The sequence below is a fragment of the Veillonella montpellierensis DSM 17217 genome, assembly GCF_000426745.1.
GTDB classification, from domain to species: Bacteria; Bacillota; Negativicutes; order Veillonellales; family Veillonellaceae; genus Veillonella; species Veillonella montpellierensis.
On record NZ_KE384563.1, the window covers coordinates 97354 to 153937 of the forward strand.

Here is a 56584-nt window from a genome sequence, read left to right on the forward strand (position 1 = left end):
AAAACGCAAATTAATTATTGGTACCTGTGCGGCGGAAGCATTGAAAATATCTATTGGTACTGTAGATCGTCATGCGAAAAGCAATGAAATGATTGTTCGTGGTCGTGATAGTGCTTCCGGATTGCCAAAGGCAATTATGGTTACGTCTAGCGAAATTCAACGAGCTGTAGAAGGACAAGTCATGACTATTATAGAAGGTATTAAGCGGATTTTAGAAAAAACACCACCAGAATTAGTGGCTGACATTGCCGATCATGGCATTGTCTTAACCGGTGGTGGTGCTCTTATGGATGGCTTAGATCGATTAATTACACGAATCGTTGGAATCGCTACGTACCTAATGGACTCACCACGCTATGCAGTGATTAAAGGAACGGCTAAGGCTTTAGAAGAAATGTCTGATTTACGAGATAGTCTAGATGAATTGCAATAGGCAGAGTAGTTTATGAAATCATAGGTTAATTAGCTTACTTATTACTACCAATGGATTACAATAAATTTTTATTTGTTGTAATCCATTTATATATAAGTACTTATACTATTTCGTTTGTATTCTATGACGATTAAGCGTGGCGTATATAAAATAACTCTAGTATAGAATTATTTTTTGCTATATAATGTAATATATGGTACTAATTATAGAGTGATAAGTTTTATAAGTATAATACATATAAGTTCATCATGTTATAGCCTGTATGGGTATGACTGGAGGTATATATGAAAAAGAATATAATTATGGCGGTAGTAGCCGTATTGACTGCTATTGGGATTATGCCAGCTATGGCACAGCCAGTGCAACAATTTACAGTATTAAGTGGAACTGTAGCCACAGTATTACCGGTAGGTACTGCTGTCACAGAAGGTGATACATTACTCACCATAGAAACATTAGCAGGTCCTATGGCAGGTGCAAAAGCCACTGTAGATGGCGTTATTAGTGCTGTAGAGGCACAAATAGGATCTTCCGTAGAACGAGGTCAAGTAGTTGTTACTATTGAAAGTAAATAGAGAGGAGAAATAAGAATGAAATTACCTCATTCTTTGCGTCGGTATGGAAAAGGTGTACTGGCGCTTTTCTTCTGTTGGTCTGTAGCGGTACAGGCGCAAGCTGTTGATTTTATGCCTGTGGCTGATGTAAAAACAGGCATGGAAGGAATTGCGAAAACTGTACTTGTAGGAGATACAATCTCTACATTTAATGTCAAAGTATTAGGCATTATGAAAGATAAAGGGCCATCAGGAGATTTGATATTAGCAAAATTTTCCGGTCCTGTTATGGATAAAACAGGGGGTATTGCGCATGGTATGAGCGGTAGTCCTGTATACATTAATGGAAAATTAGTCGGTGCCGTAGCCTATGGCTGGGGATTTGCAGATGGTACGATTGGCATGATTACACCGATTGCGGATATGGTCAAACTGTGGAATATACCCTACGAAAAAGAAATGGCCCATCAATGGCAAGATGGTCAATTAATTCCTATGGGGACACCGTTAATGGCCTATGGATTTGATCGGGATGCATTGGATTATATGGCGAAGAAATTACCACAATATCATTATGATATGTATGATACGGCAGCGGCCAATGGAGATGATGTGGTTAAACCTTTAGTCCCTGGTGGATCTGTAGCAGCATTATTAGTGGATGGCGATTTGAAATTAGGTGCAATTGGTACCGTTACCTATGTGGATGATGATAAAGTTGTTGCCTTTGGACATCCTTTCTTAAAACATGGTAGCACTAATTATTTCATGCACAACTCTAGTATCTTTACAGTAGTAAAAAGTGTGGAATCAGCTTTCAAATTAGGATCTATGGGTGCTGAAGTAGGCTCTGTTGTCGAAGACCGTGGTAGCGGTATTGCTGGTACGGTAGGTCGTATTCATGCAGGTATTCCCGTACGTATGGTCATTCGCGATTTAGATACAGGTAAGGAACGAACTGCCTATGTAAAAGTTATTGAATCTAGCGATATGACGCCATCATTAGCATCCACATCGTTATATACATTTTTAAATAAAACCTTAGATAGATCTGGAGCGGGAACGGCGACCATATCATATACCATTACGCCGCGTAATACGGGAATTGTTCCTTTTACAAGAAAAAATATGTTCTACTCTGCGGATTCTATTAGTATTAAAAGTGTAGATGAATTTTATAATGTCATCGATGTACTAATGAATAATCGCTTTATCGATTATGATATTTCTGATATTACGATTCATGTAGATGTGATGGAAGACAAGAAAACGGCTAAAATTGTTGATGCCACCGCATCTCCTGTCATCGTTTCACCAGGCGATACGATTTCTGTTAATGTAAAATTATATCCATTTAGAGGCACACCATTTACAAAAGAAGTGCTATACACTGTTCCTAAAGATCAGCCATTGGGCGATGCCGTGTTAGAAGTACGTGGTGGTGGCGTTGTACCATTACCATATGTATTTGAAAAACAAAAATATAATTTAACAGATGAAATTATTCGGCGCTTGAAAACGTATAAAGATTTTAATGAATTTTATAAGGAATTATTGACAACTGACTCGAATCAACAAATAGTAGTTGAAATTTTAGACTCTGGGGTTAGCATGGTAGACAGTGAAGGCACATCTTCTAAAAAGACTGCTAAAATCGATGGTGTGGAATCAAATAAATTACCAGGCACTATTACTAAAAAGGGAAATAAAGATAATTTACATAAGGATACAAAAGAGGAACGAACCTATGTGAATACAGACTATATTATTCAAGGTGATGGTCAGTTTAACATTCAAGTTATGACGCCGGATAAGCGAGATAAAATGTTGGCGAAAAAGAAAAAAGAAGCAATACAATTGGCAAAAATGAAATTGGAAACATAACTTGATAAGACGTATCCGATAAGCGAGGAGGCTTTATGCACTGGTTAGAGGTAATTGGTCGTTGGACATTAGAACGATTGGAACAAATAGGTAGTGCTATGTTACTTGTAGTAGATACCTGTAGCCAATTAACAATGATTAATTGGCGTCATACAATACAACAAATGGCATATCTAGGCGTGGATTCCTTGCCGATTATTAGTTTAACTTTAGTGTTCGCCGGTGCAGTTATGACGTTACAAATGGCAGATGTATTAATTACCTATGGTGCCCAAAGCACTGTAGGTGGCATTATGGCCATTGCTATGGGACGTGAATTGGGCCCCATTTTGGTGGGCGTCGTGTTAGCAGGTCGTGTAGGGGCGGCTATTACTGCTGAACTAGGTGCTATGAAAGTAACTGAACAAATTGATGCGTTACGCGTGATGGCTACGAATCCTGTAGGATATTTGGTAGTTCCACGCGTCGTTGCCTGTATGATTATGGTGCCAATTTTATCATTCTATGGCGTCTTGATTGGCGTTGGCGGTGGTTGGTTTGTAGCTACCTATATAAAAGGATTAGCCAGTCTAACCTATACGACGTCGATACAAAATTTGGCGGTGATAACAGACTTAACATATGGCCTTATAAAGGCGAGTGTGTTTGGTGCCGTTATCGCTCTCGTAGGTGCTTATAAAGGGATGTACACTGGCAGTGGGGCTAGAGCAGTAGGTAATTCTACGACTAGTTCGGTGGTGACGAGCATTATTTTAATCTTTATATTAAATTACTTTTTATCCGTTTTATTATTCTGAGGTTCATTATGATTGAATTTAAAGATGTAGTCATGGCATATGATGAGCGGGTTATATTAAATCATATTAACATAACAATTTTAGATGGAGAAACAGTAGCTATCTTAGGAGGCAGTGGTAGCGGTAAAAGTACGTTGTTACGCTTATTAATAGGATTAGTAAAGCCTACATCGGGACAGATTTTAGTGGATGGACACGATATTACACATATGTCTGAAGCGGAATTTAATCGAGTACGGCAACGGATGGGTATGGTATTTCAATATTCTGCACTCTTTGACTCCTTAACGGTAGGTGAGAATGTAGCATTTGGCTTAGTTCGTGAAGGCCACAGAAGTGCTGATGATATTGCTAAGATAGTAAGAGAAAAGTTGGATTGGGTCGGACTAGGAGGGTATGAAACATATAAACCCAGTGAACTATCAGGGGGCATGAAAAAACGCGTTAGCTTGGCGCGAGCCATTGCTTTTGACCCTATGTTGATTTTATATGATGAACCTACATCAGGATTAGATCCAGTAACCTCGAATGCTATTAGCATGCTGATTCGTAATATGCAAGAACGATTGAATTGTACGTCTGTTGTTGTGACGCATGATATGAAATCGGCGTTTTATATAGCGGATCGGATTGCTTTGTTAGATAAAGGGCAATTCATAGAAGTGTCGAAGACGAAAGACTTTCAACAATCTACGAATGTTCGCGTACAGCAATTTATTCATGGTGATATAGCGTTCGAGGAGAACTAAAAGGGGGGATACATTCGTGCCGATGACAACAGAAGCTAAAGTAGGTATCTTTACATTAGCAGGCATTGTATTATTGATTGTGACCATATTGTTTGTAGGGCGTGTGTCATTATTCCATGAACCACAGATGACATTAGTGGGAACGTTTTCTAATGCATCAGGATTACAAGCAGGAAGTGCCGTCAATTATTCTGGCGTGCGTATCGGTAAAATTGACCGAGTTGATATTGGTACTTCAGGTGTTGTGATTACGATGACGGTAGATAAAAAAACGCTGATACCGACAGATTCTACATTCACAATTGAGTCCGATAGCATTTTGGGCGATAAATTCATACAAGTACAACCAGGAAAGGCGACGACGTATTTTCATGATGGCGATCATTTTAATGGCCACGTAGATGATATGAAGCGTGCTTTTAAAAAAGTGGAAAATTTAATTGACAGTAGCGATAAGACATTAAAAGCTATTAATGGCATCATTGGCGATCACGAAACACAAGGCGCTTTGCGAGATACATTGCGCACGACATCGACGATAGCTGATAATATGGCTATGTTAACGGCACAGATGAATAGCGCACTGGCACAAAATTCAGGAAATATCAATCAGATTACTTCGAATATGGTTGAAGTCACTCGTAATGTAAATTCTTTAACAACGGAATTAAATCGGACAGCGACACAATTTGATCATGATGGACAAGCTGGACAGCAGATGCGACAAATATTAGATAATCTAAAAGATACTACAGATACTGTAAATACAATGGCGCGTTCTATGTCTTCCATAGTGGATGATCCACAAGCACAGCGCGATATTAAGGAAACATTACATAATACGGCACAAATTTCTAAGCGGATTAATCAATTGACTGGAGGCAGTGTGTATAAGGATTCTACCACAGCGACTAGTGATGAAGGTGAACACATGAATACGCAGAATCGTGGAACCATGTGGTCAGAAAATTCTGTAGAATTGCTATATAATTCTCATAATCATAGATATGGAGTAAATGGTAATGCAAGACTATTTTTAAGAAATGGAATGCTCGAGATAGGTGCTTTTAACATAGGCGATAACACATCATTGAATGCCAATTATGGTAAATTCTTAACTGACCGATGGTTGCTTCGAGGTGGTTTATTTGAAGGCGACTTAGGTGCAAGTCTCGATTATGGTGTAGGTACTCCTTTTTCCATTTCGGCGGCGATGATTAATCTTAATCATCAACGGTATCGGATTCGTAGCGAATATAAATTGTTTGATGATACGTATGGTATTATACAAATTACAAGGCCCTATAGTGATCCCCTAGGAGGAAACTATTTTGGTGTTAAACATGTATTTTAAGTGAAATGGAGATGATGAATGTGCATAAGAAAGCGGCCACATTGGCACTTATATTATCGATAATGACCACTAGTGCATTGGCAGCGCCTAGAAATCATACAAGTTTAGAAGATTACCAAGAGAAGGCGTTACACATAACACAACAAGTGGTAGCTGATAAAGTAATAAGCGACAAGGCAATCCCTCAGGTGGTTACTTTGGATGAAAATCGTGCTGTCGCATGGACCCTTCAAAATAATCGCTCTATTAAAGAAGCAAACTGGTCTTATGAAGCGGCAAAAGCGGGTGTACGTGTGCAAGGGGCAGCAAAAAATCCTGTAGTTACCTACCAATATAAAGCTAGCAAAATGCAGACGACGGATGTGCAACCTATTGATATGGCAGCTAGTCATACCTTGGATATACAGGTTCCTCTGTATACCGGCGGCAAGATAGAATCAGCTCTTGCTGGTGCACGATATCAACGGGAAGGGGCACAAGCTGCAGTGGTAGAAGCAAAACAAGCAGCTAAATTAAAGGCCGTTACAGATTATTATGGACTGATAAAAGCAAGAAATAAGATCAATATAGCACAACAAGCTTTGCGAGATTATGAAGGTCATTTATCGAATGTGACAGCTCAATATAATGTAGGTATTGTAGCAAGTTCTGATGTGTTGGCTTCAAAAACCAGATTAGAAAAGGCGAAAACTAATCTAGTACAGGCACAACAAGGTGCAGATTTGGCAGAAGCGGCATTGAACATGGTATTGGCGATTCCTGTACAGGTGCATATTGATACTACCGATCAAGAGATGACATATCGACCATATGAAGTGACCTTAGACGATGCTAAAGCCTATGCCTTAGCACATCGAGCTATACTAGTTCAGTCAACGATGCAAGTAAAAGCTGCAGAAGAAGCAATTCATGCTGCTAAAGCGGGAAAATTGCCAGCTGTATATCTAAATGTGGGAGATAGTTTTAAGAGTCAAAACAGTTTGACTGGGACGGATCATCATACAGGATGGCATATTGCAGGACAGGCTAGTTGGAATCTTTGGGATGGCGGTGCTAGTGATGCGATTGTGGCACAACGAAAAGCTATGTTGGAACAAGTAAAGGAACACAATTTAGCTACCATTGATTCTATTTTGTTAGGCGTGCAACAAGCCTATCTTACTATGCGTTCTACAGAGCAAATGATAAGCAGTACTAAAACAGCTGTCGAAGAAGGACAAGAAAACTTCCGTATTGCCTCTTTACGATATCGGGCTGGTGTGGGAACCAATATAGATGTATTAGATGCAGAAACAGAATTAGCAAATGCACGAAATCGCTATGTAGATGCATTGTATGACTATAACGTTAGTGTAGCTACATTGGAACAAGCAATTGGCATTCCTGTAGAGACTCGAGTGGCTAACGGAGCAGATTTAATTCGTTCTCATAACATGTAGATAGAGTGGCGTGACAAATGCTCTATAGCAGAATAGATATACTAAAAAGACTATTGCCATGGATAACTATGGTAATAGTCTTTTGTGTAGGTATGTATCTGGAGATGGGAACACCTTGATAAGGCTACTATGATAAAGAACTCAGCAGATGGAGAAAATAATTGATTATAGCACTCACATGTGACGTAACTCGATTAGACATGGTTAAGTCGTATTAGCACACATAGAAGGTAGAAGTACGATACGAATGGTTGTCATCTATATTTTTATCTACACATTTTGTAAGTCGGTCATAGTATAATAGAGTATAGGATGATATATAACTGTAACGCTTTTCGGGATAGTGACTAGGTGATGTACATGGACTGACGTATCACCTTTTAGCTTATGAAGATTCCAATTTGTATTGGCAGTGATAAAAAATAATATTCCGTGATAGTCACTACGCACTATATATAGTACAATAAAAGATAATGATGATTATAATGATTGTTGGAACTAGGTCAGTTAAAAATTTGGAGTATAGACAATCATAACGATAAAGATAAGAAATCTATGACTAGAAATGTCATGTAAGGTATATGTATGAAATAAATGCATTCATCGTAGAGGATTGCATAGTGATATAAGGTGTTAATAAAGGTGTGTGATAATATGAAACTAGGAAATACACGCTCCATCGCTCTAGCAGTGGCTGCTATCTTGACGTTAACAGGGGGCATTACGATAGCAAAGCCAGCACTAGAAGTATATGTAACACCATTAGTGCAAGAACAATTAAATACCGCTGTAAATGGGATTGTTACCTATGACAGTTTACGACTTGATTGGCGTGGACAGGTTCATATAGATAATGCACGTATACAAGACGCAAAGAAACAAGAAATTATGAGTGTTAAGGATATTCAAGTCGCATTATCGCCAAGCATGATCATTGATATTATACAAGGCAAGAAAACGATGATCGCTCTTATCTCTACAGTTACTATTTCTGATGGAGATCTACAAATTTGGCAAGAAAAGGACTCTTCCTGGAATGTAACACATATTATACGTTCCAATGATGAGGATACATCGTCGGATTTCAGAGGACGCATATTGTTTGATACTATGCATGTTCACATCAAGCCCCTACAAGGACATGCCTATGATGTAACCAATGTCAGTGGTGGCGTTGATTTGTCGAATATGCCAATCATAGATGGGGCAGTAAAAGCTACGCTGGATAACAAACCTATTACAGTACGTGGAACTATCACTATGAATGATGCTAAGGATTTTGATATATCGATTAAGGGCGATAGTATTCACAGTGCGTATGTCAATGATTTTATTGGTGATACCATACCGCTTAGCGTAAAGCGCGGTTCACTCGGTGATATAGCTGTACATGCAGTACGAACTAATAATAATTTAAAATTATATGGTTCTGTAGTGCTTAATGATGTAGATGCTGTATATGACACTACCTATAGGATTCATGATGTACATGCTCATGTGCGACTAGATGATCAGAAGATTATTCTTTCAAACACAAAAGGTAGTGTTAACGATCAAGCTATTGGACTCGATGGAGTGATTACGCTGCAAGATACGGCGAATAGTGCATTGAATCTTAATGTGTATACCACTCATTTTGATGTAGCACAATTCGTGGATAGGCCGATTCATGGATTAGTGGATGGGACACTACATATTGGTGGCACTACAGTCTCGCCGACTGTAGATGGGCATATTACATCTGATTCTATACAATATGAGGGTATAGGATTAGATCGATTATCGGCAGATGTTATGTATGATAATCATGTATTGAAAGTCATTAATGGGCAAGCGTCTATAGGCAATGGATTAGTCGAAGTCGACGCTACGTATCATACGGATACAAGTGAATTTTCTGTGGCTGCTGTGGGAAAATCATTAGATTTGTCAAAGTTGCAAGATATCACTGGCTATGATGTAACGGGCATAGTGAATGGTCATGTTATGGTAACAGGTCGAGATGGACAGCTTACTTACATAAATGGTACCTTACATGGAGATGATATATCGTATGATTCTTTTACTTTCGATACAGTGGATGCTAGATTTGAGGGATCTCCTAATGCCTATACATTGACATATCTAAATGGAACTATAGATAATGGAGCGATTACTGGCTATGGCACTTGGAATTATGGAGAGGCTCATATGAATTTCACCGGTCACAATCTACCGCTTTCTATAGCTAGTAAGATGACAGGACATCAATTGGCTGGAACGGGTACCATTACAGGGACTTGGACGGGTACTGTAGATAATCCATCTATACAAGCGAAACTGTCTGCCAATGATATTGGCGTTGATCAAACTCGTTATGAACGTGCTAAATTAGATCTCTTCGTCAAGGACCACGTGCTCCATGTAGAAAAAGGAGATTTGTTAGATGCAACTGGATCTCATAGCGTAACAGGCACTATAGGCCTAACTGGTACGCAATCGATTGATATGCGCTTAGACACAGACAATGTGAGAATTGAAAACCTTATATCACCATTTACAGATATACCAATGACAGGTTGGTTATCGATGAATAATCATATTACAGGCACTTTACGTTCACCAAAAGTAGATGGATACGCTCATATGTGGGAAGGCTCTCTATATGGTAAGTTGATTACCGATGCACGTACTACATACGGTTATGAACAAGGGAAAATCACTGTATACGATGGCATAATAGATGCGTATGGATCAAAAATTTTTGTTGACGGTATAGCTAGCAAAGACAAATTACATATTAATTTATTGGGAGATGCGATTGATATAGGGCGTTTCTTACCTCGCACGTCAGTGGATGTGGATGGAAAAATTGCGATAGAGGGCACCGTAAGTGGTACTATGGAAAAACCTATTTTTGAGGGAACTGTAAAATCACGGTCGTTGATGATAGAAAACACGGCTCTTTCTAATATGGTGGGACAGATTCATGTGGATCCTACTGTGGTGCATGTGGAAGATATCTCTTTCGGCGATGAAACTACAGGTTACTATCATGCTACTGGGGGTATGACATTAGGAGATGCGATAGAGAAAAATCATATATTTGGAAAAGCGATAGTACAAAATGGTAATATTTCGCGTATAGCTTCAATGGTAGGGCAACCGTTAGAACGGGTCGGCGGGAAATTATCCGGCACGATTGACGTAGGCGGCACCGTAGAAAATCCGTCTCTTACCGTGTGGGGAACGGTAGATCATGTTACCTTCGGTGATAGGCTAGTTGGTAATGCTACGATTGATGTGGGATTATCGAACCATATATGTAAAATAAAGAAATTATCGTTGCCTATTGGCAAAGGTATGTTGGCTGTAGGAGGACAAGCCGACTTGCGTGGTGAATCGAATCTGCAAATTGCTATGAAAGATGTTGATGCAGCGTATATAGCACCATTACTCAGTCAGTCACCACTTGATCTAACTGGCACGATTAGTATGATTACTAATATAACGGGACAAACCAAGAATCCGCATATGGAATTTTCTGGGGAAATACAAAATGCATCATATCAGCAGATAGGCATTGATCGGGCCTATGCGTTGGCAACGATGGAAAATAAAGTGATTCATGTGAATCAGATGGTACTACAAAAAGGACCGTATAAAGTAAAAGCCTATGGCAAAGTGCCACTTCATGCATTATATACGAGTGAGTATCTCTCTCCGGGAGATGCAGAGGGAATTGATATGATGCTTGATATGAATGATGCTGATTTGGCAGTATTACCACTTAGTTCCTCTTTGTTTACAAAAGGAAACGGTAAGTTAAAAGGCACCTTACATGTAACTGGTTCCTATGAACAACCAGAAGTGAATGGTTCCCTTAGTATTACTAATGGCTCCTTACACATAAAAAATGTAGCTAATGATTTAGCGAATATTAATGCTAACCTTGTATGTAAAGGTAGAACTGGAGACTTTCAAATGGAAGGCACCATGGGGAAAGGCAACATGGGTGCTACGGGACACATTGATTGGATGGGTAGAACCTTAACAGCCTATACGGGCGGTATTCAGCTTGATAAATTAGATGTGGTAAATGAATATATAAAAGGTCCATTGAATGGGGAATTATATATAACTAAGACAGATGATGGCCCTGTAGTAAAAGGCGATATTAATCTAGAACATACAACTATTAAGGTTCCTCTCACGTTGACCAGTGACACTGCTACATCTAATATAGCCCTTGATGTAAGTGTTCATGCAGGCGATAAAGTGCGCCTCTACGATCCAGTTTTATACGATATGTTGGTTACTGGGGATGTACACTTTGGAGGTACATTAGTAGAACCGCGCTCCGATGGTCAGTTTACGGTTAAACGGGGCAGTGTTAAATATTTAAATAATCGCTTTACCATCAATAAAGGCATGGCTAATTTCGGAAATAATTCTTTATTGCCTCAGCTCTATATGGAAGCAAGTACAGACAGGTCTAATTATCAAATTTTTATGAAAGTAGATGGTACGGTTGATGCATTGAAAATGAATTTGTCGGCAAAACCGACATTGACACAGAATCAGATTGTATCATTGTTGACCTTCGGCCATGATCGAGGAATTACAAGAGGGGTAGGGCGAGATGATGCGGATTTCTTATTATCAGAGGGATTGCAAATGTTTGCCTTTGGATATGTAGAAAATACAGTGCGAGATATTACAGGACTCGATACGTTCTCGATTACAAATGGGGCTATGGGATTTCAGAAAGAAGATGATAAAGACGTGGCTGGTTTTTATAATTTGGAAATCGGTAAATATATTATTCCTAATGTATATCTTAAATATAGTCGCGGCATTAACAATGATAACTATTCCTACAGTATACAATATGATGTGTCGAAACATTTTGCGATTAGCGCATGGACTAACTCTGATAAGAATCGATTTGTAGGCATGAAGTGGAGTAAAGAATTTTAAAAGGTGCTAGAATTGTAGAAATCATTTGTACTTCATAGAATGTGTATATACTATATGAAATGCTATATAGGTCCTATGAATTGGTGATATACAATCTGGTATAATATGGATTCTAGGAAAGTTTGTGAAATAGCGATTTTGTAGCTAGCAAGCCATGATGACATGGAATACATGGGGCAGATAAAACTATGAGTTATCGAGAATTGTGAATTATATGAAGTGAGAATGTTCCCAATGGAATAGGGATGTGCTATAATGTAAAAGATTAAGATATCATTCATTGAGGCTTACTAATAGTTATTATGATAGAATATAGTATGTTACTATATGTTAAAATTTAGGAGGATTTGCATAGATGCTTAAAAAAAGAGCCTACAAGAACGTGTTGGCAGTTGCTGTGGTATCAACATTGATGGGGGCGGGAACCGCATGGGCCGCTACACCATCCAGTGATCATGTACCAAGTGTGGATACAACAACAGATCATAAAGCATTAAATAATGTGGATGTCATGGCGGCTATTACTGAAGCTCGTGGCAATGTAACGCCAATCGATGGAAAGCCAGCTAATGTAACGGTTGATAATTCTGCTTTATCTACAGCAGATACAGAAGTGGCGGTTATTGCTAAAACAACAGGTAAGACTGATTTGGAAAAAGCAAAAATGGAGGCTGCCTCTACAAAAGTTGTAGGCGTACAAGCAAAATATATCTCGGCGGTGACGGATGAATTGTTAACACCGTATGTGGGAAAAACAATAGCTTCTTTTTCCATAGATGGGGTTACTCAAGAAGCAGAGCAGGAATTGGTTGCTGGGTTGCATCAAAAAATTGGTGATGCCCTTAGTATTGATGGTGTAAAGAATGATATAGTATCTATCGGCAATCGAGGTATATTTTCGGAAGTAAATCCGATTATAACGGTGATACCAGAAGGTGTTAAGATTACTTACAAAGTAACATCAAACCCTATCGTACACAGTGTTGCTTTTGAAGGAAACACTATTTACACAGATGAAGCCTTAACTAATTATATGGCGTTAGAGCCAGGTAACATTCTTAATACGGTTACAGTGGGCGAAAAAATACAAGGTATTAATGCAGCCTATAATCGTGATGGCTATATGTTAGCTCATGTATCAGGCATTCATGTGGATAAACAAGGCACTCTACATGTAGGCATTGTAGAAGGTATTGTGGAAGATATTACGACTGCTGGTAATAAGAAAACGAGAACGAAAGTTATTACTCGTGAATTCAATCAAAAAAAGGGCAAGCCTTTCAATAAATTCTTAGTACGCCGGTCGGTAGAAAAAGTGTACAACCTAGGATTTTTTGATGATGTTAATGTTCGATTGTTAGAAGGTAGCGATCCATCAAAAGTTATCCTTGAAACAGATGTACTAGAACGTAAAACAGGAACTGTTACTATTGGTGCTGGTTATTCAGAATCAGATGGGTTAACAGGCATTTTAGAATTAGGGGAAGATAATTTACGTGGTACAGGCGATAAAGTTAAACTTCATTGGGAATATGGGGGATCTAATAAATACAAAAATTATCAAATCTCCTATTTACATCCATGGCTAGATGATAAAGCAACATCGTTAGGTGTGAATGTGTTTAGTCGTACGAATGAATACAATGACTATGATGCAAAAGGCGCAGCTGTTGCAGAATATAATAAGAAAACAACAGGATTTAATATATCCTTAGGCCGTCAAACGGGAGAATACACACGAGATTATTTAACGCTAGAAAGTCGTGACGATAAGTATATATTTGACCCTAAGAGTAACAGCGCGAATGGTTTTATTTATACTAAAAACGGTGGGCCACAAGAAACTGAAACTACGCATGTGCCTAACCGAGGGTTCATGTTTAAAGATATGAATTATGTGGGTAAAAATTTTGGCCGCACGAATAGTATTACATGGCAGAAAATTTTTGACTCTCGTGACAATGTGTATGATGCTACACAAGGTAAGCGTTTATCGGCAGCAGTGCAGTGGGCTACGCGTGTCCTAGGGGGGAACTTTAATTTCTGGAAATTCACTGGTGAAGCACGTTTCTACCATAAAGTAAGAAAATCACAAGTGATTGCACTTCGTGGTCGTATCGGTTGGATTCAAGGAAGTAGTCCATACTCTCAATTATTTACCTTGGGTGGTGCCGATTCATTGCGTGGCTATGAAGATGATCAACTTCGCGGTAAAAAAATGTACAATGCTACATTAGAATATCGTTTCCCTATTATTAAAAAAGTAAGTGGTGTATTATTTACTGATATCGGTAGTGCGTGGGATACATCTAATATAATCTGGTATAAGGATACAAAGAGTTTTGAATACTCCTTTGGTGCCGGTGTTCGTGTTATTACGCCAATTGGACCAGTGAAACTTGATTATGGTATTGGGAAACATGATAAAAAATTCCATTTTAGCTTTGGTACACAATTCTAATAGAAAAGTATGGTTAAGAAAGAAGGGCATGTAGTATGATGCGATTGTTGGGCAATAAAGCCAACGTAAAAGTTATTTCTGTAGTAGTAGCAGCTATTTTTATTATCGGTATTGGTGCATTAGCGTACACGCAGATGGCAGCACCTGCCTATGCGGCGTCAGAAAGTAATATCGGTGTCATTGATCAATCTAAACTATTGACTAATGATAGTCCTCTAGTAACTAATGCGGAAAAAGAATTTTCTGACTATCAAAATCAATTAAAGACAGAGTTCGAACAACAATCTGCTAACTTAGACGATCAGGGTAAACAAAAACTAAGTGCTCAGTTTAGGGATAAAATGCAAGCAAAACAAGAAGAAATTCAAAAAGGCTTGCAAGATAAAGTGGCAGAGGCCTCTAAATCAGTAGCAGAAGCAAAAGGATTAACAGTTATTTTGGATAAACGTGCTGTGTTATATGGTGGCGTAGATGTAACTGAACAGGTAAGTAAAAAACTTTCTAGTGATGCTAGTAAATAATATAAAAAAATAATGTATATTGTGAGCGATGGAATCTAGCAGACATACAGAAATTGTATAGCTATGATTTCATCGCTTAACTTACACATATGAATGATAGAGGGGAGGGATTGTGTGCGACGTACATATCGTTGGATTCTAGTAGGCCTTATCGTAGTAGGCGCTCTGTTAGGAGGTTACGGAATTCGACATTTTTTAGTACACCATGAGCCTACCGCTTCTTCTGTTACTAAAGTCGGCATTGTTCATCTGGATAAACTTATCGAAATCAATCCATCCTATCAAGAATATATACAGGCAAAGCATGAATTAGAAGAGTTAAAACAACAATATGTAAATGAGCAAGGCACATTGAATGCCAAGGCGAATGTACAATCATCACAGTTGGCGGCGATTGCGAGTGATTCTGCTTTTATACAGTCGTTAAATGATGAACTGCAAGCAAAAATTAAAGTAAAAGAAGATACGTTAAATGCAGATATGCAGCGACAACGACAAGCTTTGCTAGCTAAGTATTTACAAAACCATACATCGACAGCAACGGACATTGATTTACGCATTGTTAATTTACAATTAGATTTAGTAAGTCGTGTACAACGGGTTCCTCTTAATCAAGAAGATGCTAAACAAATCGCTGATGAAAAATCAGCTAAGGAATTAGAACTGAAACGACTATTAGCACAGAGAGGACCGGCTATCGAACGTGATATACAGCGTATACATGAGCAAGTCGACGCAGAACTAAAACCGATGCAAGTAAAAAAACAACAGGAACTAGAAGCCTATGCGAGCACCTTGCGTGCAGAACTTATTCGTAAGCGTGATGGTCATATAGAAGAACAAGCTCGTATGGTTATGAGTCACAACGATTTACCATCACCTGTTGAATGGAGTGGTCAATGGACTAAGCGAATACAGGACAAAGAAGCAGAAGTAAATTCTTTACATGAAGCAATTTTAGAAGATATTGAAATGCGTGTAGCGGTTATAGCTCAAGAAAAAGGACTTGACCTTGTTCTTACTGATGAAGTGAGTAATAATAAGGGTATAGATATTACCGATGAACTGATTGCTACCTACAAGGATACATAAAAGGAGTATAGATAGATGAATAAACGTTATAGCAAATTAATGATCTTAGGCGCCATGATGATGGGTGTAGTATCTGTGGCTGGCTGTGGACACCAAGATAAAATTGGTTATATTGACAGTAATAAAGTGATTGCAGAAAGTACAAAAGGTCAAGAAATCACACAGAAATTAAATGCAAAACATCAAGAAATTATGGGAAAAATAAAAGCGGCGGAAGATTCTCAAAATCAAGAAGAAATTCAAAAAGCCTATGCGGCAGCAGATCAAGAATACCAAATTTATGCAAAAGCTATGAAGAATGATTTACAAACCTATATGGAACGCAATATCGGCGAAGTGGCGAAAGAACAAGGTGTAACAGTGGTAGTTGATAAAAATGCTGTCGGTGGCGGTGGTGTAGATGTAACCGATGCATTATTAAAAAAGATTGGCACAGCTAAGCCAGCAGCTGATGCATCGACGTCTACAGCACCAGCAGATACGGGCTCTACAGAGAATAGTCAACCAGCACAATAATAGTCAATAGAAAGGAGCATATTAGGTGGAACACACGATATATTCATTAGCGCAAGCTGTTAGCGGACGAGTGGTAGGTGATGGAAATACCCTTATCTATGATACACGAAGCTTAGAACAAGCAGTAGAAGGAACAATTACATTTGCTATTGGTGAATATGTAGAGTATGTACCGCAAGTGAAAGCGAGCGCTGTTATCGTAGAAAAGGCTATACCAGAGGCACCTATGACACAAATTGTCGTGCCTAATGCCAAAGTGGCATTTGCCCGTATTCTTGAACTATTTCATCCACCTGTTATTATTGATCGCGTGGTGCATCCTACGGCGGTGATTGGCGATCATGTAAAGATGGGAAAAAATGTGGCGATTGGTGCCTATGCGGTCATTGCTGATAATGTGACTATCGGTGATAACGTCACTATTTACCCTCACACATATATTGGACATAATAGTCGAATTGGAGACGATACGACTATTTATACAGGCGCTATCATTCATGAGAACTGTGTGCTTGGTCAGCGTGTCGTTATACGAGCTAATGCTGTTATTGGTGGAGAAGGGTTTGGCTTTGCCACTGAAAATGGTAAACATCGACACATTCCTCAAGTGGGTAATGTTATATTAGAAGATGATGTGGAAGTGGGTTCTTGCACGTGTATTGATAATGCTACTATGGGATCTACCATGGTTCGTAGAGGCACTAAAATTGATAATTTAGTACATTTGGGTCATAATGTTGAAATTGGGGAAGATTGTTTCATCATTGCACAAGTGGGAATTGCTGGTAGTGCTAAATGTGGTAATCATGTTACATTTGCTGGACAAACTGGATGTACGGGGCATATAACTATTGGCGATAATGTTACATTTGCCGCAAAAACTGGGATTATAGGAAATGTGCCATCCGATGGTGTTTATGCAGGATTTCCTATGCGACCTCATAAACAATGGCTGAAAGTAGCAGCCTATGAAAATCGCCTACCAGAAATGGCGAAAATGATTAAGCAATTACAAAAAGAAGTGGAACAATTAAAAGCAAAGAAAGAGGATAAGTAATACTCTATGTATAGGTTTATGAAACTATTAAGTGCTTTTATTTGCATATTGCCCACAAGTTTGCAATATGCATTAGGCTCATTATTAGGGGAAATTATTTGGTTACTTTTACCACCTAAACGTCGTAAATTGGCGATTGCTCAAATTTTGTTTTGTCGTATTACGGAAGATAAACGAGAAGCTGCGCGTATTGCTAAGGCTAGTACGACTCGGTTTGGTAATATGATCATCGATGTGTTGCGATTTCCAGAAATTAAAGATGGTCAATATAGAGACATGATTCGATTTGAAGGACGTGAGCATTTAGATGATGCATTGGCATTAGGGAAAGGAGCTATCATTCTGTCCCTACATAGTGGCAACTGGGAACTCCTTGGTGGCGTATTAGCGTCGGAAGGCTATCCGTTGATTTCTGTAGCGATGCAACAAGATGGTGGTGCCGATCGATTTATCAATGAATATCGAGCACTTATGCATCAACATGTAACGTATAAAACTGGGGTTCGAGAAATGATCGCTGAATTAAAAAAAGGCTCATTTATCGGCTTACTTATGGATCAGGACCCTGCGCATACAGGTGTTCTAGCACCTCTATTTGGCTATGAAACATTAACGGCTACAGGGGCCGCTTCATTGGCTCGTATGCAAGATTGTCCTATTATACCAGTAACGATTCACTATGATTGTTTTGAAAAAAAACATATTATTAACGTAGACCCACTGATCTATGCAGAGCATACGGACGATAAGAAACGGGATATCGTGGTGACAACAGTAGCGTTAAATGAAATTATTGAAGACCATATCCGTCGATATCCAGAAGATTGGTTTTGGCTTCATAATCGTTGGAAATGGACTCGTCGCAAATATGCCGGTAAAATTGAAACACCACCTGATCCTATGATATAATCCTTTCTTGTAAAAGACTAGGTGAATACTGTATAATACATATTGGATTATACTAGTGATTAAACATATTAGAAAGGAGGCCCTCATGATACTGCATGAAAAGACATTAAAAAAGTCAATTCAGTATAAGGGAGCCGGACTTCATAGTGGTGCGCCTGTTACGATGGAGTTTAAACCTGCAAAAGAACGTACAGGGATATTATTTGTACGGACTGATTTAGAAGGATGCCCATCTGTTAAGGCGAATATACAATATGTGACGAATACTATGAGAGCTACTACATTGGAAGATGGATTAGCTAAAGTATTTACCATTGAACATGTAATGGCTGCCTTTAATGCCATGGAAATTGATAATTGTATCGTTGAAATGAACTCTCCTGAACCTGCAGTGGCAGATGGGGGTAGTGCTACCTTCGTATCATTAATTAAAGAGGCCGGCATAGTAGAACAAGAAATAAAGCGATTAGTGTATTCGGTAAAACGAGCACATACGGTATATGATGCAGATAAATTTATTGCCATTGTACCTTATGATGGACTACGTGTTACCTTTACATCTATTAATCAACATCCATTATTAGGGACACAGCACGCGGACTTTGAGATTACTCCAGCTACCTTTGAAAAAGAAATTGCCCCAGCGAGAACGATTGGATTCTTGCGAGAATTAGAACAGTTGCAAGCCATGGGATTGGCAAAAGGTGGCACCTTAGAAAATGCACTGGTCTATGATGATACACAGTGTTTGTCAGTACCTAAATTTGAAGATGAATTAGTGCGACATAAAATATTGGATATTTTAGGGGACTTATATTTATTAGGCCCTATACAGGGGCATATTATTGCCGTGAAATCGAGCCATGAATTAAACTCTCGATTATCTAGGAGTATTTTGGAAGAAATTATGGAGGACCAGTAACCATGATATTAACTGTCGAAGAAATTATGGAAATTTTACCACATCGTTATCCGATGTTATTAGTGGACAAGGTTATCGAATTAGAACCTATGAAACGAGCAGTGGGAATTAAAAATGCTACATTTAATGAAGGTTTCTTCCAAGGACACTTTCCAGGCAATCCAATTATGCCAGGTGTATTGATTACCGAAGCTATCGCACAAGTCGGCGGATTAGCATTGTTATATCCAGAAGAAAATCGTGGACTTACACCAGTATTTACAGGCATTGATAAAGTACGTTTTCGCCATCCTGTTAAACCAGGTGATACGGTTCGTTTAGAAGCAGAAATTGTGAAAACTAAAGGAAAAATGGGGAAAGTGGCAGGTCGTGCATTAGTGGATGGTAAATTATGTGCTAGTGGTGAATATATGTTTGCCTTGGTAACTAAAGGTTAATTCTTGAAATAGATGAGCATATAGTTATTACTATATCTACTGTTCAAGTAGTATTAGTAATGAGAACTAGATAGTAAGGAGTTGACATTTATGATAGTAGTAGGCATGGAACATGCTGATTCTAATATACATCCGACGGCCGTTATACATCCAAATGCCAAATTAGAAAAAGGGATAATCGTAGGACCAGGAGCTGTTATTGGCGAACATGTGGTGATTGGTGAAGACACAAAAATTGGGGCTAATGCTGTGATTGGTGGCTGGACTACTATTGGTAAACGCTGTGAAATTTATCCGAATGCGGCTATCGGCTTAGAACCACAAGATTTAAAATTTAAAGGGGAAAAAAGCTATTGCAATATTGGCGATGATACTGTTATTCGTGAATGTGTAACGATTAGCCGTGCTACAGGTGAAGGTGAAGAAACACGAGTAGGTAATAATTGCTTGTTTCAAGCTTGCACGCATGTGGCTCATAATTGTATTGTAGGTAATCATGTCATTATGAGTAATTGCGCAGGATTAGCAGGTCACGCCATTGTAGAAGACCGCGTTGTTATTGGAGGACTTGCAGGCATTCATCAATTTGTAAAAATCGGACGCAATGCGATGGTTGGTGGCATGGCAAAAGTGGTACAAGATGTACCGCCTTATGTGATTGCCGATGGTCAACCAGCTCGCGTCATCGGTTTAAATTCGGTAGGCCTATCACGGGCAGGTATTTCTGAAGAAATTCGTCGCGATTTAAAGCAAGCTTTTCGCATTATTTATCGCTCTGGCTTTGGACTAACTCGTGCCATTGAAGAAATGGAATTACAACTTAATTCGTCGGTGGAATTAGAAAATTTATTGCGCTTTTTGCGGAACGCTGATCGTGGTATTATGCGTACTCGCCGATCATAAGTCGTAGTAACAAGAGGGACTGTAAGATTACAGCCCCTTTTTTATGTGTACTGATGGAATCAATACAATGTTTATGACGTATTTACTAATTTGGATAACATGATAAGGTGAGAGAAGTTATAGAAAGACGGAAAACGTTGCATGGATGGAACGGATTAGACGCAAAAATGACAGAATACATGCAAACTAGGAAGTAAGTTATAACACTAAGAGCATAGATGTCTTTAAAAGTTAACCAGTTTTCTTAGAATACGTATCTATGTGGCACATATGTGCTAATAAGTATGCTCAAAATCTGTAATTATTTTATGAGACACTGTGTGCTGATAGGTAAGAGAGAGTAACTCTGTTTATAATTGTATAAGACATGAAATGAATGAAATATATCGATATGAAAATCTTGGATTAGCAGATTGATGACGCGATGAAAATGGTTGTTAAGCCTTGATTTAATTGAATTAATCGGTATTTTATAGTACAATAAAATGTATCTATACTATAGAATAGGACGATAAGAAATAACCATAGAGTAGGAGGAATATGTAATGTCTCGAGTTGGACTCATTGCAGGGATAGGCGTTTTGCCAGTAGAGTTTATGAGGGCTGCCCAATCATTAGGACATGAAGTAGTCGTTGTAGCCGTTGTGGCAGGAGTTAATCCTGCACTAGCTGTGGAAGCCAATCAGTATTATGAGATTAATGCAGCTAAATTGAATAAAATTTTGAAGACCTTACATAAAGAAAATGTTGTAGACATAACTATGCTGGGCAAGGTAACAAAAGAACTACTGTTTAAAGGATTATCTATGCCAGATTTACGGGCTTTACAACTTTTAAATCGTTTGAGAAATCGAAAAGATGATACGATTATGTTAGCAATTGTCGACGAATTAGAGGCGGAAGGATTTCATGTGGTGGATCAAACAGTATATTTACAACCACTGATTCCTAAGGTAGGCGTATTGACCAAGAAAGGACCAACCAAAGAACAAATGGAAGACATTCGCTTTGGGTTTACCCTAGCAAAGCAGATGGGGGGGCTAGATATTGGTCAAACGGTAGTTGTTAAACATAAGGCGGCTATGGCTATCGAAGCAATCGAAGGTACCGATGCTTGCATTGTGCGAGGTGGCTCGTTGGGAAGAGGCGATGCAGTAGTAGTTAAAACTGCTAAACCAAATCAAGATGTACGATTTGATGTACCAGCGGTTGGTCGTAGAACATTGGAATCGATGATAGAAAGTAATTGCCGTGTATTGGCCATTGAAGCAGGTCGAACTATTTTTGTGGAACAAGAAGAAGTGTTGGCACTAGCCAATAAAAAAGGAATTACGATTTGTGCTGTTAGTGAAGAAAGTTTACGAAAGGATGCATAAATGAAAGTGATGTTTTCCGCTGGAGAAGCGTCTGGTGATACGCATGTAGCTAAAGTAGCTAGCGCACTTACCGCCTTAGATCCTACAGTGACTATGTTCGGTATGGGTGGACAGCTTATGGCACAAGCAGGAGTTAACATTGTATATGATATTAAAAATCTAGGCATCATAGGATTTGTAGAAATTATACAAGCCCTCCCTAAATTTTTTAAACTTCGTGCCTATTTGCGACAAATTATGATAGACCAGCGCCCCGATGTTCTCGTCTGTGTGGACTACCCAGGGTTTAATATGAAATTAGCAAAAGTGGCACATGATTTAGGAATACCAGTGGTATACTACATCGCTCCTACTATATGGGCGTGGCATAAAAGTCGAGGTAAGGACATAAAAAAATATGTAACAAAAGTTGCTTCTATTTTTCCATTTGAAGCAAAAGCCTATGAAGAATTTCACTGTGATGTAGAATTTGTAGGACATCCTTTGTTAGATATTGTGAAACCTACCATGACAAAAGAGAGGGCAAAACAATATTTTTCTGTATCACCAACGGGAAAACGCGTGTTATTAATGCCGGGTAGTCGTAAGCAAGAAATTATGAACCTATTGCCACCGATGCTAAAGGCTGCAGAAACAATGGCTGCCCAAGGGGAAGTTTCTTTTTTCTTACCCCGTGCACATACGATTAGTCTAGAAGAATTAGAACATGTGATTAGCCAATATACAGTGCCTATACAGGTTACAGAAGAATATACGTATGATCTTATGCAAATTTGTGATGCTTGCGTGGCGGCTTCTGGGACAGCTACGTTAGAAACAGCATTAATGGGATTACCAACCGTATTACTATATCGATTGTCACCAATTACGTATGGCATCGGAAAACTGGTAGTTAACGTACAGTTTGTAGGTTTGCCTAATATTATAGCGGGTACATCGGTTATTCCTGAATTGTTACAACAGGATGTGACACCAGATAACATTAGTAAAGCCTTACAACCTATGTTATATGATGATGTATATAGAACGCATATGATAGAAGAATTACATAGAGTACGATCATTATTAGGTCAAGAAGGTGCAGTTAATCGAGTGGCACAACTCATTAGTACAGTAGCACGAGGAGAAGCATAAATGAATAATTATAAACGGTTAGTGGTTTTTGTGAAACCCTATCGATGGCGCATGGTATTTGCTGTATTTTGTATGATTGTAGCAGCAGCAGCGTACCTTGTCGTACCTTGGTTGATTAAAAATGTAGTCGATGAAGTGTTACAAGCAAAAGCAATGTGGATGTTGAATTTAATAGTCGGCGCCATTTTAATTGTTTTCTTACTTCGCGGTTTTGCTACCTATGGTCAAACCTATAATATGTCCTATATTGGACAACGTGTCATTATTGATATTCGTGAAGCCTTGTTTAAGCATTTACAACGTATGTCATTATCTTACTTTGACCGACGTAAAACAGGCGTGATTATGAGCAATTTAACCAATGATGTAGGGGCATTACAATCGGCTATTGTAGAAAATTTAGTATCTATGGTTACCGAATCGGTTACATTGATTGGTTCATTTGTATCTATGTTGTTAATCGATTGGAAATTGACACTCGTTACGTTAATTACTGTGCCAATGGTATTAGGTATTATTAATATATTTGGAAAGCGATTGCGCCTAGCTGGTCATGACGTACAAGGAAGAACAGCGGATATTACTTCTTTATTACAAGAAACACTATCGGGTATTCGCGTGGTTAAATCATTTGCTCATGAAGACCATGAAATCAAGCGATTTACTACAGAAAATGAAAATAACTTTAGAGCAGTTATGAGGGCCACGAAACTAACTAGCTTGTTGAGTCCGTTGGTAGAGTTCTCAGCGGCCATTGCCATTACAGTAATTCTTTGGTATGGTGGATATTCCGTTGTAACTGGTAGCATAACGGCAGGCTCATTAATTGCATTTTTGATTTATGCAATCAACTTGTCGAATCCAGTCAAACGATTAAGTCAAGTGTATGGAAATATTCAAAAAGCTATGGCGGCTGGGGATCGTGTATTGGAAACGTTAGATACACCAGAAGATGTAGTGGAAAAAGAAAATGCTATCGTTATGCCCCCAATTCAAGGGCATGTGGTGTTTGATCACGTAGATTTCACCTATGATGGTGAAAAAATGGCGCTACAAGATTTTTGTTTAGATGTAGAGCCTGGTGAAGTGACGGCTATCGTAGGCCCATCGGGGGCAGGGAAAACAACATTGGCTAATTTATTACCTCGCTTCTATGATGTGGCAAATGGCCGAGTATGCATTGATGGTATTGATGTGCGAGATGTTACATTTACCTCCTTGCGCGAGCAAATAGGCTTAGTACCGCAAGATACGATGCTATTTAATACGACAATCTGGGAAAATATTTTATATGGTAATTTAACGGCTACCGATGAAGAAATAGTAGAAGCGGCAAAAGCGGCTAATGTGATGGAATTTGCTCAGAAATTACCTAATGGGTTAGACACTATTGTAGGAGAACGAGGAAATTCGTTGTCTGGTGGTCAACGGCAACGGGTGGCAATTGCGCGGGCCATTTTAAAAAATCCTAAAATTTTAATTCTAGATGAAGCGACCTCGGCACTTGATACAGAAAGTGAAAGATTAGTACAAGAAGCATTAGATAGACTTATGCGTGGACGGACGGCCTTTGTCATTGCCCATCGGCTAAGTACCATTCAAAATGCGGATCGCATTATCGTATTGCAGCAAGGAAAGTTGGTAGAACAAGGGACACATGAAGAATTATTAGCATTACCAAATGGAGTATATCAATATTTGCATTCAGTTCAATTTGCTGATAAAGGATTATAAATAACTATGTATTGGATTTATAATATACTGCTTATCATATATTGGTTGGGGTTAATTCCTGTTATCCTATATCGATTAGCATTTGAAGAAGGTTTTTATGAACGGATTAAGCAGAGTGCTGGTTATATGCCGTTACCATTACTAAAAAAAATAGAAGGACGGCGTGCGATTTGGGTACATGCAGCTTCTGTAGGGGAAATTGTGGCCACCAGTCCCATTGTAAAAGCCATTAAACGGGATTTTCCAGAAGCAGTTGTAGTCGTATCTGTTGTTACCGCCACGGGACATGCTATGGCACATCGCATTATCCCTGAAGCCGATGGAATTATCTTTTTCCCTTTAGATTTGCCGTATTTGACGAAAAAGATTTTGCATATTATCAAGCCAATTACGATTTTACTCGTAGAAACTGAGATTTGGCCAAATTTCTTGCGTATAGCGGAAAAAGAAAAGATTCCTATTATGATGGTGAATGGGCGTATTAGCGATAGAAGCATGAAACGATATCGATATATTAGTGCGTTTACAAAAGAAATGTTAGGATCTATTAATCGTTTTTGCATGCAATCTAAATTTGATGCAGCTTATATTGAACAATTAGGTGCACCAGTACAAGACATTACAGTAACTGGCAATATGAAATACGATCAGACCTACGCGACTGTATCAGAAGAAGAAAAACAGTCACTGTTAGACGAGTTTGGTTTTTGTCATAACCATCCGATTATTGTAGCGGGAAGTACGCATAAAGGGGAAGAGGAAGTACTATTTCACACATTTATTACCGTATTACAAGCATACCCACAAGCTAGAATGTTGATAGCCCCACGAGAAATTATGCGCGGTAAGGATGTACAAAATATTGCGAGTCGCTATGGACTTTTATCGATTTGTCGTAGTGCTATGAAAGAACCAGTTCACGAAGGCATTCCCGTCGTTGTCTTAGACACGATAGGCGAATTAGGGCGCTTATACAGTTTAGGAGATATTATTTTTGTAGGTGGCTCTTTAGTGAAAACGGGAGGGCATAATATTTTAGAACCTGCCGCACATAGCAAACCGATTGTGGTGGGACCACATATGTTTAATTTTAAAGAAATATTTAATTTATTACATAGTCGCCAGGCGTGCTTACAAGTACGTAATGGACATGAATTGACAGACACCATTCTTAGGTTGTGCGGAGATGCTCAACTACGTGAGGATATGGGACGTCATTGTATGGAGATTATGGCGGAAAACAAAGGGGCGACGCAGCGAAATATAGAAGAAATACGAATGTTGTTTAAAAAGAAACAAATCATTCCTTAGAAATGAGGTGAATATCTGTGAACCGTGATAGTATGTTTAAAATGATTATCAGTGGTCATGATGCATCCTTAGCGGGCGATATGGCTCGTGTTGGACTTACAACAGCGAGTAGATTATACGGACAAATTATGAACTTGCGCAATCGTAGATTTGATAAGGGCATCGGCGTCTATCATGCAGATGTACCCGTTATTAGCGTCGGTAATATTACCGTAGGAGGTACGGGAAAGACACCGATGGTTCGTTATATTTGTGATATACTAAATACAGATGGCTATCATACGGCGGTGTTAAGTCGAGGTTATAAGGCGGAAAATAATAAAACGAGTCGCATCGTATCTCGCTTAGGAAACATCGATGTATCACCAACGATAAGTGGCGATGAAGCGTGGCTTTTGGCAAAATCCTTGCCACAGTCCGATGTAATCATTGGCCGCTCTCGCGCTACATCGGCGGCATTAGCCACATCGTCTTTGGGAGCTAATCGGCTAGTGCTAGATGATGGCTTTCAACATAGACAACTGGCTAGAGATTTGGATATCCTATTGATAGATGCATCGAATCCATTCGGCTTTGGGTATGTGTTACCTCGAGGTTTGTTGCGCGAACCATTAACGGGTCTGTCTAGAGCGGATATGATTATTATAACGAAGGTAGATCAGGTACCGGAGAATGAATTGCTACAACTGCGACGTCAATTAAAACAATATGTGCCCCATACACCGATAGGAGAAGCCATTCATAAACCAACGACTATGTACACATTAGATGAATGGATGGATGGTAAAGAGGGACAACAGGTAAAGGCCTATGTTACGGATCCAATCATGACCGTTACGGGTATTGGCAATCCAGGGTCCTTTGAAATGACCTTGACGAGTCTTGGCTATACGAGTGTTCATTGTATGGCCTATGAGGATCATTACAACTTTACCAATGATGATTTAGTGGATATATGGTCTATGGCATTTGCTAAAGGAGCGAAAGCCATCGTTATTACAGAAAAAGATGCGGTAAAATTTAGTCAATTACCAGCGATTACCGATTTTAATATTCCTATTTATGTACTGGCCATAGGTATTGAATGTATAGAGGGAGAAGACCAATTACGCACATTAGTAAGGTCTTTGTAATAAGCCTTTATATCACGGTATACCTTGTAAAAGGGATAGAGGAATAAGGAAGATTGTATATATAGACATATGAGGACCTGGATAGGCGTATATGCCTATCTAGCGTAGAAGTATAAGAGAAAGAAGGAGCTATGATGAAGTTTGCATGTGTCATTCCATCACGATATGGGTCAACTCGATTGCCTGGAAAACCGTTGGCAGATATTGCAGGACGCCCTATGATTGAACGCGTATATGCACAAGTGTCTAAAGCAAAACGACCTGAAGTAGTCATTGTTGCTACCGATGATCAGCGTGTGTATGATGCGGTAGCAAAATTCGGTGGCAATGTTGTTATGACTCGCGCCAACCATCCAACAGGCACGGATCGTCTGGCAGAAGTGGCTCTATCCCACGACGATATAGATGTCATTATTAATGTGCAAGGCGATGAACCCTTAATTGATTCCGCGATTATCGATGAACTAGCAGATGCATTTTTACGGGATACTACATTACAGATGGCCACCGTAGCATCTCCGTTGTTGCCGGAGGAATATAGCGAACCGTCAGCGGTTAAAGTCGTCTTAAATCGCAAGGGAAATGCTATGTATTTTTCTAGATCCTTGTTGCCCTATCCACGACATGACTTTGTAAGTCCTCCATTAAAGCATGTGGGCATCTATGCATATAAACGGAAATTTCTTTTAGACTATGCAAAGATGGCACCTACACCAGCAGAAGAAACAGAGTCTTTGGAACAATTGAGAGCATTAGAAAATGGGTATACGATTCGTGTGATTACTACGAAAGAGAGATTTATTGGCGTTGATACCATAGAAGATTTACGACTGGTCAATCAACTATGGGAGGATAAGGAGAAATAAATGAAAGAAGTTACAATTGGCAACCTCACAGTAGGTGGCGGTAAAGGTTTGTTTTTATTAGCAGGGCCGTGCGTTATTGAAGATCCAGAACGGACACTTATGATTGGACGAAGAGCAAAGGAGATTTGCCAACGCGTGGGGATTCCATATATTTTTAAGGCTTCTTTTGATAAGGCAAATCGATCAAGTTATAGTTCTTTTAGAGGACCGGGCTTAGAAGAGGGCCTTCGCATTTTGGCACACATTAAACAAGAGTTACAAGTGCCGATTGTGAGCGACATCCATTCCATTGAACAAATAGAACCAGCTGCAGAAGTGATCGACCTGTTGCAAATTCCCGCATTTTTATGTAGACAAACCGATTTAGTATATGGAGCGGCTAAAACGGGAAAAGCGGTCAATGTGAAAAAAGGTCAATTTATGGCACCTAAGGATATGGAAAATGTGCTGCATAAAATGCAGGAAACGGGAAATGAAAATTTGATGCTCACAGAACGAGGTTTTAGTTTCGGCTATAATAATCTGGTAGTCGATATGCGCTCATTCCCGATTATGAGACGCTTTGACTATCCAGTGATTTTTGATGCGACTCATAGTGTACAATTACCTGGTGGTGCTGGTACTTCATCAAGTGGACAACGAGAATTTGTACCTAACCTTGCACGTGCTGCTGTTGCTAGTGGCGTGGATGGATTGTTTATGGAAGTTCATGACAATCCTGAAGAAGCTTTATCGGATGGTCCTAACATGGTATATTTAGATGACCTAGAATCGTTATTAACAGATTTAGTGGCGATTGATAAGATTGTAAAAGGGTAATAGTAGTAATAGAGTCAGACGATTGATGTAATCGAGGCATTGATACATGTCGTAGGCGACTACAGGATAGAGTAGCGCTTATAAAGTTATAGCGTTGGATAGAGGTGATATCGTGACCATATTAGAACAAGCAGCGCGCGTTCTCCATGAGGAAGCGCAGGCCATTGAAACATTAAGTACTACACTCGATCACAACTTTGAAGAAGCCGTTACCATGATTATGGCATCACGAGGGCGTGTGATTTGTACAGGTATGGGAAAATCTGGACATATTGCTAGTAAAGTGGCGGCCACATTGGCGAGTACTGGAACACCAGCCTTTTATCTACATCCTGCAGAAGGGGTACATGGCGATTTAGGCATGGTAACCCATGAAGATATTGTAGTAGCCTTTTCTAATAGTGGAGAAACGGGCGAAGTGGTTAATTTATTACCATCCTTACGCCGTATTGGGGCTAAATTGATTAGTGTGGTAGGCAATCCGCATTCTACACTAGCTACGAATGCAGATATTACGCTACTAGTAGCTGTTGAGAAAGAAGCATGTCCCTTAGGGTTAGCACCGACTTCGAGCACGACGGCGGCGTTAGCCTTGGGAGATGCCTTGGCTGTCTGTTTGTTAGAAAGCTCTCACTTTACGCCAGAAAAATTTGCCATTTTTCATCCTGGTGGCTCTTTGGGTCGTAAATTATTGATGACCGTAGAAAATGTCATGCATACGGGTGAACATAATCCCGTTGTACTAGATACTGATTCTGTACGAGATGCATTATTTGTTATGACGGATACAGGGTTAGGCGCTACGAATGTAGTGAATCGAGAGGGACGGTTAGTAGGCTTGGTGACAGACGGAGATATTCGTCGAGGCCTGGATAGAACACAAGATTTATTATCCATGCCTGTATCGTCTATGATGACGACGGCACCAAGGACGATTACGAAAGATAAATTGGCAACGGAAGCGTTACGCCAGATGGAACAAAATGAGCCGAGACCGATTACGGTATTACCGGTGGTCAATGAAGAATACCAATCGATTGGGCTTGTACATCTTACTGATTTGTTGCGAAAAGGTATTGTATAATGGCGATTCGATGTGTATTGATGGATGTAGATGGGGTGTTAACAGATGGTGTTATTACCTATACATCTGATGGAAAAGAATTGAAAAACTTTCATGTAGCGGATGGTATGGGCCTTACAGCCTTGCGCACACAGGGCATAAAAACGGGGATTATTACAGGGCGCACATCATCTATCGTAGAGCGACGAGCGAATGAACTACACATGGATGTGGTACAAATGGGGGTGCGTAATAAAAGTGAAGCACTCCTCACCATTTGTAAGAACTTTCATTGGCAAGTTGCGGAAGTGGCCTATATAGGTGATGACTTAAATGATTTAGGGGCCTTGCAATTGGCAGGTATTGCCATTGCACCGGCGAATGCATGTGTAGAAGTACGCAACGTAGCGGATTTTGTGACCACTCGCCATGGAGGTCATGGTGCTGTTCGTGAAGCGGCGGAATATATTATAAAGCAAAATGGTTCTTGGCAAGACGTGGTCGCACTATACGAGCGTGAACAATATGAAATGGGACAATAAGTAGAGGAGGTGGACTCTGTGTCGAATGAATGGCAATATACCGTATTGCGGGGAATTAGTTCGTTAGTATGCAAATTATCTTATAACACGATACTTTCTATAGGGGCTAAGCTGGGTCCAGTGTACTCGCTTATTGCAAAAAAACAAAAGAAACGGGGCATGAAAAATGCCATGATTGGCTTAGCTATATCGGAACAAGAAGCATCCGATTTAATGGAACGACTATTTTGTAATCTTGGTCGCTCTGTCATGGAAATGCTCTACATGCCTAACTTGACGAAAGAATTTATCAAGGAACACATAGAATTACGAAATGCTCATATTTTAGAGGCCGCCTTAGCAGAAAACAAAGGCGTCGTCGTCTTAACGGCACATGTGGGCAATTGGGAATGGATGGGCGCGGCCCTTGCTGCGTATGGATATCCTACGACGACGTTGGTAAAAAAACAACCGAATGCCCAATTTACCAGACTGTTAAACGAATATCGAGAAATGGCGGGCATGGAAGTTTTTGCGCGTGGCGGATCTGAAGTGATTCGAGCGGCTAAGGCGATGAAACAGAAAAAACTATTAGGTTTTTTAGCCGATCAAGACGGCTATGTGAATGGCATTCCAGTTCCATTCTTGGGACAAGAATCCTCGGCTGTGTTAGGACCTGCTACCTTTGCAGAAAAATTTAAGGCCCCCGTAGTGCCTATTTTTTCATCACGAAAACCGAATGGTGGGCATGTGATTGATGTGTTACCAATTCTTAGATATGAGGATACGGGTCATAAAGACGTTGATTTATATCGTTTGACGGAACGGATGATACAAGTGACAGAAGACTTTGTTAAGGTGCATCCCGATGAATGGTTATGGTTTCAACATCGTTGGCGTACACAGCCGCATGAAATTATAGATTATGATAAAAAAATGGCAATAAGGGAGTTAGCTCATGACCAATCGTAAAAAAATAATAGCCTTGCTAGTGGCCATACTACTCATTATTGGTGGTTTTGGATATTATATATACCACTATGAAGAACGAGCCGACATGACTGGGCAAAGTGGACAAATTAGTTTTAGTGGCACCGATATTCGTGAAGAAAAAAATGGTCAAATTATTTGGTCCTTATCGGCGGATACCATTGATGTGGACCCGATAACACAAGAGATACATTTGAAAAACTTGAAAGGTACGTTTTATCATAATGGAGTGACCACAAGCATTGTAGCACCTGAGGCGCACATGACTAAGGACCATACAAATTTAGATATGACGGGTGGCATTCATGCGACGAATACAGAAGGGGCTGTATTTGATACGGCGACGTTACATTATGATAATAGGACGAAACAACTATCATCGGTAGGGGCCTTTTCCTATACGGGTAAGAATATTACGATTACGGGAGATCGATTAGTAGCCGATACGGGGTTACAGAAAATTTCTGTAGAAGGACATGCTAAACTAGCTAAGAAGTAATGGAGAAAAGCAGATGAAACAATTACAAAAAGTAACAGGTATTGCATTAGTCGTAGTGGCTATGACGGCATCTGTATTAGCAGCAGGTAATTCGTCAAATGTCATGATTAGTGCAGATAGAATGACCTATGATGGCACGACAGGTCGAGCCGAAGTGCATGGCAATGTGGTGATTACGAAAGACGATAAGACGATGACGGGCGCTGATGGCTGGTACGATGTACATCAAGAAGAAGCCAGTTTAACTGGTGGCGTTAGTTTGATTGGCGATACTATGTCGATGGTTGCCGATTCCCTTCATAGTAGACATGAAACAGAATTAGAAGCTACGGGCAATGTTCATTTACAGAAAGACAATCGTCAAGTATTTGGTGACTCTGTTATCTATCATACGGATACAGCCTATGGAATAGTCGGTGGTAATGGTCGTTTAGTGGTGGACGATGCCACATTAACGGCGGATCATATAGAAGGCTGGCTGAATGAAATTCGAGCAGAGGCGAATGGGTCCGTTACGCTATCGAGTCCATCGCGTCATATGTCGGCCACAGCCGATAGTGCTACCTATACGCAAACACCGGGACAAGACGATGGGGTAGCGTACTTGACGGGGAATGCACGAGCGATTCAACAGGGCAATGTATTGAATGCACCAGCATTAAAATTAGCCATGAAAGATAATTCAGCGGAAACTGTTGGCGGTCGTAGCACATTGATTATTGCTCCCCGATAAGGAGAATCTATGTATATTGAAACACACAAGTTAGTTAAAACATTTAAAGGACGAAATGTTGTCAATGGCGTTAGTATTCGTGTGCAAGAAGGATCGATTGTAGGACTGTTGGGTCCCAATGGCGCAGGAAAGACAACGACCTTTTACATGATTGTAGGCATTGAAAAACCTAGTTCTGGGTCCATCTTGATTGACGGTAAAGACATTACACGGATGCCGATGTATAAGCGGGCCGATGAAGGCATTGGCTATCTGCCACAGGAAGCGTCGATTTTCCGTACCATGACAGTAGAAGATAATATTCGCGCCATGTTACAAACGACGACCATGACGAAAACGGCTATTGAAGAGGCGGTAGAATCGTTACTACAAGAGTTTCACATTGAACATGTTCGGTTTCGCCAAGGCATGCAATTATCGGGGGGAGAACGGCGCCGCGTAGAAATTGCTCGCTGTTTAGCCTTGTCACCACGCTTTGTACTTTTAGATGAACCATTCGCTGGGGTCGATCCCATTGCCGTAGCCGACATACAAGGAATGATTCGCCATTTAAAAGAACGAGGAATTGGCGTTCTGATTACCGATCACAATGTACGGGAAACCTTGGGCATTGTTGATACGGCGTATATTTTAAATAATGGTGAAATTTTATTAGAAGGCTCGCCACAGGATATTGCAAATAGTGAGATTGCTAGAGAATTTTATTTAGGTCAAGATTTTCGCATGTAGCATGAAAGTAGGCACATAATTGTATGAGATTATTAGATAAATATATGATAAAGGCGTTCTTTGGCCCCTTTATATTTGGCATTTTTGCCTTTACCAGCATTTTTGTGGGCACAGGCACTCTATTTAAAATTGCCCAATATGTAACAGAATATGGTGCTTCCTTGTGGCTCGTTTTACAAGCTTTTATATTAGCCTTGCCTAGCATTATTACGCTTACATTTCCAATGGCCGTATTGCTGGGCGCTTTGATGGCCTTTAGCCGTTTGAGTAGCACTAGCGAAATTATCGTCATGCGTGCGGGTGGACTTAGCTTTCTACGATTAGCATTACCCGTGTACCTACTAGCACTCTGTATCTCTCTGTTTTCCGTTGCCTTTAATGAATATGTGGTGCCGCGAACCAATCATATGTATCAAACCATTGTTCGTCAAGATATTATGAAACAAGCCACACCGCAATCACAGGAACATATCGTGTTAAAGACGATCGACAAAGATAATCTAACGGCCTTGATGTATGCTAGAAAGTTCGATGCTACTACGAAAGAATTGACTACGGTAACGGTGCAACAATTTACCAATGGTACCTTGTCACAAATTGAAAATGCCAATCGTGCTACGTGGGATGGGGAATATTGGATTATGCACGACGGCACTATATTTGATGTGTCCGCAGGTGATGGGGTTGAACGGTCCTTGCATTTTAAAGAACAAAAATTACCGATTAGACAAGCACCGTCGGCGATTGCTAAAGACCAACGTAAACCAGAAGAAATGACGATTCGAGAATTAAAGGAACAAATCAAAGCCTATACGGTGGCTTATACGAGTACGACGAAATTGGAAATGGAAATGTATCAGCGCTTTACCATTCCCATGGCGAGCTTTGTATTCGCTCTAGTAGGAGCTCCATTAGGGTTACAAAAAACGAGATCCAGCTCCTCCATCGGTTTTGGATTGAGCGTTTTGATTATTTTTGCATACTATGGGATTATGACCTTTACTGGCGCCTTGGGTAAAGGCGGCGCTATGCCTACGCTCTTAGCGGCTTGGTTACCTAATTTAATTGGTGTCATAGCGGGACTTATTTTGAATTGGAAAGTGTCTAAATAACATTTATAGATGTATAATTTGTTGATAGTCGCCCCTATGCATATGTGTTACAATGTAACTACTATAGGAGAGGGGACTATAATCCGTATCAAGAAAAACGGTGATGTAGGTTCCCTATAGAGAATGAATCGAATACGTGCCGTAGAAATTGACTATGGCGGAAAGGAGGATGTATGTTAGTAGGACTTGGCGTCATTATTATATTGGCCATCATGGGTGGCTTGATTGCCTACATAGGCGATAAACTAGGTACTAAAGTGGGTAAACGACGTATGTCACTGTTTGGACTACGACCAAAACATACATCCATCATTGTTACGATTGTAACGGGGATTTTAATTTCTGCCTGTACCTTGGGCGTATTGACGATCGTGTCGAAAGATGTGCGCACCGCTCTATTTGGTATGGAGCAATTGAAAGCTACCATGCGCCAATTGAATAAAGATATTGCGGCTAAAAATGAAGAATTAGTGTCGGGAAAACAGTTATTGACGACAAAAACGAAAGAACTAGAAACGATACAAAACGATGTACAAGCGACACAGAAAGAATTAGCCGAAGCACGTGCAGCTAGAGATGCTATGGGCAAGGACTTGGTAAGCGCCCAAGAAGCGTATGAAGAAGCGACACAAAAATTAGAGGACTCCCATAAGGATATACGCCAGTTAGAAGCAGTTAAACGAGATATGGAAAATCACATTTCCGATTTACAAATCACTCAAAAGCAACTGGAAACAGGGATTACTACGCTAAGAGAAGGTACTGTACTATTTCGCATCGGTGAAACCTTATCGTCGGGCGTAGTGCAACCGGGACTCGATGAAACAGGCAGTGAAAATGCGTTGGGCAATATTATTAACAATACGAATGGCATGATATTGCGGCGCCTACATAGTGATGAATCAAAGAGTGTGCTCTATGTGAGTCGACAAAATGTGGCGACTGTAGCACGTGACATCGCTGCCTCAAAAGAACCTATGTTAGTGCGCATTATTGCTGCCGGCAATATTATTTACGGCGAACCAACCTTAGCAGAAATTAAAGTATATCCTTATCGATTGATATTCCATGAAGGCGATGTTATCTACACTTCGGTGATGCAAGGGGGAGGCAATGCACAAGATGGAATTTTGTCATTTTTAAAAGATGTAAATGCCCAATCAAAAGCGAAAGGTATTTTACCAGATACGTTGACGGGGGAAGTAGGAACATTGTCGGGGAAAGAATTATTTGAAACCATTCATAAGGTGGAAACGATGAATGGCCCTGTCCAGATACGAGCGGTCGTTACAGATGATGCCTATACGTCGGGACCGGTGCATATCCATTTGGTGGTCACATCGGCTAGTTAAGCGTGCCCTACACATGACCATGATAGGGCGTTGTATCCCGTTACCGTTGTAGTCGCTAGTTATGACGTTGTACAGGTGCGTACAATGAATGAAACAATACATGTAATAGTAGGACAGACCGTTTATTGTTCAACATTGTACAATGGATAAAACAATCGACGTAATGAGTAGGAGAAAGGAAGAGGAGTGCATGACATACTATATGGCCATTGATCCAGGTAATCAAAAATCGGGAGTCGCCTGCCTTTCTTATAAGGGAGAATTGGTGGATAAACGAATCTTGCCAACTAGTGAATTAGTGGCGTATATAGAAAACGTGGTGGCGAGTACATCCTTACCTCGCAATCGTGAACAATTTGATGGGGCAGTAACGCCCCTTTTTGATCATACGGGTCCTATACACATCGATCGCATCGTATGCGGTAATGGGACGAATCATAAATATGTGTATGGCGAATTACAGACACTTTCATCTACCTATCATATAGACGTAGTACTATGCGATGAGGCGTATACTACGGAAGAAGCAAAACGATTATATTGGAAGTACCACAAACCTCGTGGGTGGCAACGATTTTTGCCAAAGGGGATGCGCGTGCCACCTGAACCGGTGGACGATTTTACAGCCTGGGTCATCGGGTTACGATATGTAACTGCAAGGCAGAAAAATAGTAAAACGAAGGTCCCTCATGGTTCGTGTGAAAGCACCGTGGGAAAATAATGTGCCAGTAATCGTGAGCAAGAAAGAGGCATTGCATGCACAATGAAAAAAATCAACGACGGAGTATTAAAAATTTGATGATTCGCTACATACTTATTATAGTAGGGGCTCTGATTTATACGGCGGGCCTAGAATTTTTCCTGGTACCCAACCATATTATCGACGGTGGCGTCGTAGGTATTTCCTTGATGGCCGCTAGCTTGAGCGGTATTTCATTTAGCTTTTTCGTGGTACTCATCAACATCCCCTTCTTATATGTGGGCTATCGGGTGCTAGGCAAATCCTTTACCGTTTCAACCCTCTTTGGTATCGTATGGATGGCGATTTTTTCCATCCTATTCCAGAAGGCCCACTACGTGGTGACAACGGACCCCTTCTTGGGCGCCATTTTCGGTGGCATCATCCTTGGCGTGGGCGTTGGCCTTATCATTCGTAATGGCGGCTCTCTAGATGGATCCGAAGTGGTGGCAATCATCTTTGATAAAAGGAGCAGTTTTTCCGTAGGCGAAGTAGTGATGGCCTTGAACTTTGTCATTCTAGGTGCCGCTGGGTTCGTATACAGTTGGAACAGTGCCATGTATTCATTGATTGCCTACTTCATCGCCTATAAAATGATCGACATTACGATTACCGGCTTAGAAGAATCAAAAGGCGTTATGATTATCACCGATGAAGATAAAGCGGGGGCCATTTCCGATGCGTTGAATGCACGCCTAGGTCGCGGAGTCACCGTTATCTATGGTGAAGGCGGTTATTTGAAACAACCCAAACGGATATTATATTCCGTAGTGACCCGTCTTGAAATTATAAAACTGAAAGACATTGTATATGAACAAGACGACAAAGCGTTTATTACGATTAGTGACGTACATGACGTGTTTGGCGGACAATTTCAAAAGAAAAATATTCATTAATGGTGAGCTGCAGAGAGTAGTAGAATGGAGATAGACAATGAAAACCTCAGATAATTCACTAGGTCGTGCGGTTATGCACGAAGTATTCGATTGGATCTATGCGGTGGTCATCGCCTTGGCGTTGGCCATGGTGATTCACATTTTTATCATGCAACCGACGCGCGTGTCGGGAGAATCGATGGAAAATACCTTGCATAATGGCGATTTTTTAGTGGTTACAAAATGGAATCACGTGATGCGCAAGGCCCCTAACTATGGCGATATCGTCATCATCGACAGTCGCGTGCGGCGAGATCGGTCGTGGAAAGATGACGCCATTGAACCGTTAATGACCTATCTATCCGTATTTCATAAGGAAAGTCAAACAAACCATGTGTGGGTGAAACGGGTCATCGGCAAGGCGGGCGATACCCTAGAATTCCGCGATGGTCATGTGTGGCGTAATGGACAAGAATTACAAGAACCCTATACAAAGAATGAAATCATGAACTATAGTCGCACTACCCCCGTCGTCATACCGGAAGGCATGGTATTCGTCATGGGAGATAATCGCAATCATTCCAGTGATAGTCGATTCATTGGCCCCGTACCAGTCGATCATGTGTTAGGCACAGTGGTGTTCGACTGGTAACAGATGGATGTTGATACTGTGTATCAAAAAATGTAACAAAGTGTTTACAAAAAAATTTTTCTATGCTATACTTACTACAGTAATGTCGATACCCCTATGATTTGCGGTGGATAAGATGGATATGAGAGGAAACATGGACACTCCGTAGAATCTTATCTAGTACAGATACATGAGGGCGACATACTCATATATTTTTTGTTCTGTATTAGAAAGAAGGAATGAACAATGAAAAAACGTTTTGCCGCTGTATTTGCAGCAACAGCAATCTTGGGTGTAACTACAGCATTTGCTGCTAACCCATTCTCCGATGTAACTCCTGATACTTGGGCATACCAATCCGTATCCCAATTAGCTAACGCTGGTATCATCAACGGTTACCCAGATGGCACATTCAAAGGCCAAACTAACATCACTCGTTATGAAATGGCTCAAATGGTAGCAAAAGCTATGGCTAACCAAGACCGTGCTAACGCTGAACAACAAGCTATGATTAACCGCTTAGCTGACGAATTTTCTACTGAATTGAACAACTTGGGTGTTCGCGTATCTAACTTGGAAAACAAAGTAGGTAACGTAAAAGTAACTGGCGATGTTCGTTTGCGCTACAAACAAACTGAACATAAAGATTCTAAATTTGATTATCGTGGACGCATTAAATTCAACGCCATGGTTAACGATAATACAACTGCTACTGTACGTGTAGGTGCTTCTAATAATTTTGGTTCAGGTGATGCTGATCATACCGATTTTGCTGCTACAGTTGATCAAGCTTATGTGGCTCACAACTTCTCCAAAGAATTGACTGCTGTTGTAGGTCGTCAAAACTTATTTGTTGGTGGCGGTTTAATGTATGATGATGCATTTGATGGTGCTGCCTTAGCGTATGATAATGGTAAAGTATCTGCTACTGTAGGCTATGGTACTCCTATTGCTGGGTTAGGAAACCAAGAGGTTAAAGATACAGCAACTGTAACATTGGCTCAAGCTAATGTAAAACTAGCTGATAACGTATCTGTAGGTGGTTTCTACGTACGTGGTAATAAAGATATTTATACTATGAATGATAACGGGAAGAAGACTGTTAAAACAAATAAGGCGGTAGTACCAGCTGATAAAGATACATCTAGTACTACTAACGTATATGGTTTTAACACAGATATGAACTTTGGTAATGTATGGGTTGGTGGCGAATGGTTAAAAGCTAACTATGATAATTCTAATGCATGGGTAGCAGGCATTGGCTATGGTAACTATGACCAAGCTGTAGCAGGTACTTGGGATGTAAAAGCTCAATACATGTATGCTAATGTGGCTGCTCCAATTTTATCAAATACATATAGTTTCCAAGATGCACCTTTCAAAGGTTGGTTAGCCACTGTTGATTATGCAGTAGCTAAAAATGTAGGTGTAACTGCTTACTATGGTTTTGCTAATAAATCAGTTGATACTGACGCAGCAAAAGATAATCAAAAACAAGCTGATTACTATCAAGCACAATTAAACTTCAAATTCTAATTGCTAGTAATTGAAAGAGAGTCTCTTCGGAGACTCTCTTTTTTTTACCCATGGCAATAAGATTGGTTAGCCACTGTTGATTATGTATTAGCTAAAAACGTAGGCTTAACTGCTAACTATGGATTCGGTAACAAAACTATAGATCGTTTTGCTGAAAACAATAACCAAAAACAACCTAATTACTACAAAGTAGAATTAAACTTCAAATTTTAATTGTTAGTAATTGAAAGAGAGTCTCTTCGGAGACTCTCTTTTTTTGTACCTTAGTACTGGTGATGATAAGGGCGGTTGTAACGAATCACACTGAGTCTACATCATACGACTGTAGATAAGTGGTTGCACCCATACATACTTTGTTTATGTAGTGCCAGTGATAGATATAGCTAGTTGTAACGAATACATCTAGTCTTGTAGTACCAGTGATAGATATAGGCGGTTAGGACGAACTAATACCGTATGTATGTAGTACGAGCAATCGATATAGAAAGGCGTAATGCATACATACTTAGTCTATAGTACTATGCTAGTGTATTAATAGCAGGGATACGCGTATTATACACAAGGTGATAATCTACAACAACATAGTGTTATAAGAGTTATAGGACAAAACGTGTTGTTTTAAATGCCGATGGAACTAGGAAATACCTAGCTTCATCGGCATTTTATCTTTTTAGTGAACGTTAAAGAGTGACAAAATGTGTTGCAAAAAAGCTGAAAACCTTACATTTACTGGCCTAAATAGGGTTTTATCTTTCTAGGAATATATTTTTTAGAAGGAGTATTTTTATGAAAAATGTTAGATATCCGATTGCTATAGTAAGTATTCTACATCTATGGTAGTAATCATCTATACATTCCGTAAATATATTGTATAGGGCGAGTATATGTGGTGGATAGAAATAGAATTTGTAGCATAACCCTATGTGTCTGCCTATAGCGCTGGCAACAGTTACTTTCAAGAATTCATATAGAATGCTTGACGGCACCAGTAATTATTGATATAATAACTCTTGTTGACGGGGCATAGCGCAGTTTGGTAGCGCACCTGGCTTGGGACCAGGGGGTCGCAGGTTCGAATCCTGCTGCTCCGACCATGTGATTACAATTAGTGCCGCAATGAATGTATAAGTCCATGCTTACATTACGCATCTGTAACGGTACTATAACATATAGAATACTAGTACATCTATGAATTTGGTCGTGAGGACCAAATTTTTTTTATACGAAGCGATCACTAGTATATAGAAAGCACAGACGTAACACGCTTTCTGGGTAGAATTAAAAAATTCACCTATTAAGGCGATACAGCATTGATTCGACTGATACAATCAGTCGATTTTTTTATATATACATATGTATATATAACTATAATACGAACACTGCCGTTTGAATGGCATAGATGGTGAAACGTATATATCCACCGTCCTTCTAATGTACCATAGATAGATGCTAGAGATGAAAATAAATACATGGTAGGAAGTATTATTGCCACTAATACAATTTATTGTTTTACTTTTACACACAATAATGCATGATAAACCTATTCATCACAATCATGTCACAGTTTTGGTGTACATGCTGTGTTATAAAAGGAGTACATCACACCGAATGGACGCTACATGTTAGCGCATACCTACTGCGCTATAAAAGAATTACATCTTATTAGATGGATCCTATATGTTAGTGCATATATATTAGATTATAAAAGAGATATATGTAATGAATGGATGATACACGTTTGATATATGTATACTGCATGATACATAGCGTCTATTGCAATGGCTGCCACATGGTAGTCCATGTATTGGCAGTAAATGAATTACATCGAATGCATAACGTACTTTCAGAATATGTAGTATGAATGATAGTATGGTTTACAATTATATATGGTTATACTAGTTAGTGTCTAGCTTGTAAGGAGATAGATTTTTTACGTTACACGAAAGATAGCGTATATAGATATTCATACAAGGCTAGTAAAAATGATGACTATAGAAACAGAGGGGATAGAACTGATTTAGTGTGCCCCCTTCTGTTCTTGGACAGATATAAGTAAGCCACTTATGGAGAATGAGTTTGATATGTTACCAGACTCATTCCTTTTAATGGGAGCGAATACTTTCGTATTGCAATCATCGATAGGATCCATTCCTATGTTGATATATCTTCATAAGGAGTAAATTTCTGTCGTTATAGTAACTCGGTCCTATTGCTGACAATATATGTGTAACATTTTCTATTATGATTACTCTATATACGTTGCGTAATCGTATACGATGATTAATGGTATAGGTAAGTAACCGATTAGGGATAATACTTTCTGATATTTTAAAATTGTTAGCCATTGAAAAGAAGTCCCTTTTTTTAGAAAGATACATAGAATATTTCCTTTTTTCAAATCCTTTGCTATAAAATAATCATATAGATTGCACACAATTTAACGGGGGGGTGCTTAATATTGACAGTATGTAAAAGATAGAGTAATTTAGTAATGTATGGAATAAACAAAGTAAATACCTAGGTCTATTATATAAAATAGTCTATAGAAAGCCTTTTTTTCTAAAAGCTTCTGTGAGGATTTGAGTATGATGTGAGCTTTTAGTGGCTTATTCGATTGTGTGATGTAAAAATATAACAAATATGTTGAGGAGGATACGGCTATGAATCGTATTTATCGAGTTATTTTTAATCGTTCACGAGGATTGTATCAAGTTGTTTCAGAGATTGCGAAACGTGGGGGAAAAGAAAAAAGTAGTAGAACTAGTGGCTCATCATTGCGACGCGGTGCGGGTATAGCACTTTGTATTGCAGGCATCATGGGCGGGACGCTATCTGTCCATGCGGCGGATGAATATGTGTTGAAAACAACCTTTGATCAGGAAGTTCAGAATTTAAATGCTAGAATTTCAACGCAAGAGATGTCGATGATGGGCTATCAAGCTATCATTGATAAACAAGTAAAGGATATGGGTACGAAAGTCGATGGTATAGGTACGAAAGTCGATGGTATTGACGCAAAAGCGATTGCGAACCAAGAGGCTATTTCTGCCTTGACAAAAGCAAATGGCACGATTGATATAATTAAGAAAGGCTTACAAGATAACAAAGAGGCTATTAACGAGATCACGAAAGATGGAGGAAAACTGGATCAAACGATTGATCAAGTTAATACGATGGTAGGTGCACTGGGCGACTCTATGACCCGCTTGCAAGAAAAGCAGAATGCGAATAGTGGAGACATTGCGCAACTTAAAACAGCTGTAGCGGATATTACAAAAGATGGCGGTGTAGTGGATACGAATAAGAAAGCTATCGCAAAGAATGCTGGAAATATTCAAGCCAATAAAGACCAAATCGGCAAAAACACAGAACAAATCGGTAAAAATAAAGAACAAATTGGTAAGAATACAAACGCCATTGCTACTAATACACAAGCATTAGATGAATTAAATGGGCCTAATGGAACCATTGCAAGCATTAAAAACGACATTCAAACGAATAAGGACCAAATTGGTAAAGCAAATGAAGCCATCGAGAAGGCGAAAACTGATTTAGCGGAACAAATTTCAAAGGCGAAGAACGAAATTGGACAAACAAATCAGGCTTTGGATGGACGTGTATCACAAAACGAAAAAGATATTAAACAGAATAAAGAAGATATCAAGCAAAATAAAGTAAATATCAATCAGAATACAGAAGATATCAAAAAACTTACACAGACGGTTAGTGACAATAAAGAAGCAGCTGATAATGCGTTAACAACAGTAAAAAATGATTTACAAAGTAAAATAGATACAACTAATGAAACATTAACAACTACAAAAACTGAATTGTCTAATAAAATTGACACTACTAAATCTGATTTGGAAAAGGTAATTGGCGACAATAAAACAGCTGCCGATACTGCGTTAACAAAAGCGAAAGAAGAATTAAACAAGACAATTAGCGACAATAAAGAAGCGGCTAATACTGCGTTAACAACAGCAAAAAATGATTTTCAAGGAAAGATTAATACCACCAACCAAAACTTGGATCAAGCTAAAACGGATTTGACGAATAAAATAAATAAAGATGTAGGTGATGCAAAGACAGCATTGGCAGGTCAGATTTCCGGTGTACAAAGAACTTTGCAGGGAAAGATTGATGCAACAAATCAGACAGTGGCTACCAATCAGCAGAAAACAGATGATAATTTCAAAAAAATTCAAGAGTTTATTCAGAAAAGAATAAATGGACAGACTGCGGGTCAGAAAAATTTAGGGTTAGATATCGGTGAAAATGCTAGATTGGGATTTAGATATTTCCGTACCAGCATGGATAATAAGCACGATGCAGATCCACAAGGTGCTAATTCCATGGCCATCGGTGTGAGTACAACTTCCGGTGACGGTTCAATCGGGATTGCCGCAGGCGGACCAGCGGGGGCTCTTACAGCAGGTGGTGAAAACTCCATCGGTATCGGTAATGGCATACAAATTGATGACAAGGAAAATGGTAATACCATCGCCATCGGTACAGAGGCGAAGATTCTTAAACAATCTGAAGGTGCCATTGCCATCGGTCAGGCCGCTAATATTGTAGCCACTAATAAATACGCCATTGCTATCGGTGCGGCAACGCAAACTTACGCAGAAGAAAGCATGGCACTAGGCCACAGTGCTAAAACCTACATGAAGGGTGGCGTGGCTATCGGGCAAGACGCTCAGGTCGGCGAGTATATAGAACCACCCGTGTTAGATGGGGATGTGAAACAGGACGGTCTCGGTACTGGTATCGATGGGATTGCTATCGGGCGTGGTGCACAGACCTTGGCGGATCAGACCATTTCCATCGGTGCAGAAGCAGGTCTAGGCATGAAGAGAACGGGGACAATTCCGCTTGCCGCATCGCATATCGTCATTGGTAATCAAGCCGGTCAATCTATGCAAGGTATGGAAAATATCGCCCTCGGATATAAGAGTGGTGGCAATGTACAAAGTAACTACAACATTTCCATCGGTTCCGAAGCGGGTAGAAATATCTTAGGAAGTCGTACAGACCCTATCGGTAAAAACGTTTCTATCGGGTACCATGCAAACTTTAGAAAAGCGGTTACCCAACCAGGTCAGAATATACCTGAACCAGAACCAGGAACCGAGCCAGCCGATCCAACGGCAGAACCTAAAATGAAGATTCCATCCATTGCAGAAGATTCACAAGCTATTAAATTAGTACAATCGACAGCCATCGGTAGTGAAACCTTGGCGGCTAATAATGGTACCGCTGTAGGCTATCAGGCACAAGCGTTGGGTAACTCTACCGCTGCCTATGGTTTTGGTGCCATTGCAGAAGGTGAAAGTTCCTTAGCCTTAGGTACTGGTGCGAATGCAAAAGACGGCAATATCGCCTTAGGCGCTGGATCTATTGCATTGAAACAGGATGTGGAAAATAAATTGGCAGCCCTTACCGGTACAAAGGCTAAGACCGGGATAGTATCTGTAGGTAATGCGGAAAAAGGTATGCTTCGTCGTGTGACGAATGTGGGCGACGCCGTAGATGATCAAGATGCAGTTACGTTGGCACAATTACGCGCTAGCATGACACAAGTAAGTAATGATCTTATGGTCAAGGCGCAAGGTGAACTTGGTAAAACAGACCTTCATTATGACCCAGTAGCCATTGGTGGTGATCCAAGCATTACGTTACAAGCAGGGGATAATAAAACTGGTACAGTCATTCACAATGTGGCAAAAGGCGTACATGCAGGTGATGCGGTTAACCTAGCACAACTTAAAGAATATACAGAAAAAGGAATGGGTCACTATTTCTCCACCCGTACTACGGGCCATAAACACAATTTTGCTAATGAAGGCGCTACGGGGGAAAATTCCGTTGCCTTCGGTGTCGATGCAAGTGCTACCAATAAATATAGTGCCGCTATGGGTAACTATGTACAAGCACAAGGTGAAGGCAGTTTGGCAATCGGTACTGGTTGGTTCAATGAAAATGATAAACCTACCATCGAAGGAACTGGGGAAGAAGTACAGCCAGTTATGACGAAAGCCTACTCTGGATATCGCTATAATGTAGCGATTGGTGCTGGTGCACAAACGGAAGGTAATTACAGTATGGCTATCGGCCCACGGGCGTTAACCAAAAAGAAAGCGTATAAGGCGGAAAGTGAAAATACTGGCGTCGATTATGCCTTATCGATAGGATACTTATCAACCGTATATGCAAAAGACGGTCTTGCTATCGGTCATTTGGCAGAAGTACATCAACCAAATGGTGTGGCTATTGGCAGTGAATCGTGGAGCCTTCGTAATAAAGCCTTAGCCATCGGTAATCACAATACGGCACTAGGCAGAGAATCTGGCACAATGGGTACGCGTAATGGCGTATCTGGTGATAATAGCTATGTTATCGGTAATGATAATATGAATTTGACAGATGACGATCGCAAGGACGTGCTAGATACTATTGCTAATGCAGCGACTAAAGGGATTTCCGATAATGATTCCACCGTTCTTGGTAACCGCAATACCATGGTGTCCAAATTCAAAAGCTTTGATGGATTAGATGGAAAAACGTCATATCAAGGCATTGTTCGCGGTGAAGATAATCATATTGTAGGTAATGCGAATACGTTAACACGAACTAATAATTCCTTTGTTACTGGTAGTACGAATGAATTAGTAGAAACTACATCCACATTCCTTGTAGGGAGTGAGAATAAATTAACGAATACTAATACGATTTCCGGCGTATTAGGTGAGAAGAACGAGATTACAAGTCATCATACTACTACACTAGGCAATGAAAACAAAATTAGCGGTGATTCTGTAAAAACCTTGGGTGAACGTAATGAGGTAAGTGGTGCTAATTTAGCAGTTATCGGTAATGATAACACGCAGGTTGCTGGAGAGGGCTCCAATGTATTCGGTAATGCCAATACCGGTGTTACCACTGAAAATGGGCATGTTATCGGTTTCTCGAATAATGGAATTGCTGGCACTAATCAACAAGTGTTGGGCAGTTTCAATAGCACTATTAATGCTCAAAAAAGTCATGTTATCGGCTTTACTAATACGAATGTATCCGGCGAAGATCAACGCGTTATCGGTAATGAAAATGATTCTATCAGCGGGAACCGCAATACCGTATTAGGGAATAAGAATAAAGACGTTACAGCAGGAGCGGAAGATACACAACTTATCGGTAATGAAAACTCGTCTATTTCTGCGGCGCAGGCACAAATTTTAGGGAATAGTAATGCGAAGATCTCTACGAAGAGTGGCCACGTTTTCGGTAATATGAATAGCGCTATTGGCGGTGAAAAACTCTCTGTTATCGGTGATGAAAATAGTGATATAGCAGGAACACAGTCTCTTCTTTTCGGGTATAAAAATAATCAAGTACAGAAAGACACAGCTAATACCCAAATTATGGGTAATGTTAACAGCAATATAGCGGCAAACAGAACACAGATTATAGGTAATGCTAACAAGGTTGGTATTACTAAGAACCTCAAAGAACAGGGTGCTGAAGGGCAAGACGTAACTAAAGAGGTTTTGGAAGCGGTTAAAGATGCACAGGTCATGGGGAACAATAACCAAGTACGGAATAATTACGTGCAAGTCTTAGGTAACCATATTACGACTACGCTAGATAAGTCTGTATATTTGGGTGATAATGCTGCATACAACGAAGATGAAACACTATCTGCTACGAATAAAGACTATACGAAAGATTCCATTTATGGCTATGCCTTTGCAGGTACGAAACCAGTAGGTGTTGTCACAGTGGGCGCAAAAGGAAATGAACGACGCCTTCAAAATGTGGCTGCTGGTTTGGTAGCAGCTAAAAGCACTGATGCAGTGAATGGCAGTCAATTGTATCAATTGACACGACCACTCCATTTTGCAGGGGATAATTCTACTTTTAATGAAGCAGAAGACCATGATAAAGATACAAACGTACTTCATCGCGGATCGAATCAGAATATTACGATTAAGGGCGGCGCAGAAACAACTAAGTTGAGTGATAACAATATCGGTGTCACTGTCAACACTCAAGAAAATGTAATGAATGTGAAATTGGCTAAGAATTTAACCGATTTGGAAACAATTACATTCGGAAAAGACGGTACGTCGATGAAAATTGACGGCACTAATCAGTCTATTTCTAATATCAAGAAAGTGACATTCGGTGCACCAGACAGTCAAAATAGTATGATCGTGGACGGTGAAACTAAGGTTATTAAAGGCTTGTCTAATACGACATGGATTCCGAAAGATAAACGGGACGCTACATTTGACAGATCACAAGCGGCGACACAAGGGCAATTAGAAGCCTTTGAAAAATCGACACAACGTGGATTCGATGTGTATGTTAATAAAGATGAAGAGGCGAATAAGTTCACTGTACAATTAGGTGATGAAAAGAAAAATGATGCCTTTGGATTCTTAGCAGGTGACAATCTAACTGTTTCCAAAGAAGGCAAACAGATTACCTATGCCTTGAAGGACGACTTGGCTGTCGGTAAAGAAGGTCAAGATGGCAAGGATGGGACACTTACTGTACATGGTAAAGCGGGTGAAACAGTTGCCATTAACGGTAAAGATGGCAATGTGACCATTGAAAGTGCCAAAGATGGTGAAAGTAAGAAGAATACGATTACTATGAATGGCAAAGATGGCACTGTAGGCATTAATGGTAAAGACGGTGCGACTGTTGTGATGAACGGTGACGGAACCATTGTTGCGAAAGGTAAAGGTGAAGATGGCAAGCCAGGCGCTTCTGTTACTATTGATGGAAAGAATGGTATTACTACTATTGAAGGCAAGACCGACGATAATAATCAAAAAAATACGATTACCCTTGATGGTAAAAATGGCAAGATGGGCGTTGCTGGTAAAGATGGTAATAGCGTTACATTAAATGGCCAAGATGGTTCTATCGGTATGAAGGGGAAAGACGGTGCTACTCCTGTTCAGATTACTACAAAAGATGGCACTGTTGGTGTTGATGGTCAAGATGGTACGACTCGCCTTGTAGTCAAAGAAGGTACCAAGACACATGAAGTGGCAACCATGAATGATGGCATGAAATTCATGGGTGATGTTGGCACTGAAGACAAGTTAAAATTAAATGAACAACTTACTGTGACTGGTGGTATTACTGATAATGCTCAGTTAAGTCAAGACAACAACATCGGTGTTATCGCTGATGGGCAGAAGAAATTAACACTTCGGTTGGCAAAAAATATTCAAGGCCTTGATACCATTACACTAGGCGATGCAGAAGCACCAATGAAAATTGATGGCACGAAAAAAACAATCAGTCGTATTGAAAAAATGGTATTTGGCGTAGCGGATAGTACAGATAGTTTAATTATGGATGGTACCAATAAAGTGATTACTGGACTTTCTAATACAACATTACCTGAAAATATGAAAACGTTGAAAGCCGATCAAGCTGCTACACAAGGTCAATTGAAAGAAGTCCTTGATAAAATTGGAAAGAATATCGATGACAGTGCGGATTACCGATTGGTACAAAATGCAAATAATACAACTGATAACAGTTATAGTGTGAATGGCGATGGGGACATTAATTTAACTGTACAAGATATAAAACATCCAGATAAAAAAGATACGGTAACGATTAAAAATGTAGCGAAGAAGTCTGACTTAACTGCGTCGGATAAGAAATTTACCGATTATGCGGTGAAGTATGATACAACAGCAGATAATAAGGTTAATAAAAACTCTATTACCTTGGAAGGTGATAAAACCACTGGAACCGTTATTACTAATGTAGGTGCCGGTAGTGTTACTGCAACTAGTAAAGACGCTGTTAATGGTAGTCAATTGTACAAGACAAACCAAGGCTTTGATGTATATGTGAAAGACAAGACAGATGGTAATACATTTGATGTGCAATTGGGTAGCGATACAAAAGACGCCTTCGGTTTCGATGCAGGTAACGGCCTTGCGATTGCACGCGATGGTAAGAAGATTATCTACTCCTTACAAGATGACGTTTCAGTTGGTAAAGCTGGACAAGATGGCAAAGACGGCAAAGTGACTGTCAATGGTAAAGATGGCGAATCGGTTACCATCAACGGTAAAAATGGTGAAATCGGAGCTCAAGGACCAAAAGGTGATGATGGTAAGTCGAATAGCGTTACTATTTCTGGTAAAGACGGTACAATTGGAACAAATGGCAAAGATGGTAGCTCTGTTGTATTGAACGGTAAAGACGGATCCATCGGCATGAATGGTAAAGATGGTAAAAATGCGGTTACTATTACCACCGGAGATAGTAAAGTAGGACTTGACGGTAAGGATGGAGAAACCCGTATTATCGTTAAAGAAGGCAACCATGTGAACGAAGTAGCCACCATGAATGATGGATTGAAGTTCAAAGGCGATGATGGCACAGCGGTAGGCGTAAAACTAAATAATCAAGTGAATATCGTTGGCGGCGCTAAAATCGTTAAAGATCATGAAACCATCACCAACTTGACCGATAATAACATTGGCGTAGAATCCATTGTAGATGAAACAGATGGTAATAATGCGAAGATGAAGATCCGTTTGGCGAAGAACCTTTCTGATTTGGAAGACATTACCTTTAACAGTAAAGATAAGACAAATCCGATGAAGATTGACGGCAATGCGAAGACGATTAGCAATGTAAATAAAATTACAGGACTTACCAATATAACATTGCCAACGGATGGAACTCCGATGCAAGCCGATCAAGCAGCGAGCCAAGGACAACTTAGCCAAGTCCTTGAAAAAATTGAAAATAATAAAAATGCAGCCACTGATTATCGCTTAGTAGAAAGTGATAGTGACGATAAGAAATATAGCGTTGACACAAATGGTGAAGTGACACTTACTGTACAAGATCAAAATCATAAAGATAAAAAAGAAACAGTTACCATTAAAGATATAGCTAAGAAATCTGATTTAGATACAGCGACTAAGACATTTACCGATTATGCGGTGAAATATGATAAAAATGGCGATACAGTAAACAAGAATTCTATCACCTTAGAAGGCGGTAATGATGGTACAGTCATCAAGAATGTAAAAGCTGGCGATGTTTCTGAAAATAGCAAAGACGCTGTTAACGGTAGTCAACTCTACAAGACCAATCAAAATGTTACGAATATAACGAATAATTTGGCTAAGACTAATGAAGGCTTCGATATTTTGGTAGGCGAAGATACAGCCGATAACAGAGCCAACGTTGCGTTAGGTAAAAACAATAAGGAAACTGTTGAATTTGCAGCAGGCAATAGCCTTGAAGTTACATTGGACAAGAATGCTAAGAAAGTTACCTACTCTTTGAAAGATGACATCACAGTCGGTAAAGATGGAGAAGCTGGCAAAGATGGCAAGGTTACTGTAAATGGTAAAGACGGTGAAAAGGTTACTATTGATGGTAAAGATGGTAAGATCGAAAGCAAGGCGAAAGACGGTACAACCGTTACAGTAAATGGTAAGGATGGTACTGTAGGTGCTACAGGTGCAGACGGTACAACTGTTACCATGAACGGTAAGAATGGTACAATCGGCGGTAAAGGCGCAGATGGTACAACTGTTACCATGAATGCGAAAGATGGTACAATCGGAGCCCAAGGACCAAAAGGTGCTAATGGTAAAGATGGCGCGTCTGTTACTATCAACGGTAAAGATGGAATTACAACGATTACTGGTGCTACCGATGATGAGGATCATAAAAATGTCATCGCTCTTAACGGCAAAGACGGCAAGATGGGCGTTACTGGCAAAGACGGCAATAGCGTTACATTAAATGGCCAAGATGGTTCCATCGGTATGAAGGGTAAAGATGGTACGAATGCAGTAAGCATTACCACACAAAATGGCACTGTTGGTGTTGATGGCACAGATGGTACAACTCGCCTTGTAGTCAAAGAAGGTACCAAGACACATGAAGTGGCAACCATGAATGATGGTATGAAGTTCATGGGCGATGTTGGCACTGAAGACAAGTTAAAATTGAATGAACAACTTACCGTAACTGGTGGTATTACTGATAATACTCAGTTAAGTCAAGATAACAACATCGGTGTTATCGCTGATGGGAAGAAGAACTTAACACTTCGCTTAGCGAAAGAGCTTAAAGGCTTAGATGGCATTACCTTCGGTGCTGGCGATACAGCGATGAAGATTGATGGCACTCAAAAAACTATCAATAACATTACGAAGATGACTTTCAAAACTCCAGATAACAAGGATAGCATCGTAGTCGATGGTACCAATAAAGTAATTACTGGTCTTTCCAATACAACCTTACCAAAAGATATGACCACTATGCAGGCGGATCAAGCCGCTACACAAGGTCAATTGAATGCATTATTAACTAAGGTACAAACAGAAGCAACTGATTATCGATTAGTGCCTAATGCACAAGCTACTGACAAGAAATATACAGTAGATGCGAATGGTGATATTACACTTACTGTACAAGATCAAAATCATAAAGATAAAACAGAAACAGTTACCATTAAAGATGTGGCTAAGAAATCTGATTTAACTGCGTCGAATCAGAAATTTACCGACTATGCGGTGAAATATGATAAAGACGGCGATACAGTAGACAAGAATTCCATTACCTTAGAAGGGAATACTAAAACAGGTACTGTTATTAAAAATGTAGGTGCTGGTAGTGTTAACAAGGATAGCAAAGAAGCTGTCAATGGCAGTCAATTGTACAAGACCAACCAAGGCTTTGATGTATACATTAAAGACAATACGGATGGCAATACATTTAATGTAAAATTAGGCGATGATACAAAAGACGCTTTCGGTTTCGATGCAGGTAACGGACTTGCGATTACACGCAAAGGTAAGAAGATTATCTATTCCTTACAAGATGACGTTTCAGTTGGTAAAGCTGGACAAAATGGTAAGGATGGTAAAGTCACAGTCAATGGTAAAGATGGCGAATCGGTTACTATCAACGGTAAGAATGGCGAAATTGGCATTCAAGGACCAAAAGGTGCTGATGGAAAAGACGGCAATAGCGTTACTTTGAGTGGTAAAGATGGCACGATTGGCGTTCAAGGACCAAAAGGTGCTGACGGTCAAGACGGCAATAGCGTTACGTTGAATGGTAAAGACGGTTCCATCGGCATGAAAGGTAAAGATGGCAAAAATGCGATTGCTATTACCACTGGAGATAGTAAAGTAGGTCTTGACGGTAAGGATGGCGAAACTAGAATTATCGTTAAAGAAGGCAACCATGTAAACGAAGTAGCCACTATGAATGATGGCTTGAAATTTATGGGCGACAGCGGTACAGCGGTAGGCGTTAAATTAAATAACCAAGTGAATATCGTTGGCGGTGTTAAGGCTGAAAGAACAGGTAATATTGTTACTAATTTAACTGACAATAATATTGGTGTTGAATCCATAGTAGATGATCAAGATAATAAAAATGCTAAACTTGTTGTACGCTTAGCGAAGAACCTTTCCGATTTGGAAGGAATTACCTTTAACAGTAAAGATAAAACGACTCCAATGAAGATTGATGGCAATGCGAAGACTATCGAAAATATCAAGAAAATGACATTCGGTAAAGATGGTAGTACCGATAGTGTTACCGTAGATGGAGAAAATAAGGTAATTACCGGACTTTCCAATACAAAATTGCCAACTGATTTGACTAAAATGAAAGCCGATCAAGCGGCGAGCCAAGGACAATTGAAGGAAGTTTTAGATAAAGCAACTGCTACTGATGATTTCTCTGTTAAGTATGATAAAAAAGATACTGGTGAAGTCGACAAAAACTCTGTTACCTTAGGTGGCGATACAAATGGTACAGTTATCAAGAATGTGAAAGCTGGAGATGTATCTGAAAATAGTAAAGAAGCTGTCAATGGTAGTCAATTGTACAAGACAAACCAAGGCTTCGATATTTTGGTAGGTCAAGATACAGCCGACAACAGAGCCAACGTTGCGTTAGGCAAAGCCAATAAGGAAACTGTTGAATTTGCAGCAGGTAATAGCCTTGATGTTACTTTGGATAAGAATGCTAAGAAAGTAACCTATTCCTTGAAAGATGACATCACAGTCGGTAAAGATGGTGAAGCTGGTAAAGATGGCAAGGTTACTGTCAATGGTAAAGACGGTGAAAAAGTTACTATTGATGGTAAAGATGGTAAGATTGAAAGTAAGGCGAAAGACGGCACAACCGTTACAGTAAATGGTAAGGATGGTACAATCGGAGGTAAAGGCGCAGATGGTACAACTGTTACCATGAATGCCAAAGATGGCACAATCGGAGCCCAAGGACCAAAAGGTGCTAACGGTAAAGATGGCGCATCTGTTACTATTAATGGTAAAGATGGAATTACAACGATTACTGGTGCTACCGATGATCAGGATCATAAAAATGTCATCGCTCTTGACGGTAAAGACGGCAAGATGGGCGTTACAGGCAAAGACGGTAACAGTGTTACATTAAACGGCCAAGATGGTTCCATCGGTATGAAGGGTAAAGATGGTACGAATGCAGTAAGCATTACCACACAAAATGGCACTGTTGGTGTTGATGGCAAAGATGGTACAACTCGTCTTGTAGTCAAAGAAGGTACCAAGACACATGAACTGGCAACCATGAATGATGGCATGAAATTCATGGGCGACGTTGGTACTGAAGATAAGTTGAAATTGAATGAACAACTTACCGTCACTGGTGGTATTACTGATACTACTCAGTTAAGTCAAGATAACAACATCGGTGTCATCGCTGATGGGAATAAGAACTTAACACTTCGCTTAGCGAAAGAGCTTAAAGGCTTAGATAGCATTACCTTCGGTGCTGGCGATACAGCGATGAAGATTGATGGTACTCAAAAAACTATTGATAACATTACCAAGATGACTTTCAAAACACCAGATAACAAGGATAGTATCGTAGTAGATGGTACCAATAAAGTAATTACTGGACTTTCCAATACTACATTGCCAAAAGATATGACCACCATGCAGGCGGACCAAGCGGCAAGCCAAGGTCAATTGAATGAATTATTAACTAAGGTACAAACAGAAGCAACTGATTATCGGTTGGTGGGTAATGAACAAGCTACTGATAAGAAATACACAGTAGATGCGAATGGTGATATTACACTTACTGTACAAGATCAAAATCATAAAGATAAAACCGAAACAGTTACCATTAAAGATGTAGCGAAGAAGTCTGATTTAACTGCATCGGATAAGAAATTTACCGATTATGCGGTGAAATATGATAAAAAGGGCGACACAGTAAACAAGGATTCTATTACCTTAGAAGGGGATACTACAACAGGTACAGTTATTAAAAATGTAGGTGCTGGTAGTGTTAATAAGGATAGCAAAGAAGCTGTCAACGGCAGTCAATTGTACAAGACCAACCAAGGCTTTGATGTATATATTAAAGATAATAGCGTTGACAATACATTTAATGTAAAATTAGGCGATGCTACAAAAGACGCTTTCGGTTTCGATGCAGGTAATGGCCTTGCGATTACACGAACTGGTAAGAAGATTATCTACTCCTTACAAGATGATGTTTCAATTGGTAAAGCTGGACAAGATGGTAAGGACGGTAAAATCACTGTCAATGGTAAAGACGGTGAATCGGTTACTATCAAGGGTAAAAATGGCGAAATTGGAATTCAAGGACCAAAAGGTGCTGATGGTAAGTCGAATAGCGTTACTTTGAGTGGTAAAGATGGCACTATTGGCGTTCAAGGACCAACAGGTGCTGATGGTAAAGATGGCAACAGCGTTACTTTGAATGGTAAAGATGGATCCATCGGTATCAAAGGCAAAGATGGTGAGAATAAAGTAGATATTACCACTGGAAATGGTAAAGTGGGCCTTGACGGTACGGATGGCGAAACCCGTATTATCGTTAAAGATGGTAATAGGAACAATGAATTGGCAACCATGAATGATGGCTTGAAATTCCAAGGCGATGATGGCAATGCTATTGGCGTTAAATTGAATAAGCAAGTAAATATCGTTGGCGGCGCTAAAATTGTTAGAGATCATGAAACCATCACCAACTTGACCGACAATAACATTGGCGTAGAATCTATTGCTGATGAAGCAGACGGAACAAATGCGAAGATGAAGATTCGCTTGGCGAAGAACCTTTCTGATTTGGAAGGCATTACCTTTAACAGTAAAGATAAAACAAATCCAATGAAGATTGATGGCGACGCTAAGACTATCGAAAACATCAAGAAAATGACCTTCGGTAAAGATGGTAGTACTGATAGTGTTACCGTAGATGGCGAACAAAAGGTGATTACTGGACTTTCCAATACAACCTTGCCAACGGATTTGAAAGATTTGAAAGCGGATCAAGCAGCGAGCCAAGGTCAATTGAAGGAAGTCTTAGATAAAGCAACTGCTACCGATGATTTCTCTGTTAA

Annotated in this window: 37 protein-coding genes and 1 tRNA gene (1 of these 38 cut by a window edge); all 38 read left to right on the forward strand. The window is 39.9% G+C overall.

What is annotated here, in order from left to right:
* Window positions 1-433 carry the 3' portion of a rod shape-determining protein gene (gene mreB, locus K357_RS0107570; RefSeq protein WP_081658431.1) on the forward strand. Its footprint begins 659 nt before the window's first position, so 433 of the gene's 1092 nt are visible here — the last part of the coding sequence; its start codon lies off the left edge, out of view; it ends in the stop codon at window positions 431-433.
* A 284-nt stretch (window positions 434-717) separates the two neighbouring features.
* Window positions 718-1008, forward strand: coding sequence for a hypothetical protein (locus K357_RS0107575; protein ID WP_028258147.1), 291 nt, complete (start codon window positions 718-720; stop codon window positions 1006-1008).
* 15 nt (window positions 1009-1023) lie between these two features.
* The gene (locus K357_RS09190; RefSeq protein WP_038113941.1) at window positions 1024-2871 is read left to right on the forward strand and encodes a SpoIVB peptidase S55 domain-containing protein; all 1848 of its coding nucleotides are present in this window, start codon (window positions 1024-1026) and stop codon (window positions 2869-2871) included.
* A gap of 35 nt (window positions 2872-2906) precedes the next feature.
* The gene (locus tag K357_RS0107585; RefSeq protein ID WP_028258148.1) at window positions 2907-3668 is read left to right on the forward strand and encodes an MlaE family ABC transporter permease; all 762 of its coding nucleotides are present in this window, start codon (window positions 2907-2909) and stop codon (window positions 3666-3668) included.
* Window positions 3669-3676: 8 nt separating this feature from the next.
* Complete coding sequence (locus K357_RS0107590) at window positions 3677-4417, forward strand: ABC transporter ATP-binding protein (RefSeq protein ID WP_028258149.1); 741 nt, start codon at window positions 3677-3679, stop codon at window positions 4415-4417.
* Between the two features lie 22 nt (window positions 4418-4439).
* Complete coding sequence (locus K357_RS0107595) at window positions 4440-5771, forward strand: MlaD family protein (protein WP_038113944.1); 1332 nt, start codon at window positions 4440-4442, stop codon at window positions 5769-5771.
* Between the two features lie 11 nt (window positions 5772-5782).
* Complete coding sequence (locus K357_RS0107600; RefSeq protein ID WP_162138916.1) at window positions 5783-7210, forward strand: TolC family protein; 1428 nt, start codon at window positions 5783-5785, stop codon at window positions 7208-7210.
* A 654-nt stretch (window positions 7211-7864) separates the two neighbouring features.
* On the forward strand, window positions 7865-12169 hold the full coding sequence (locus tag K357_RS0107605) for a translocation/assembly module TamB domain-containing protein (protein WP_028258152.1): 4305 nt from the start codon (window positions 7865-7867) through the stop codon (window positions 12167-12169).
* Window positions 12170-12524: 355 nt separating this feature from the next.
* Entirely contained in the window at window positions 12525-14630 is a 2106-nt protein-coding gene (locus tag K357_RS0107610; RefSeq protein ID WP_028258153.1) for a BamA/OMP85 family outer membrane protein, read from the forward strand.
* Between the two features lie 35 nt (window positions 14631-14665).
* Entirely contained in the window at window positions 14666-15151 is a 486-nt protein-coding gene (locus tag K357_RS0107615) for an OmpH/Skp family outer membrane protein (protein ID WP_028258154.1), read from the forward strand.
* 114 nt (window positions 15152-15265) lie between these two features.
* Window positions 15266-16243 carry an OmpH/Skp family outer membrane protein gene (locus tag K357_RS0107620; protein WP_028258155.1) on the forward strand — a complete coding sequence of 326 codons (978 nt, stop codon included), beginning with the start codon at window positions 15266-15268 and terminating at the stop codon, window positions 16241-16243.
* A 15-nt stretch (window positions 16244-16258) separates the two neighbouring features.
* Window positions 16259-16759 carry an OmpH/Skp family outer membrane protein gene (locus tag K357_RS0107625; protein ID WP_028258156.1) on the forward strand — a complete coding sequence of 167 codons (501 nt, stop codon included), beginning with the start codon at window positions 16259-16261 and terminating at the stop codon, window positions 16757-16759.
* A 25-nt stretch (window positions 16760-16784) separates the two neighbouring features.
* Complete coding sequence (gene lpxD / locus K357_RS0107630; RefSeq protein WP_028258157.1) at window positions 16785-17816, forward strand: UDP-3-O-(3-hydroxymyristoyl)glucosamine N-acyltransferase; 1032 nt, start codon at window positions 16785-16787, stop codon at window positions 17814-17816.
* A gap of 6 nt (window positions 17817-17822) precedes the next feature.
* On the forward strand, window positions 17823-18725 hold the full coding sequence (locus K357_RS0107635; protein ID WP_028258158.1) for a lysophospholipid acyltransferase family protein: 903 nt from the start codon (window positions 17823-17825) through the stop codon (window positions 18723-18725).
* Between the two features lie 85 nt (window positions 18726-18810).
* Window positions 18811-19647, forward strand: coding sequence for a UDP-3-O-acyl-N-acetylglucosamine deacetylase (gene lpxC, locus K357_RS0107640; RefSeq protein WP_028258159.1), 837 nt, complete (start codon window positions 18811-18813; stop codon window positions 19645-19647).
* Between the two features lie 2 nt (window positions 19648-19649).
* Window positions 19650-20084 carry a 3-hydroxyacyl-ACP dehydratase FabZ gene (gene fabZ / locus K357_RS0107645; protein ID WP_028258160.1) on the forward strand — a complete coding sequence of 145 codons (435 nt, stop codon included), beginning with the start codon at window positions 19650-19652 and terminating at the stop codon, window positions 20082-20084.
* A gap of 90 nt (window positions 20085-20174) precedes the next feature.
* Window positions 20175-20987 (forward strand): acyl-ACP--UDP-N-acetylglucosamine O-acyltransferase, encoded by an 813-nt coding sequence (gene lpxA, locus K357_RS0107650; protein WP_028258161.1) that lies wholly within the window; start codon window positions 20175-20177, stop codon window positions 20985-20987.
* Between the two features lie 545 nt (window positions 20988-21532).
* Window positions 21533-22363 (forward strand): LpxI family protein, encoded by an 831-nt coding sequence (locus K357_RS0107655; protein WP_028258162.1) that lies wholly within the window; start codon window positions 21533-21535, stop codon window positions 22361-22363.
* Window positions 22364-23497, forward strand: a complete 1134-nt coding sequence (lpxB, locus tag K357_RS0107660; RefSeq protein ID WP_028258163.1) for a lipid-A-disaccharide synthase — start codon at window positions 22364-22366, stop codon at window positions 23495-23497.
* Window positions 23498-25231 (forward strand): lipid A export permease/ATP-binding protein MsbA, encoded by a 1734-nt coding sequence (gene msbA, locus K357_RS0107665; protein WP_028258164.1) that lies wholly within the window; start codon window positions 23498-23500, stop codon window positions 25229-25231. It abuts the gene before it with no gap.
* Between the two features lie 6 nt (window positions 25232-25237).
* Entirely contained in the window at window positions 25238-26542 is a 1305-nt protein-coding gene (locus K357_RS0107670) for a 3-deoxy-D-manno-octulosonic acid transferase (RefSeq protein ID WP_028258165.1), read from the forward strand.
* A 17-nt stretch (window positions 26543-26559) separates the two neighbouring features.
* Window positions 26560-27675, forward strand: a complete 1116-nt coding sequence (gene lpxK, locus K357_RS0107675; RefSeq protein WP_028258166.1) for a tetraacyldisaccharide 4'-kinase — start codon at window positions 26560-26562, stop codon at window positions 27673-27675.
* Between the two features lie 134 nt (window positions 27676-27809).
* Window positions 27810-28541 (forward strand): 3-deoxy-manno-octulosonate cytidylyltransferase, encoded by a 732-nt coding sequence (gene kdsB / locus K357_RS0107680; RefSeq protein ID WP_028258167.1) that lies wholly within the window; start codon window positions 27810-27812, stop codon window positions 28539-28541.
* Window positions 28542-29360, forward strand: a complete 819-nt coding sequence (gene kdsA / locus K357_RS0107685; protein ID WP_028258168.1) for a 3-deoxy-8-phosphooctulonate synthase — start codon at window positions 28542-28544, stop codon at window positions 29358-29360. It abuts the gene before it with no gap.
* 112 nt (window positions 29361-29472) lie between these two features.
* A complete protein-coding gene (locus tag K357_RS0107690) occupies window positions 29473-30444 on the forward strand; it encodes a KpsF/GutQ family sugar-phosphate isomerase (protein WP_028258169.1) in 972 nt (323 codons plus the stop codon).
* A complete protein-coding gene (locus K357_RS0107695; protein WP_028258170.1) occupies window positions 30444-30965 on the forward strand; it encodes a KdsC family phosphatase in 522 nt (173 codons plus the stop codon). Before K357_RS0107690 ends, K357_RS0107695 begins: the two co-directional genes overlap by 1 nt.
* 18 nt (window positions 30966-30983) lie before the next feature.
* On the forward strand, window positions 30984-31916 hold the full coding sequence (locus K357_RS0107700; protein WP_028258171.1) for a lysophospholipid acyltransferase family protein: 933 nt from the start codon (window positions 30984-30986) through the stop codon (window positions 31914-31916).
* A complete protein-coding gene (gene lptC, locus K357_RS0107705; protein ID WP_028258172.1) occupies window positions 31903-32433 on the forward strand; it encodes an LPS export ABC transporter periplasmic protein LptC in 531 nt (176 codons plus the stop codon). The genes K357_RS0107700 and lptC overlap by 14 nt, the downstream gene beginning before the upstream one ends.
* 13 nt (window positions 32434-32446) lie before the next feature.
* Window positions 32447-33166, forward strand: a complete 720-nt coding sequence (locus K357_RS0107710) for an LptA/OstA family protein (RefSeq protein WP_028258173.1) — start codon at window positions 32447-32449, stop codon at window positions 33164-33166.
* A gap of 9 nt (window positions 33167-33175) precedes the next feature.
* Window positions 33176-33895: an LPS export ABC transporter ATP-binding protein gene (lptB, locus tag K357_RS0107715; protein WP_028258174.1), complete on the forward strand. Its 720-nt coding sequence runs from the start codon at window positions 33176-33178 to the stop codon at window positions 33893-33895.
* A gap of 23 nt (window positions 33896-33918) precedes the next feature.
* Window positions 33919-35007, forward strand: coding sequence for an LptF/LptG family permease (locus tag K357_RS0107720; protein WP_028258175.1), 1089 nt, complete (start codon window positions 33919-33921; stop codon window positions 35005-35007).
* Between the two features lie 173 nt (window positions 35008-35180).
* Window positions 35181-36359, forward strand: a complete 1179-nt coding sequence (locus K357_RS0107725) for a DUF3084 domain-containing protein (RefSeq protein WP_028258176.1) — start codon at window positions 35181-35183, stop codon at window positions 36357-36359.
* A 190-nt stretch (window positions 36360-36549) separates the two neighbouring features.
* Window positions 36550-37080 carry a hypothetical protein gene (locus K357_RS09195; RefSeq protein WP_071838052.1) on the forward strand — a complete coding sequence of 177 codons (531 nt, stop codon included), beginning with the start codon at window positions 36550-36552 and terminating at the stop codon, window positions 37078-37080.
* A gap of 77 nt (window positions 37081-37157) precedes the next feature.
* Entirely contained in the window at window positions 37158-37994 is an 837-nt protein-coding gene (locus tag K357_RS0107735; protein WP_425314977.1) for a YitT family protein, read from the forward strand.
* 37 nt (window positions 37995-38031) lie between these two features.
* On the forward strand, window positions 38032-38625 hold the full coding sequence (gene lepB, locus K357_RS0107740) for a signal peptidase I (protein ID WP_244869393.1): 594 nt from the start codon (window positions 38032-38034) through the stop codon (window positions 38623-38625).
* 225 nt (window positions 38626-38850) lie between these two features.
* A complete protein-coding gene (locus K357_RS0107745; protein ID WP_028258179.1) occupies window positions 38851-40140 on the forward strand; it encodes an S-layer homology domain-containing protein in 1290 nt (429 codons plus the stop codon).
* A gap of 1017 nt (window positions 40141-41157) precedes the next feature.
* A tRNA-Pro gene (locus K357_RS0107750) sits at window positions 41158-41234 on the forward strand.
* Window positions 41235-42800: 1566 nt separating this feature from the next.
* Window positions 42801-56584 (forward strand): ESPR-type extended signal peptide-containing protein (locus K357_RS09200; RefSeq protein WP_038113948.1); only part of this gene is annotated, 13784 nt, incomplete at its 3' end.

Coding starts and splice junctions, on each gene's coding strand:
- K357_RS0107585 (WP_028258148.1), top strand. CDS start 2,907: ATGCACTGGTTAGAGGTAATTGGTCGTTGGACATTAGAACGATTGGAA.
- kdsB (WP_028258167.1), top strand. CDS start 27,810: ATGAAGTTTGCATGTGTCATTCCATCACGATATGGGTCAACTCGATTG.
- K357_RS0107735 (WP_425314977.1), top strand. CDS start 37,158: ATGATTCGCTACATACTTATTATAGTAGGGGCTCTGATTTATACGGCG.
- K357_RS0107605 (WP_028258152.1), top strand. CDS start 7,865: ATGAAACTAGGAAATACACGCTCCATCGCTCTAGCAGTGGCTGCTATC.
- K357_RS0107695 (WP_028258170.1), top strand. CDS start 30,444: ATGGCGATTCGATGTGTATTGATGGATGTAGATGGGGTGTTAACAGAT.
- lepB (WP_244869393.1), top strand. CDS start 38,032: ATGAAAACCTCAGATAATTCACTAGGTCGTGCGGTTATGCACGAAGTA.
- K357_RS0107725 (WP_028258176.1), top strand. CDS start 35,181: ATGTTAGTAGGACTTGGCGTCATTATTATATTGGCCATCATGGGTGGC.
- K357_RS0107720 (WP_028258175.1), top strand. CDS start 33,919: ATGAGATTATTAGATAAATATATGATAAAGGCGTTCTTTGGCCCCTTT.
- lpxA (WP_028258161.1), top strand. CDS start 20,175: ATGATAGTAGTAGGCATGGAACATGCTGATTCTAATATACATCCGACG.
- kdsA (WP_028258168.1), top strand. CDS start 28,542: ATGAAAGAAGTTACAATTGGCAACCTCACAGTAGGTGGCGGTAAAGGT.
- K357_RS0107615 (WP_028258154.1), top strand. CDS start 14,666: ATGATGCGATTGTTGGGCAATAAAGCCAACGTAAAAGTTATTTCTGTA.
- K357_RS0107595 (WP_038113944.1), top strand. CDS start 4,440: ATGACAACAGAAGCTAAAGTAGGTATCTTTACATTAGCAGGCATTGTA.
- lpxC (WP_028258159.1), top strand. CDS start 18,811: ATGATACTGCATGAAAAGACATTAAAAAAGTCAATTCAGTATAAGGGA.
- lptC (WP_028258172.1), top strand. CDS start 31,903: ATGACCAATCGTAAAAAAATAATAGCCTTGCTAGTGGCCATACTACTC.
- K357_RS0107745 (WP_028258179.1), top strand. CDS start 38,851: ATGAAAAAACGTTTTGCCGCTGTATTTGCAGCAACAGCAATCTTGGGT.
- K357_RS0107600 (WP_162138916.1), top strand. CDS start 5,783: ATGATGAATGTGCATAAGAAAGCGGCCACATTGGCACTTATATTATCG.
- K357_RS09190 (WP_038113941.1), top strand. CDS start 1,024: ATGAAATTACCTCATTCTTTGCGTCGGTATGGAAAAGGTGTACTGGCG.
- lptB (WP_028258174.1), top strand. CDS start 33,176: ATGTATATTGAAACACACAAGTTAGTTAAAACATTTAAAGGACGAAAT.
- K357_RS0107625 (WP_028258156.1), top strand. CDS start 16,259: ATGAATAAACGTTATAGCAAATTAATGATCTTAGGCGCCATGATGATG.
- K357_RS0107670 (WP_028258165.1), top strand. CDS start 25,238: ATGTATTGGATTTATAATATACTGCTTATCATATATTGGTTGGGGTTA.
- K357_RS0107575 (WP_028258147.1), top strand. CDS start 718: ATGAAAAAGAATATAATTATGGCGGTAGTAGCCGTATTGACTGCTATT.
- lpxB (WP_028258163.1), top strand. CDS start 22,364: ATGAAAGTGATGTTTTCCGCTGGAGAAGCGTCTGGTGATACGCATGTA.
- K357_RS0107655 (WP_028258162.1), top strand. CDS start 21,533: ATGTCTCGAGTTGGACTCATTGCAGGGATAGGCGTTTTGCCAGTAGAG.
- K357_RS09195 (WP_071838052.1), top strand. CDS start 36,550: ATGACATACTATATGGCCATTGATCCAGGTAATCAAAAATCGGGAGTC.
- K357_RS0107590 (WP_028258149.1), top strand. CDS start 3,677: ATGATTGAATTTAAAGATGTAGTCATGGCATATGATGAGCGGGTTATA.
- K357_RS0107610 (WP_028258153.1), top strand. CDS start 12,525: ATGCTTAAAAAAAGAGCCTACAAGAACGTGTTGGCAGTTGCTGTGGTA.
- msbA (WP_028258164.1), top strand. CDS start 23,498: ATGAATAATTATAAACGGTTAGTGGTTTTTGTGAAACCCTATCGATGG.
- K357_RS0107710 (WP_028258173.1), top strand. CDS start 32,447: ATGAAACAATTACAAAAAGTAACAGGTATTGCATTAGTCGTAGTGGCT.
- K357_RS0107635 (WP_028258158.1), top strand. CDS start 17,823: ATGTATAGGTTTATGAAACTATTAAGTGCTTTTATTTGCATATTGCCC.
- fabZ (WP_028258160.1), top strand. CDS start 19,650: ATGATATTAACTGTCGAAGAAATTATGGAAATTTTACCACATCGTTAT.